The organism is Bradyrhizobium sp. Leaf396, from assembly GCF_001424605.1.
Lineage (GTDB): Bacteria > Pseudomonadota > Alphaproteobacteria > Rhizobiales > Xanthobacteraceae > Bradyrhizobium > Bradyrhizobium japonicum_C.
Genome location: NZ_LMQJ01000001.1, coordinates 168292 through 221892, shown reverse-complemented (window position 1 = coordinate 221892; position 53601 = coordinate 168292). Strand labels below are relative to the sequence as shown.

The 53601-nt window shown below is 63.9% G+C and carries 65 protein-coding genes and 1 pseudogene (2 of these 66 cut by a window edge); 31 read left to right on the top strand and 35 right to left on the bottom strand.

The window, feature by feature from the left end:
• The 4 genes in view from ASG57_RS01145 to ASG57_RS01130 are tightly spaced (each overlapping or abutting the next) and all read left to right on the top strand, a layout consistent with a single transcriptional unit that may run on beyond the window.
• Positions 1–1155 carry the 3' portion of a site-specific integrase gene (locus tag ASG57_RS01145; RefSeq protein ID WP_057195539.1) on the top strand. Its footprint begins 873 nt before the window's first position, so only the last 1155 of its 2028 coding nucleotides appear in the window; the start codon falls outside the window, past its left edge; its stop codon occupies positions 1153–1155.
• Entirely contained in the window at positions 1152–1679 is a 528-nt protein-coding gene (locus ASG57_RS01140) for a hypothetical protein (protein WP_057195538.1), read from the top strand. Before ASG57_RS01145 ends, ASG57_RS01140 begins: the two co-directional genes overlap by 4 nt.
• On the top strand, positions 1676–2134 hold the full coding sequence (locus tag ASG57_RS01135; RefSeq protein WP_057195537.1) for a hypothetical protein: 459 nt from the start codon (positions 1676–1678) through the stop codon (positions 2132–2134). The genes ASG57_RS01140 and ASG57_RS01135 overlap by 4 nt, the downstream gene beginning before the upstream one ends.
• The gene (locus tag ASG57_RS01130; RefSeq protein WP_057195536.1) at positions 2131–4311 is read left to right on the top strand and encodes an AAA family ATPase; all 2181 of its coding nucleotides are present in this window, start codon (positions 2131–2133) and stop codon (positions 4309–4311) included. Before ASG57_RS01135 ends, ASG57_RS01130 begins: the two co-directional genes overlap by 4 nt.
• Before the next feature lie 92 nt (positions 4312–4403).
• Here ASG57_RS01130 and ASG57_RS38535 read toward each other — a convergent pair whose 3' ends face one another.
• The 4 genes from ASG57_RS38535 to ASG57_RS01115 form a co-directional block, all read right to left on the bottom strand.
• Complete coding sequence (locus ASG57_RS38535) at positions 4404–4580, bottom strand: helix-turn-helix domain-containing transcriptional regulator (RefSeq protein ID WP_200948525.1); 177 nt, start codon at positions 4578–4580, stop codon at positions 4404–4406.
• A 458-nt stretch (positions 4581–5038) separates the two neighbouring features.
• Positions 5039–5731, bottom strand: coding sequence for a hypothetical protein (locus tag ASG57_RS01125; RefSeq protein ID WP_230646512.1), 693 nt, complete (start codon positions 5729–5731; stop codon positions 5039–5041).
• Positions 5728–7266 carry an ATP-binding protein gene (locus ASG57_RS01120; protein WP_057195535.1) on the bottom strand — a complete coding sequence of 513 codons (1539 nt, stop codon included), beginning with the start codon at positions 7264–7266 and terminating at the stop codon, positions 5728–5730. Before ASG57_RS01120 ends, ASG57_RS01125 begins: the two co-directional genes overlap by 4 nt.
• A 187-nt stretch (positions 7267–7453) precedes the next feature.
• Complete coding sequence (locus tag ASG57_RS01115; RefSeq protein WP_057195534.1) at positions 7454–7729, bottom strand: hypothetical protein; 276 nt, start codon at positions 7727–7729, stop codon at positions 7454–7456.
• Positions 7730–7897: 168 nt separating this feature from the next.
• On the opposite strand from ASG57_RS01115, the gene ASG57_RS01110 reads away from it, so the two are divergent.
• A complete protein-coding gene (locus tag ASG57_RS01110; RefSeq protein WP_057195533.1) occupies positions 7898–8413 on the top strand; it encodes a ParB N-terminal domain-containing protein in 516 nt (171 codons plus the stop codon).
• 137 nt (positions 8414–8550) lie between these two features.
• Here ASG57_RS01110 and ASG57_RS01105 read toward each other — a convergent pair whose 3' ends face one another.
• Entirely contained in the window at positions 8551–9114 is a 564-nt protein-coding gene (locus ASG57_RS01105; protein ID WP_024337918.1) for a type 1 glutamine amidotransferase domain-containing protein, read from the bottom strand.
• 377 nt (positions 9115–9491) lie between these two features.
• On the opposite strand from ASG57_RS01105, the gene ASG57_RS01100 reads away from it, so the two are divergent.
• Positions 9492–9989 (top strand): DUF421 domain-containing protein, encoded by a 498-nt coding sequence (locus tag ASG57_RS01100; RefSeq protein ID WP_024337919.1) that lies wholly within the window; start codon positions 9492–9494, stop codon positions 9987–9989.
• 175 nt (positions 9990–10164) lie between these two features.
• On the opposite strand, the gene ASG57_RS01095 is transcribed toward ASG57_RS01100, so the two are convergent.
• From ASG57_RS01095 to ASG57_RS01070, 6 genes are all read right to left on the bottom strand, one after another.
• Positions 10165–10431 (bottom strand): DUF2312 domain-containing protein, encoded by a 267-nt coding sequence (locus ASG57_RS01095; protein ID WP_024337920.1) that lies wholly within the window; start codon positions 10429–10431, stop codon positions 10165–10167.
• A 129-nt stretch (positions 10432–10560) separates the two neighbouring features.
• Entirely contained in the window at positions 10561–10842 is a 282-nt protein-coding gene (locus tag ASG57_RS01090) for a hypothetical protein (RefSeq protein ID WP_057195604.1), read from the bottom strand.
• A gap of 319 nt (positions 10843–11161) precedes the next feature.
• Positions 11162–11455 carry a hypothetical protein gene (locus tag ASG57_RS01085; RefSeq protein WP_230646511.1) on the bottom strand — a complete coding sequence of 98 codons (294 nt, stop codon included), beginning with the start codon at positions 11453–11455 and terminating at the stop codon, positions 11162–11164.
• Between the two features lie 123 nt (positions 11456–11578).
• A complete protein-coding gene (locus ASG57_RS01080) occupies positions 11579–12241 on the bottom strand; it encodes a hypothetical protein (RefSeq protein WP_057195531.1) in 663 nt (220 codons plus the stop codon).
• 103 nt (positions 12242–12344) lie between these two features.
• Positions 12345–12749 carry a VOC family protein gene (locus ASG57_RS01075; protein ID WP_057195530.1) on the bottom strand — a complete coding sequence of 135 codons (405 nt, stop codon included), beginning with the start codon at positions 12747–12749 and terminating at the stop codon, positions 12345–12347.
• Between the two features lie 279 nt (positions 12750–13028).
• On the bottom strand, positions 13029–13388 hold the full coding sequence (locus ASG57_RS01070) for a c-type cytochrome (protein ID WP_028145821.1): 360 nt from the start codon (positions 13386–13388) through the stop codon (positions 13029–13031).
• A 198-nt stretch (positions 13389–13586) separates the two neighbouring features.
• On the opposite strand from ASG57_RS01070, the gene ASG57_RS38530 reads away from it, so the two are divergent.
• Positions 13587–13760, top strand: a complete 174-nt coding sequence (locus ASG57_RS38530; RefSeq protein ID WP_196232353.1) for a hypothetical protein — start codon at positions 13587–13589, stop codon at positions 13758–13760.
• A gap of 111 nt (positions 13761–13871) precedes the next feature.
• The gene (locus ASG57_RS01065) at positions 13872–14222 is read left to right on the top strand and encodes a zinc ribbon domain-containing protein YjdM (protein ID WP_057195529.1); all 351 of its coding nucleotides are present in this window, start codon (positions 13872–13874) and stop codon (positions 14220–14222) included.
• 7 nt (positions 14223–14229) lie between these two features.
• Here ASG57_RS01065 and ASG57_RS01060 read toward each other — a convergent pair whose 3' ends face one another.
• The 4 genes from ASG57_RS01060 to ASG57_RS01045 all read right to left on the bottom strand — a co-directional run bounded on the left by ASG57_RS01060 (position 14230) and on the right by ASG57_RS01045 (position 16186).
• On the bottom strand, positions 14230–15150 hold the full coding sequence (locus tag ASG57_RS01060; protein WP_057195528.1) for a DMT family transporter: 921 nt from the start codon (positions 15148–15150) through the stop codon (positions 14230–14232).
• 172 nt (positions 15151–15322) lie between these two features.
• Complete coding sequence (locus ASG57_RS01055) at positions 15323–15577, bottom strand: hypothetical protein (protein ID WP_024337928.1); 255 nt, start codon at positions 15575–15577, stop codon at positions 15323–15325.
• Positions 15578–15726: 149 nt separating this feature from the next.
• Entirely contained in the window at positions 15727–15930 is a 204-nt protein-coding gene (locus ASG57_RS01050; RefSeq protein ID WP_057195527.1) for a hypothetical protein, read from the bottom strand.
• 85 nt (positions 15931–16015) lie between these two features.
• The gene (locus ASG57_RS01045) at positions 16016–16186 is read right to left on the bottom strand and encodes a Flp family type IVb pilin (RefSeq protein WP_082528878.1); all 171 of its coding nucleotides are present in this window, start codon (positions 16184–16186) and stop codon (positions 16016–16018) included.
• Between the two features lie 347 nt (positions 16187–16533).
• Between ASG57_RS01045 and ASG57_RS01040 the strand changes: the two genes are divergently transcribed.
• Positions 16534–17826, top strand: coding sequence for a M15 family metallopeptidase domain-containing protein (locus ASG57_RS01040; RefSeq protein WP_057195526.1), 1293 nt, complete (start codon positions 16534–16536; stop codon positions 17824–17826).
• A 5-nt stretch (positions 17827–17831) separates the two neighbouring features.
• On the opposite strand, the gene pdxY is transcribed toward ASG57_RS01040, so the two are convergent.
• A complete protein-coding gene (gene pdxY, locus ASG57_RS01035) occupies positions 17832–18644 on the bottom strand; it encodes a pyridoxal kinase (RefSeq protein WP_057195525.1) in 813 nt (270 codons plus the stop codon).
• Positions 18645–18771: 127 nt separating this feature from the next.
• Here pdxY and ASG57_RS01030 point away from each other — a divergent pair, with 127 nt between their 5' ends.
• Positions 18772–19116, top strand: a complete 345-nt coding sequence (locus ASG57_RS01030; protein ID WP_057195524.1) for a DMT family transporter — start codon at positions 18772–18774, stop codon at positions 19114–19116.
• Between the two features lie 70 nt (positions 19117–19186).
• Here ASG57_RS01030 and ASG57_RS01025 read toward each other — a convergent pair whose 3' ends face one another.
• From ASG57_RS01025 to ASG57_RS01015, 3 genes are all read right to left on the bottom strand, one after another.
• Positions 19187–19393, bottom strand: coding sequence for a hypothetical protein (locus ASG57_RS01025; protein WP_024337934.1), 207 nt, complete (start codon positions 19391–19393; stop codon positions 19187–19189).
• 222 nt (positions 19394–19615) lie between these two features.
• Positions 19616–19894: a hypothetical protein gene (locus ASG57_RS01020; RefSeq protein ID WP_024337935.1), complete on the bottom strand. Its 279-nt coding sequence runs from the start codon at positions 19892–19894 to the stop codon at positions 19616–19618.
• Positions 19895–20109: 215 nt separating this feature from the next.
• Positions 20110–22023 carry an FAD-binding monooxygenase gene (locus tag ASG57_RS01015; protein WP_057195523.1) on the bottom strand — a complete coding sequence of 638 codons (1914 nt, stop codon included), beginning with the start codon at positions 22021–22023 and terminating at the stop codon, positions 20110–20112.
• Positions 22024–22124: 101 nt separating this feature from the next.
• Between ASG57_RS01015 and ASG57_RS01010 the strand changes: the two genes are divergently transcribed.
• Both ASG57_RS01010 and ASG57_RS01005 read left to right on the top strand, forming a co-directional pair.
• A complete protein-coding gene (locus ASG57_RS01010; protein ID WP_024337937.1) occupies positions 22125–22589 on the top strand; it encodes a MarR family winged helix-turn-helix transcriptional regulator in 465 nt (154 codons plus the stop codon).
• 118 nt (positions 22590–22707) lie between these two features.
• Complete coding sequence (locus ASG57_RS01005) at positions 22708–23139, top strand: COG4315 family predicted lipoprotein (RefSeq protein ID WP_024337938.1); 432 nt, start codon at positions 22708–22710, stop codon at positions 23137–23139.
• 43 nt (positions 23140–23182) lie between these two features.
• On the opposite strand, the gene ASG57_RS01000 is transcribed toward ASG57_RS01005, so the two are convergent.
• Positions 23183–23779: a L,D-transpeptidase gene (locus ASG57_RS01000; RefSeq protein WP_051160651.1), complete on the bottom strand. Its 597-nt coding sequence runs from the start codon at positions 23777–23779 to the stop codon at positions 23183–23185.
• A gap of 361 nt (positions 23780–24140) precedes the next feature.
• On the opposite strand from ASG57_RS01000, the gene ASG57_RS00995 reads away from it, so the two are divergent.
• Both ASG57_RS00995 and ASG57_RS00990 read left to right on the top strand, forming a co-directional pair.
• Positions 24141–25145, top strand: coding sequence for a hypothetical protein (locus ASG57_RS00995; protein WP_024337940.1), 1005 nt, complete (start codon positions 24141–24143; stop codon positions 25143–25145).
• Positions 25146–25509: 364 nt separating this feature from the next.
• The gene (locus ASG57_RS00990) at positions 25510–25740 is read left to right on the top strand and encodes a DUF6894 family protein (protein ID WP_024337941.1); all 231 of its coding nucleotides are present in this window, start codon (positions 25510–25512) and stop codon (positions 25738–25740) included.
• Here the strand turns inward: ASG57_RS00990 and ASG57_RS00985 are convergent, their stop codons facing one another.
• Entirely contained in the window at positions 25741–26526 is a 786-nt protein-coding gene (locus ASG57_RS00985) for an SDR family NAD(P)-dependent oxidoreductase (RefSeq protein WP_057195522.1), read from the bottom strand.
• Between the two features lie 126 nt (positions 26527–26652).
• Here ASG57_RS00985 and ASG57_RS00980 point away from each other — a divergent pair, with 126 nt between their 5' ends.
• The gene (locus ASG57_RS00980) at positions 26653–27045 is read left to right on the top strand and encodes a hypothetical protein (protein ID WP_024337943.1); all 393 of its coding nucleotides are present in this window, start codon (positions 26653–26655) and stop codon (positions 27043–27045) included.
• Positions 27046–27154: 109 nt separating this feature from the next.
• A complete protein-coding gene (locus ASG57_RS36415; RefSeq protein WP_024337944.1) occupies positions 27155–27403 on the top strand; it encodes a hypothetical protein in 249 nt (82 codons plus the stop codon).
• A gap of 19 nt (positions 27404–27422) precedes the next feature.
• Here ASG57_RS36415 and ASG57_RS00975 read toward each other — a convergent pair whose 3' ends face one another.
• From ASG57_RS00975 to minC, 4 genes are all read right to left on the bottom strand, one after another.
• Entirely contained in the window at positions 27423–27608 is a 186-nt protein-coding gene (locus tag ASG57_RS00975) for a hypothetical protein (RefSeq protein WP_024337945.1), read from the bottom strand.
• A gap of 179 nt (positions 27609–27787) precedes the next feature.
• Positions 27788–28069: a cell division topological specificity factor MinE gene (gene minE, locus ASG57_RS00970; RefSeq protein WP_024337946.1), complete on the bottom strand. Its 282-nt coding sequence runs from the start codon at positions 28067–28069 to the stop codon at positions 27788–27790.
• Positions 28066–28881, bottom strand: a complete 816-nt coding sequence (minD, locus tag ASG57_RS00965) for a septum site-determining protein MinD (RefSeq protein WP_024337947.1) — start codon at positions 28879–28881, stop codon at positions 28066–28068. The genes minE and minD overlap by 4 nt, the downstream gene beginning before the upstream one ends.
• A 19-nt stretch (positions 28882–28900) precedes the next feature.
• On the bottom strand, positions 28901–29599 hold the full coding sequence (gene minC / locus ASG57_RS00960) for a septum site-determining protein MinC (RefSeq protein WP_024337948.1): 699 nt from the start codon (positions 29597–29599) through the stop codon (positions 28901–28903).
• A gap of 264 nt (positions 29600–29863) precedes the next feature.
• On the opposite strand from minC, the gene panB reads away from it, so the two are divergent.
• Positions 29864–30685, top strand: coding sequence for a 3-methyl-2-oxobutanoate hydroxymethyltransferase (panB, locus tag ASG57_RS00955; protein WP_024337949.1), 822 nt, complete (start codon positions 29864–29866; stop codon positions 30683–30685).
• Between the two features lie 23 nt (positions 30686–30708).
• On the opposite strand, the gene ASG57_RS00950 is transcribed toward panB, so the two are convergent.
• Entirely contained in the window at positions 30709–31725 is a 1017-nt protein-coding gene (locus tag ASG57_RS00950) for an ABC transporter substrate-binding protein (RefSeq protein WP_057195521.1), read from the bottom strand.
• A gap of 100 nt (positions 31726–31825) precedes the next feature.
• Here ASG57_RS00950 and ASG57_RS00945 point away from each other — a divergent pair, with 100 nt between their 5' ends.
• The 6 genes from ASG57_RS00945 to ASG57_RS00920 all read left to right on the top strand — a co-directional run bounded on the left by ASG57_RS00945 (position 31826) and on the right by ASG57_RS00920 (position 37018).
• Positions 31826–32473, top strand: a complete 648-nt coding sequence (locus tag ASG57_RS00945) for a TetR/AcrR family transcriptional regulator (protein WP_057195520.1) — start codon at positions 31826–31828, stop codon at positions 32471–32473.
• An 82-nt stretch (positions 32474–32555) separates the two neighbouring features.
• The gene (locus ASG57_RS00940; protein WP_024337952.1) at positions 32556–33326 is read left to right on the top strand and encodes an ABC transporter permease; all 771 of its coding nucleotides are present in this window, start codon (positions 32556–32558) and stop codon (positions 33324–33326) included.
• Positions 33327–33340: 14 nt separating this feature from the next.
• Positions 33341–34378 (top strand): NAD-dependent epimerase/dehydratase family protein, encoded by a 1038-nt coding sequence (locus ASG57_RS00935; protein WP_024337953.1) that lies wholly within the window; start codon positions 33341–33343, stop codon positions 34376–34378.
• Positions 34365–35186 (top strand): GNAT family N-acetyltransferase, encoded by an 822-nt coding sequence (locus tag ASG57_RS00930; RefSeq protein ID WP_057195519.1) that lies wholly within the window; start codon positions 34365–34367, stop codon positions 35184–35186. The genes ASG57_RS00935 and ASG57_RS00930 overlap by 14 nt, the downstream gene beginning before the upstream one ends.
• A 6-nt stretch (positions 35187–35192) precedes the next feature.
• Positions 35193–36248, top strand: coding sequence for a dihydrodipicolinate synthase family protein (locus ASG57_RS00925; RefSeq protein ID WP_057195518.1), 1056 nt, complete (start codon positions 35193–35195; stop codon positions 36246–36248).
• Positions 36236–37018, top strand: a complete 783-nt coding sequence (locus ASG57_RS00920; RefSeq protein WP_028145822.1) for an ABC transporter ATP-binding protein — start codon at positions 36236–36238, stop codon at positions 37016–37018. Before ASG57_RS00925 ends, ASG57_RS00920 begins: the two co-directional genes overlap by 13 nt.
• A gap of 176 nt (positions 37019–37194) precedes the next feature.
• On the opposite strand, the gene ASG57_RS00915 is transcribed toward ASG57_RS00920, so the two are convergent.
• The 3 genes from ASG57_RS00915 to ASG57_RS00905 all read right to left on the bottom strand — a co-directional run bounded on the left by ASG57_RS00915 (position 37195) and on the right by ASG57_RS00905 (position 39753).
• On the bottom strand, positions 37195–38286 hold the full coding sequence (locus ASG57_RS00915; protein ID WP_057195516.1) for a TRAP transporter substrate-binding protein: 1092 nt from the start codon (positions 38284–38286) through the stop codon (positions 37195–37197).
• 192 nt (positions 38287–38478) lie between these two features.
• Positions 38479–38736, bottom strand: a complete 258-nt coding sequence (locus tag ASG57_RS00910; RefSeq protein WP_024338019.1) for a hypothetical protein — start codon at positions 38734–38736, stop codon at positions 38479–38481.
• Between the two features lie 66 nt (positions 38737–38802).
• Positions 38803–39753, bottom strand: a complete 951-nt coding sequence (locus tag ASG57_RS00905; RefSeq protein ID WP_057195602.1) for a DUF2778 domain-containing protein — start codon at positions 39751–39753, stop codon at positions 38803–38805.
• Between the two features lie 191 nt (positions 39754–39944).
• On the opposite strand from ASG57_RS00905, the gene ASG57_RS00900 reads away from it, so the two are divergent.
• Both ASG57_RS00900 and ASG57_RS00895 read left to right on the top strand, forming a co-directional pair.
• On the top strand, positions 39945–40385 hold the full coding sequence (locus tag ASG57_RS00900) for a DUF1810 domain-containing protein (RefSeq protein ID WP_057195514.1): 441 nt from the start codon (positions 39945–39947) through the stop codon (positions 40383–40385).
• A gap of 90 nt (positions 40386–40475) precedes the next feature.
• Positions 40476–42557: a methyl-accepting chemotaxis protein gene (locus ASG57_RS00895; protein WP_024338022.1), complete on the top strand. Its 2082-nt coding sequence runs from the start codon at positions 40476–40478 to the stop codon at positions 42555–42557.
• A gap of 30 nt (positions 42558–42587) precedes the next feature.
• On the opposite strand, the gene ASG57_RS00890 is transcribed toward ASG57_RS00895, so the two are convergent.
• Positions 42588–43178 (bottom strand): NADPH-dependent FMN reductase, encoded by a 591-nt coding sequence (locus tag ASG57_RS00890; protein WP_057195601.1) that lies wholly within the window; start codon positions 43176–43178, stop codon positions 42588–42590.
• A 53-nt stretch (positions 43179–43231) separates the two neighbouring features.
• Positions 43232–44176 carry an AraC family transcriptional regulator gene (locus ASG57_RS00885; protein ID WP_057195513.1) on the bottom strand — a complete coding sequence of 315 codons (945 nt, stop codon included), beginning with the start codon at positions 44174–44176 and terminating at the stop codon, positions 43232–43234.
• A 298-nt stretch (positions 44177–44474) separates the two neighbouring features.
• Between ASG57_RS00885 and ASG57_RS00880 the strand changes: the two genes are divergently transcribed.
• The 3 genes from ASG57_RS00880 to ASG57_RS00870 are packed head-to-tail and all read left to right on the top strand — an operon-like array spanning position 44475 to position 47083.
• The gene (locus ASG57_RS00880) at positions 44475–45584 is read left to right on the top strand and encodes a DUF2336 domain-containing protein (RefSeq protein ID WP_057195600.1); all 1110 of its coding nucleotides are present in this window, start codon (positions 44475–44477) and stop codon (positions 45582–45584) included.
• Positions 45581–45913, top strand: coding sequence for a PilZ domain-containing protein (locus ASG57_RS00875; protein WP_024338026.1), 333 nt, complete (start codon positions 45581–45583; stop codon positions 45911–45913). Before ASG57_RS00880 ends, ASG57_RS00875 begins: the two co-directional genes overlap by 4 nt.
• 51 nt (positions 45914–45964) lie before the next feature.
• Positions 45965–47083, top strand: a complete 1119-nt coding sequence (locus ASG57_RS00870; protein WP_024338027.1) for an HD-GYP domain-containing protein — start codon at positions 45965–45967, stop codon at positions 47081–47083.
• A 448-nt stretch (positions 47084–47531) separates the two neighbouring features.
• Here ASG57_RS00870 and ASG57_RS00860 read toward each other — a convergent pair.
• Positions 47532–48208 (bottom strand): annotated as a pseudogene (locus ASG57_RS00860) (nitroreductase).
• Between the two features lie 114 nt (positions 48209–48322).
• Here ASG57_RS00860 and ASG57_RS00855 point away from each other — a divergent pair.
• Positions 48323–49285, top strand: coding sequence for an alpha/beta hydrolase (locus ASG57_RS00855; protein ID WP_057195512.1), 963 nt, complete (start codon positions 48323–48325; stop codon positions 49283–49285).
• Between the two features lie 2 nt (positions 49286–49287).
• Here ASG57_RS00855 and ASG57_RS00850 read toward each other — a convergent pair whose 3' ends face one another.
• Positions 49288–49752 (bottom strand): cupin domain-containing protein, encoded by a 465-nt coding sequence (locus tag ASG57_RS00850; protein ID WP_024338031.1) that lies wholly within the window; start codon positions 49750–49752, stop codon positions 49288–49290.
• Positions 49753–49949: 197 nt separating this feature from the next.
• Between ASG57_RS00850 and ASG57_RS00845 the strand changes: the two genes are divergently transcribed.
• Positions 49950–50198, top strand: coding sequence for a hypothetical protein (locus ASG57_RS00845; RefSeq protein WP_029673989.1), 249 nt, complete (start codon positions 49950–49952; stop codon positions 50196–50198).
• A 138-nt stretch (positions 50199–50336) separates the two neighbouring features.
• Here the strand turns inward: ASG57_RS00845 and ASG57_RS00840 are convergent, their stop codons facing one another.
• Positions 50337–51212, bottom strand: a complete 876-nt coding sequence (locus ASG57_RS00840) for an MBL fold metallo-hydrolase (RefSeq protein ID WP_057195511.1) — start codon at positions 51210–51212, stop codon at positions 50337–50339.
• Between the two features lie 139 nt (positions 51213–51351).
• On the opposite strand from ASG57_RS00840, the gene ASG57_RS00835 reads away from it, so the two are divergent.
• Entirely contained in the window at positions 51352–52335 is a 984-nt protein-coding gene (locus ASG57_RS00835) for a glycerophosphodiester phosphodiesterase family protein (protein ID WP_057195510.1), read from the top strand.
• Here ASG57_RS00835 and ASG57_RS00830 read toward each other — a convergent pair.
• Positions 52332–53601, bottom strand: the 3' portion of a protein-coding gene (locus ASG57_RS00830) for an ABC-F family ATP-binding cassette domain-containing protein (protein ID WP_057195509.1). The gene runs 353 nt beyond the window's last position; only the last 1270 of its 1623 coding nucleotides appear in the window; its start codon lies off the right edge, out of view — the gene reads right to left on this strand; the stop codon is at positions 52332–52334. The genes ASG57_RS00835 and ASG57_RS00830 overlap by 4 nt on opposite strands.

Genomic DNA, 53601 nt, shown 5'->3' with positions numbered 1-53601 from the left:
CGCGTCAGATGGGTGGACGCAGCAGGCAGGCCGATCACGCAGCTTCCCTTCGAGATTGCCCGCAGAGATGGCGTTTCGGACCAGTGGCCGCCGCGCAATGCCAGCGACATCAACCGCATGGTCAGCACCGTTCAGGCCATGAACTTCGGGATGATCGATTTCTGCACCGGCGCTCGTGCAAGCGAGCTCGCGGCCGCGGAAGATAACGAAAACCAGGGCTCGGACGATCGTCTTCACTCCGTCACCTACAAGCTCATCGATCAGATCGGCGGAAAGAAGCGGGACTGGCCGTTGCATCCGGCAGCCGTACGGGCAATCGAGGTGCAGCAGAAAATTTGCCAAGTCGTTCGCCCGCCCGGGCAGACACATCTCTGGGTCATCCTCGGCGACGGTGACAAGCTCGGCAATCGGCTGCTCAATCTCACCGAACCCTTGGTCCAGGCCGTAGATCACCTCGGACTCTCCGGATTGACCGGCCGAGACCGGGCCCATGTGCACCGCTGGCGGCACACCGTCGCCCGCCTGGTCGCTCTCTCGGTCGTTGGTGCACCACAGGTTCTGCTCGACCTGTTCGGCCACCGCGACCTCGAAATGACCTTGCGCTACATGCTGTCCGAACCGCGCATCATCGAGGATGCGATGAAGGTCGCCAAAGAGACCTCCTTCGTCATGGCGGAAAAGGCCCTGGCCGAAACCATCGAAGGCCAGGCCGGCGGCCCTGCCGCCATGCCCCTGCAGGCGGGCCTCGCCGCAGCGGGAATGCAGCGCGGTGAAAAGGTCTTTGAGACATCTTCCTTGAGGGAAACCGCGGAAGTTCTCACTTTCAACGGCCGCTACTGGTCGCTGGTCCGTCCCGGTGTCATCTGCACCAAGGGACTCGGCCAGGCTGGACCTTGCACTAAGGAGCGGGGTGCCCCCGATCCCGGCGCCTGCCGCACCACTTGCGACCATCGCTTGGAGACCTCGCGCGCCAAGCAAGGGTGCGAGGAAACGCTGCGGGCGCTCATCCTCGAGCGCGAGCAAACTACCAATGAAATGGTCCTCGCCAATCTCGACGGGCAGATCCTGGCCAACCTCAAGCGCTGGGACGACGTCCGCTCGCGCGTGCTCAACGAGCATCCCAACATTCAAAGCATCTGGGAGGCCGGTCAATGAGCACGGACAGGCGCGTGGGCAAGCGCAGGATCGCGCAGGCAGGAGCAGCCTATGCAAAAGAAAAGCACCTCGAGAGCAAGATCTCGGTTCAGGAGACGATGCAGAGGATCGAGCTCGAGATCGACGCCAACGGCGGCATATACCCCTACAACGACGGCAAGCTCACCGTCGACGAACTGCTGCGGCGCTCCGGAAAGAGCGCGGCCTACCTCCAAAAGAACACCCCGAAAATCAAGGAGCTCAGGCACGAGGTCAATGCCTGGATCAAGCGGATCAAAGGTCAGGTCGCCACCGGCGCGCCTTCCGTGCGGCGGGAGGTCAACGCGCGCGTCAAGGTGGCGAACAAGCAGATCGACGAGATCAGGCAAAACTATCACGAAGCCGAGCTTCAGCTCACCCGCGTCACGGCCGAGCTGGCGGATGCCACCCGTAAAATCGGCGAGTTGGAGAAGAGAAACACCGAGCTTCTGAAACAGCTCGCCGGCAAGACTGTCGTTTCCTTGAAACCGGAGCAGCGGAAGTGAATCCCCGCTCGGTGGTGCCGTCGATCCTCGAAAAGCTCGAGCCCCACCTTGAGCGGCTCGAACTTGCCTGGTCGTCGCAGTCGGAACGCGATCGCGCGCCTACCCTGCCCCTCACGTCTGAGGGCAAGGTCAACGTGCGCCAGCTCGTACGGGATCTCGGTCTCCGGGAAACCCTCGAGCAGCATTTCTTCCGGAAGCCCGAGCTCGCCGGGCCGGTGAACGCCCTCGCCCACGCGCAAGGCGTGAAGCCGATCGGCTCACGCCTGCTCGACGACGTTGCCGACGCCGGCGTCCGCAAGCGGCTCGGCCGGGATGCGGATACGATCTCCGAGCTGCGCAAGGCGCTCGCCGAGCGCGAGGCACTGGTCGTCTCACTGCGCGACGAGAACGCGCGGCTCAAGGCTCGCCTCGACCTAATCGAGGAGACGGGCCTCGTGTTCAGGGCTCCGGCATGACCGACATCGTCGTCGACAGCATCGTCTCGCGGCGTGACTTTGGCACTATCTTCGCCGGCCGCCTGGCCGACGGTTCTTCCGTCCGGGTGAAGGCTGCAAACGCGGCCATGCTGGGCATGCCCTCGGTCGGTGAGCTTTGGTCCGTGGAAGGCGACCTGTCCGACACCCAGTGGGGACCGCAGATCTCGGCCAGCCGCGCGGTGCGCGCCCTGCCCAGCGGCAAGCTGATGGTCGACTATCTCGCGAGTTGCGTCGCCGGCATCGGGCCGGCGCGCGCCCGCAGGCTGTGGCAGCATTTCGAGGACCGCCTGCCCGAAGCACTCGACACCGGCGACGTCGCGGCCCTCGCGGCGGTGATGGACCCCGACCGTCCCGTGCTGGGGCCAAGGCTCGCGGCCGCGCTCGTTTCTTCCTGGAAAACCATGGCCGGCGAAGCGAGGCTCGTCGAATGGCTCGCGGCCGTCGGTGTGACCGAGTTGGCGCTGGCCCGGCGCGTGCACGCGCTACTCGGCGGCGATGCTCCGCGGGCGTTGCAGGCAAACCCTTATTGCCTCGTCCCGCTGCTCGATTGGAAGCGCGTGGATGACCTCGGTCTGCGGCTGCTGAATGAGAGCGGTGAAGCCGATCCCGTAAACCATCCTCATCGTCTCGTGGGCGCAGCGGACGCGGTGATCAAGGACCTGGTCGGATCCGGTTCAACCGCGATCGCGCGGGACGATTTTCGCGAGCGGCTCGCCAGCAAGCTTGGCGGGCCACTCTCCTCCCGAGTGCTCGACCACGTGGTCGAGCTTGCGATCGAGCGCCGGGCGGTCATCGCCTCGCCTTCCGGACTCCTGCGGGCACCGGGCTGCGCCCTGATGGAGGATGCCGTGGTCGGGCAGCTCCGCACCATGGCGACGGAGGGCCCGCCAAACCCGCTAAATCGCCTCCTGGGTGACCTCGGAGGCCAAAAGGCCGTCCTGAGTCAGGATCAGGCCGAGGCCGTCCGTAGGAGCCTGTATGCCGGTTTCTCGTGCCTCCGAGGCGGCGCCGGCACCGGCAAGACCTTCGTGACGCGCACGATCTGCGACCTCTGGGAGCGCGCCGGCGGCCAGTTGCTGCTGGCGGCGCTCGCGGGCAAGGCCGCCCTGCGGCTGTCCCGCTCGACCGGGCGGCTCGCGCGCACCATCTTCCGGACGCTCCGCGAGTTGGATGAACGAGAGGCGATCGAGAGTCAGCTCGCCGGCGAACTTGATCAGACCGAGAGGGCGGAGCTGGAGACTAAGCTGCGCGAGCTGGCGCATTTAACTTCCGACACGCTGGTCATCCTCGATGAAGCCTCCATGGTGGACCTGCCATCGCTTCACGGCCTGCTTCGGCGGATGCCGCAAGGTGCCCGGCTTCTGCTCGTTGGCGACGAGCGACAGCTTCCGCCGGTGGGGTTTGGGTTGCTGTTTCACCGCTTCGTCGACGATCCGGCCGCCACCTCAACGCTCACCACCGTGCACCGCCAGGCCGCGACCACGTCTATCCCGGGTATTGCAGCCCAGATCCGCCGGCGGGAGATGCCGAACCTCTCCACTTACGTCGGGCCCCACGTCGGTGTCATGCTTGCGCGCGCGTCGGGGCGTGACGAGATCGCCGATAAGGTTGTCTCGATCTGGGATGAATTGCGTGACGGTCGCGACGTCATGATCGTCACGCCGGTTAACGACGGTCCCTGCGGCGTCAGCGGTCTCAACCGGCGCCTGCATGACGAATATCTGCGCAGGAAAGACCTGCAGGAGCTCCGGGGGCCGCTCGGTGATTTATTCTCGCCTGGCGAGCCGCTCGTGCACCGGCGCAATTGCTACAAGCGCGGACTCTTCAACGGCTCGATGGGCATCGTCCGGCGGATCGACCGGGCCGAACGTCAGCTCGTGGCCGTTTTCGACGACGAAGAGCATGTATTCGCCTCTGAGGACTTGGTCGATCTCTCGCTCGGGTATGCGCTCACCTGCCACCGTGCCCAGGGCTCCGAAGCAGACTACGTCATTGTCGCGCTGCCGCAGAGCCGGCTGCTCGATCCGTCCTGGCTCTACACTGCGGTCACGCGGGCCCGCCAGCAGGTCATCATCGTCGGGCAGCCGGAGACGATGAAAGAAGCCTTGAAACGGCCGTACGCCGATAAAAGGCGATCGGTCGGATTGCTGTGGTGAGCCGCCGCCTTGCCGAGGTCAAATGTCAAACAAATTGAGAAATCGCAGCACGAGAGAATGCGAAGGGCCGGCGCGCATAGAGACCAAAAGGCTCAGTTTCTCTCCGAACGGGAGAACTTCGAAACTTCCCGGGCCTTGGCCAGATCTCCGATCGCGACAGCAATGAACGAAGGGTCATCGCTTTCAAGCGCTGCTTCTAGATAGGCGGCCTGCTGATCCGGCGTCTTCAGGTAGTCCTGCACATCGAACTTGGTTGTCTTAAGGGGCATATCAAACCTCCTTCGCCATCGCTTGGCGTCCGGCACCACAACCACACTGACTTCCTGAAGTCCAGCACGGCATCATCAGTCTGATCCCCGGAGCCGCCGTCGCAGGCGGCCGCGGCCAACGGCGCGCGCACCGGACAAGGGCGAAGAGCGAAGCGTCCCTTGTCGGGGAGCACGACGATGGCAAGGGTAAGCCGAAGACGAGTGGCGCTCGGGGGCAGACGTCCTGATCCCTGGTGAGCCCGAGCACCTTCGCTCGACAGCAATATTCCGACTTACATGAAGTCGGAATATTGTGAAGAAATATGCCGAAGCCTAAGTGCCTCTACATACACACGAATGTTTGCGCACTAATAATATAATTGTGGAAGCACGACGGGGTGTTCTTAACCACAGCATGCATTGTGCTACGAAGGGCCATTGGCAGAGAACAAGGGCGGCCGTCAGGCCACCCTTGTTTCTTAAGTGCTCAACAGGTCTTCTCGACCAATCCGCTTCAACTCCCCCATCAGCCACCCGCGATACTCTTCTTCTGCGCCCTTCAACTCGCGGTCCAACTGAATTTCTCCAAGATCGAAGTCATCCGGAATCGAAAATCTCAATTGGTGTCGCACAAGACACCCCACAACATGGTCGTAACCAACACTATGATCCTCGTGGTATTCGATCGCGAAGAGACCGAAATTCTCCCGAATGAGCGGATCGACTATGGTGTAGATGAACTCTAGAGATAAGGCCCGAAAGTCCTCGTTCTCCGGAGCACAAAAGTGTTGGATCGAATTTCGCGCACGTCGAAGGCGGTCAAAGCAGCTTGGGTTTGGCAATCTTTGACCGGTGGCAACCCAAAGTACTTGTGGCAATTTGTCGAAGTCGTGAGTTTTACCTTTTTGGACGAGGCTTGTTAAATCAAGGGTAACCGAACGATTGTCATCGAGGTTGAACAGATCCCGAAATATTAGAAGGGGATGTTCTTGGGCGATGATCGCCTTAAGAAACAACTCACCGGCGTGCGCCGTGTTAGTCACTGAAATAAAGTCCCAATGCTCGTTCCCTGGATCCGAGAAAACGGCGTGAGTATTTGCTTGTGAAAGAGCGCCAATTGCGAGTTTCAGTATCCTATTGGGGATTTCATTGAGAATTTCATTGTGCATCATTCACCCGCTCCAGAACGAGGTTGGAGGGGTACTTTCATCTCTGCAAAGAAGATTTCATCAACTCGGCAGATCGCTTTGCAAACCGCACCGAATGCATTCTTATCGTCGGCTTTCTCGGCCAATTCACGAGCGGCGAGAAGCGCGATTAGAACCTCCCCCAGAGGTACGTTTATCGCCGTGACTGCTGTAACACCATGAGCAAATGTACCTACATCTGACAGCACCTTTGGCGCGTGCAAATTCCCAGTTGCGATGTCCCTACTCACAGCTCGCGCCGCTTGTGTGACAGCCTTCGCGTGCGCCGTTCTTTGTCCTCGCAACCTCTCCAGCAATATCGACTTCTTGCCCTTCTGAGCGATTTTTCGACCTTCGACGTCGTCCGCGATTTGCGAATTGGTGCGGCCGGACATTCGCGCGAAGTAAAATATAGGCAACCACATGCGAGATTGAGCTAGTCCTGCGAAGATGAAATTCTCAGGGCCTTCGACGATCTCCTGACTGATAAACGCATCGAGTATGTCTTTCTCAAAAATCGCCTCTCTTGAGATCACCTTTTGGGGCGATCCGATCACCCCTACCGTTCTTATCTCGCCGACCAATTTTAGTGTTGGCGCACCAGATTTTTCTTCGAATTGCCCCTCTTTGATAAATTTGATCTGATCAATCAGCCGTTCATCCAAAATTATCGAGCGACCATTTGTGTTCATTGTATTTTTGTCTGTGTCTAGGATTAGAGCATTGGCGGTACCTACATTGGCCAAAGTCCGTGCCGCCTCTGCGAGTGCGACCTGGGCACGCCGATCTCGCTCATCAAGCATAGCTCGCAGGTCAGCAAATTTGATGCGAGCTGACTGGCCAGGATACCTATAAAGGATATCGCCCTCCGCTAACGATTCTCCGTCCCGGTAAACGACGACCGGACGATCCGGGTGCTTCTCCACACGCAAAAAGCCAACCGCTCGCCCATCGAAGTCGATTACACCCTTAGCAACTATGCTCGGCGTGGGAGCGAGATGAGCCTTAACTTTATTCACGATGTCCGCGATATCGGTCTGAGAGAATGCCGGACCGACACCTTCGACCTTGCACCGGTTATTTCCGACCCCGAAGAACACGTAGCCGCCCTTGTTATTTGCAAGCGCCGCGATCGCCCGGACTACCGGAGTGAGCCTTCGAGGGTCAAAGTCCTGCTTGCATTCGTGTTCTTCGCTTTCACCTCGGAAAAGGTGCCAATGGGTGTCATCACCTTTCCTAAAGAGCTGTCGGACCTCTTGTTCATTGGGGCTTTCAGCGCCATCTCTCCTCGCGCCACCCCTTGCGAATGATGCAAAGAAGTATTCCAGCTCGTCTGCAGACGCGGCTTTGATTTTCTTCGAGTTGCTGTAAGTCCCTGTCCTGATGGTCGATATCCTGCCCGAATTAACAGGGCGCTCTGGGCGATTGAAATAAAACTGAATATCCTTGTTCTTCAATCCTCGATCGAGCATCGCTTTAATCAAGGCGATTTCGACGTCTTTGATCGTTCGCTCCGGCAATTGCGTCCCCCACCCCGTTCTAACCTGGGAACTCAAATACCACTGCAGCGAAGATGCTTCTACCTCTACGCGCAGTGAAGACGACTAGCCGAAGGGATGATCAATTCGAGAACTCGATGCAAAAGCGGCTGGCCTTGGGCAAAACTCACCGTCCAAGGACGATTGTTGAAAGGTTCGTTTAGCTCGCTTACGAACGATATCCGTATTGCGCGAGGCGTCGCCGAGCCTTGTCAATTTCTTCAGAAGTGAAAAGCGAATGCCATTTCTCGTTATCGACCACTTCAGCTTCGACGGTTAGATCAAGGCGGCCACGTTCGTAAAGGTGGGTGTATCCATCAGACGGCTGTGGCTGATTGATAAGAAATTTGGCCGTATCGATTCCTCCACGGTCCGTGAGCATCTGCAAGAAAATATTCGCCGGATATTTAGCTTCGACCTTTGCACGGCGATAGATTTCGAACATTGCGCGCGAAAACTCGTCTGAAAGCTTTGCCGTCGTGATGCTCCGCCGGCTAGATGAACACTGTTGAAGCTTAACTCAGAAATTGCCTTTGCGCCCGAGACCTCCCCCCCTAAACTCCAACCCCACCGGCATGGGGTTCCGACGGGCCGGTCGACGCGGAGTCATCTTATGCCCAAACCGGAAAACTTCCCGATCGAGAACATCTTCGTTCCCACCAAGCAGAAGAAGGCCCTCAATCCCGCCACCGTCGCGGAGATCGCGGAAAGCATGCTGGACATCGGACAGCAGACCCCCATTTCCGTTCGGCGCGACGGAGACCGCCTCGTTCTAGTCGAGGGGCTGCATCGGCTCGAGGCCTGCAAGGCGCTCGGCGAGACGACCATTCTCGGGGTCGTGGTCACGGCGGAGTTTGCTGACGCCAAGCCGCTTCTAGCCGAACGACCCGAAGTCGAGGCCGAGCGCCTCAAGATGGCGCGATTGAAACAACTGCGGCTGGAGAAGGAAGCCGCGGAGGCATCGGCGGCGGCCTCGAGGGGCGCCGGCGCAACGCAAGCGTCGCGCACGCATCCGGCGAAAGGCGCTCGCGACAACCCGAAGGCATCACCGGGCCGGACTGTGAAATCGAAGCCGAAATCATTGTCGGACTGGATCACGCAGCAAAAGGGCAGCGGCGGCCGCTATTGACTGTCGGTGCCGGTAGTTCTGGGGCTAAGTAGGGTGGGTTAGCGCAGCGTAACCCACCTCTTCACCCTTCGCAGACACAAGATCGGTGGGTTACGCCTTCGGCTAACCCGCCCTGCGCGCCGTCACCGTAATGACGACTACGCCGCGTTGCTGCGCTGCGTGTGACGTCCTTCCCTCACCTCTTCGATGATCTTCGCGCTGAAGGCCTTGAGGTCACCGGGATTGCGCGAGGTGATGAGGCCCTGGTCGACGACCACCTCCGAATCCTCCCACTTCGCCCCGGCATTGGCGACGTCGGTCTTGATCGATTTGTAGGACGTCATCCTGCGGCCCTTCGCGATGCCCGTCTCGATCAGCAGCCAGGGCGCATGGCAGACCGCGGCCACCACCTTCTTGGCGTCGAACACGCTCTTGATGAATTGAAGCGCCTTGGGCTCGACACGCAGCAGGTCGGGGTTGATCTGGCCGCCGGGCAGCACGAGGGCGTCATAGTCGGCAGGCTTGGCCTGGTCGAGGGTCTTGTCGACCTTGACCGGGCGGCCCCAGTCCTTCTCGTCCCAGCCCTTGATCTCGCCGGCTTGCGGCGAAATGATCTCCACTGTTGCGCCGGCCGCCTTGAGGGCATCACGCGGCATTTCGAGTTCGGACTGCTCGAAGCCGTGGGTGGCCAGAATCGCGATCTTTTTTCCGGACAGTTCCATCCGTGTCTCCATTGCGTGTGAGGCGATGCCACTCAATCGAATGCTTTCGCCTTTGGTTCCTCACACGAGATCGAGAGCCGTAACCCTTGCGCTGTCATTCCGGCGCGGATGACGGTAAGTTCCGCAGCGCTTCACCTTGCGTGGTTGCCAACGCATGACAGCCGCAACCTTTCGATCGCGGCCGTGTCTCCCTCACCGATCAACCTGGCTGTCTCAAGCCGCCTTCGCCTGCTCCGGCGACGCTTTCCATCGCGCGCATGTAGAGGTCGAGCAGGCTTCCGCGCTCGTCCGAGTGGGCTGCCTGCAAGCGCACAGCGCCAGTCCATCAGGTCATCCAAACATGCTAGCAGGAAGCTCCTGTCTAGATGCGAGGCCCCATGTTGAACTTCCAGCTCCCATGGCACGAGATCTTTGCTCCGACGCATTCTCTCATCGAGATGATCGTACGGGGCACCATCATGTATTTCGGCATCTTCACGTTGATGCGCCTCATCCTGAAGCGACAAACCGGCGGAATCAGCATCCCGGACGTGCTCCTCGTCGTGCTTCTGGCCGATGCCGCGCAGAACGGCATGGCGGGTGAATACCGGTCGATCACGGAAGGCCTGGTGCTCGTTGCCACCATCATCTTCTGGAACCTTGCCATCGATTGGGTCGGCTATCACGTCCCCTTCGTCGAGCGGCTCGTTCAGCCCCCGCCGCTACTTCTGATCAAGAACGGCCAGGTCCTTCGCCGCCATTTGCGACAGGAGCTGGTTACGATGGACGAGTTGCTGAGCAAGCTCCGGGAAGAAGGCGTCGACAGCCCTGCGGACGTCATCGAGGCCTACATCGAGGGCGACGGCAACATCAGCGTGAAAAAGAAGGAGAAGTGACACGCGAGGTCGGGAGCGGCCGAGAGGAAAGCGCGTAGGGTGGACTAGCGAAGCGGAATCCACCGTCTTGCCCGTCGGATACGCGGTGGTGGGTTACGCCTTTCGGCTAACCCACCCTACGAAGTAGCCGGCATTCGCCGATTGCAGATACTTCCGCGAAAGTGACCCTCTGCTCTTACGCCGCCTTCGCCTGCTCCGGCGTGGCCGTCTCCATCGCGCGCATGTAGAGGTCGAGCAGGCTTTCGCGCTCGTCGCGCTCGTTCTTGTCTTCCTTGCGCAGCTTGATGATCTCCTTGAGGATCTTCACGTCGAAGCCCTCGCCCTTGGCTTCCGCGAAGACTTCCTTCTTCTGTTCGCTCAACTCCTGCATTTCGCTGTCGAGGTTCTCGATCCGCTCGACGAAGGAACGGATCTTGCCGCCGGGAATGGTGATGTCGGACATGGTGCCTCTTTGCTGACTGAGGTCGCGAAAATGACCGCAAAGAAATGACCAATGTGTTAACCCTCGCTGCCGGACCTGCAGCGACCGCGCGATCAGAAGGCGCCGTCGAAGTGCGCTAACGGCCGTCTCTCACCACCAATACGGCCAGCGCCATCCCTGATAGCGCACATAGGACGGCACCAGCGGCGGGCCGTAGGGATCGACCTTGTCGTCCTCGGGACGATAGCGATAGCGCGGCACGATGTTGTAGTCCCATGGGGTCGGCCGCAGCACGGGCGCCGTGATGATCAGCCGCTCCTGCGGCGCGCGTACCACTTGCGCCTTCCGCGGTCTTGCTTCGGCAGCCGATGTTGCGAGGCCGCCCAGCACCAGGGCGGTTCCGAGCGCATAGGCGATGGTCTTTGTCTTCATTGCGTTGGTCTCCTTGCCGCCAGAGTGCAAAAGGACGCTTTGCATGGCAAGCGAATTTGTTCTCGACTTTGCGTGAACGACCGATGCGGGCCTTCGCGACCTCATCCGTCGTTGCGAGCCATCGGGTCCGCGCGAAGCGCGGCCCGACGACAGGCTCCGCAACACACCGCCGCCGCCGCATATTCCGTCATTGCGAGCGCAGCGAAGCAATCCATCTCCGCAGAGGGAGCCTGGATTGCTTCGTCGCCTCGCTCCGCGCCACGACGGTCGAGAGGCACGGACCCGGCAAGCTGCAATCGTATTCTCGCGCAGCTGCGCCTTACTTGCCCCGCCCGCCGTTCAACCGCGCCAGCGCCGCCGGCACCTGATCGCGATCCGCGACCAGCAAATATTCCTGCCGCGCCAGGCTGGCGCCGCTCGCGAGTACGATCGACTTTTTCGGGCACAGGCCGAAGCATCCGGTCATGACCAGCTTGGCCGGCTTGATGCCGTCGCGCTTGCTCGCCTTCAGTTCGGACTTCAGCGCGCGCCTGACGTCGCGGCCTTCGTCGCTGCGCTTGAGGCACTTTGCGCACACCAGAACCGGCGCCGCGCGGCGCGAGTGCACGATCATCGGACTTGCAGGTTTCGAGGATTTTTCGGGCATTCCAGACCTATAGGAGACTCGATCTCATATGGGGATGGAACCGCGATCCCGCCGCTGGGCGATGTGATGACGTGATGAGCGCGCCCGCCGCTATTGGTGCGCGCGGCGCAAGGCCTGCTCCAGCTTGAGCCTCTGCTTGTCCCAGCGCTCCTGCTCGGCTTCGGCACGCGCGTCGAGCGCGGCGCGCTCGGCTTCGATCGCCTCCGCCTTGGCGTCGTGCTCGCGCCTTGCCTTGTCGAGCGCCGCCTCGGCGGCGGCAACCGCTTTGTCGCGGCGGGCGCGCGCCCTGGCGCGGGCGGCCTCTTCCTTGCGGCGCTCGGACTCGCGCCGCCGCTCTTCCTTCTCGAACGCCGCGGCGGCCTTGCGCGCCGCCGCATCGTCCTCCTCGCGGGATGTCTTCTTCGCGGTCTTCGCTGGCTTCTTGGCCGGCTTCTTCGCCGGCTTTCTGGCCTTGCGGCCGGGCCTGGCCTCGCTCTCGACGAGATCGGTCGGCAGCTCCGCGCTCTCCGTGAAGCGGCCGTCCGAGCCGACGGGCCGCCTGAGCACGACACCCGGCTTCGCCATGGTCGCCGCGACGATGTCGGGGTCGTCGGTCTCCCTGGCAACGCCCTGATGGAACAGGTTGGAGCTGGCGCCCCAGGCCTCGAGCGCCGCCTTCATCGAGGGCGCCGCGATCGCCTGATCGTAGAAGCCGAGCGAGGTCTGGTAGGTCTTCAGTTTTCTTTTCGGCTTGCTTTTCGCTTGCTTTGCCATGCCGCCCCGATCTTGGCTACGTAGCCCGGATGGAGCGTAGCGCAATCCGGGGTCTTGTGTCCGCGGGCCAAGCGTCCCGGATCACGCTTGCACTCCATCCGGGCTACGAGCTTCCAAGCAGCGCGTCGTACCCCTTCCCGCTGAACGCCAGCAGGCAGAAGCCGTGGCCGAACGGATCGGCCAGCATCGCGATCCGCCCATAGGGCGCATCGCGCGCCGGCGCCTCCAGGATCGCACCCGCGCCGACCGCACGCGCGACGGCGGCATCGACATCGTCGACGACGACGTCGATATGCATCGGCGTCCAGTGCCGCTCGTAGCGTCGGCGGTCGCCGCCAGCCCCCGGCGTGCCGGCCTGCTTGGTGAGGAGATAGACCGGCGCCGGCCAGCCGTTGAGCTCGACGAAATCGGTGCCGAAGCGTCGTCCGACGGTGAGGCCGAAGGCCTCGGTGTAGAAGGTCGTGGCTTTGCCGACGTCGGGAACGTCGATGTTGAGGAGGAAGCTCATGGCAGACCCGTCGCAAGTTGCGGAGCGACCGTAGCCCGGATGGAACGCAAGCGTAAATCCGGGGTGATGCCGCACGTCGTATCCGGGATTTGGCACCCTGGATGACGCGCAAAGCGGCTCGCCACCCCTCGAGCGCCAGCATGCCATCATGCCCCTGTTTTGCCCGACGCCGCAACTATTTTTCGGTATCACCGAAGTCGACGGGAACCCCGAGCGATTTCACGGGGACGTCTACTGTGCATGGGGTTGTTTTCGCGAAAGCGAGTCCGGGCCCGTCTCTCAACGGCTCCTCAGGCTCAGGATGTAGGCCGACAGCGCATCGGCCTGCTCCGGCGAGATCACGATGTTCGGCATGTTCTGGTGGCTCGTGCGCCAGAACACCTTCAGCGACAGCGCGGTGGTGCCCCGGCGATCGGCGATGGCCTGGAAGCTCGGCGCCTCGTCGAAGAAGTCGGTCATGTGCGGCTCGATGGCGTGACAGGACTGGCACCACGCCTGCGCCAGGCGATGGCCCTCCGCGGCCATGCGCGATGCGGGCCTCGGCGCGCCGGCGGCGGTGTGGACCACGCTGAAGAGGAACAGCACCGACAACACGATCAGGACGATGATGCCGATGGAGATTCGAACACTGTGCGACATCGCCAAACCTCGCGATTGATTCATCGGGCCAGCGTAGGTCGGCACCGCCCGGTCAGGTTGATCTGCGTCAAGAGCGCGGTCGCGCAATGCCGTTGATGCAGCTCAACGCGCGCAGGCGCTGCCGCATCGATCATGCCGCTCGCCAGGATCGCGTTCACCGCATAGGCTCGCGCTCATTCGAGGTCAGGAGGCATCACCATGAACGAGAACCGCTATTACGGCGTGCGGGTCGAGGGCGCGAAATACGGCGTGGGGTTCGGCTCGGCGCTCGCCATCGCGATCTCCTACACCAACAACCATTCGATCCTGTGGGCGATCATCCACGGCATCCTGGGCTGGTTCTACGTGATCTTCGTCGCGCTGTTTCGGTGACATCGCACCGGCAGGTCGGGCCCGCCGCGCGCGGTTCGCAGCTTTTCCTTGCTTTCCCGGTTCCCGCCTCTACGGTCGCGCCGCGCACGAACCCGCGAGACGAGACCAGAGATGCCCGACACGATGAAATGCCCCGCCTGCAACTCCGAGCACGCCTACCAGGATCGCGATCTCTGGGTCTGCCCGGAATGCGGTCATGAATGGAGCGGCGCGGCGGACGCGCTTGCAGACACGGCGCAGGATGCCGGCGTGCGCGATGCCAACGGCAATGCGCTCGCGGACGGCGACAGCGTCATCGTGATCAAGGATCTCAAGATCAAGGGCTCGTCATCCGTGGTCAAGGGCGGCACCAAGGTGCGCAACATCCGCCTGCAGGATGCCAGCGACGGTCACAACATCGCGTGCAAGATCGACGGCATCGGCGCGATGAACCTGAAATCGGAGTTCGTGAGGAAGGCGTAACCTCGCGCTAGCTTTGCCGCTGCGCCAGGTAGAATCCGCACAGCACCGTCACGAGGCCCGCCGTCTGCAGCATCGTCGGCGGCTCGCCGAGCAGCAGCCAGCCGGTGAGCAGCGTCAGCGCCGGCACGCAGGCCGGAAACACCGCGGCGCGGGCAACGCCGAGACGCTGGACCGAGACGGCGTAGAGATAGAGCGCGGCGGGGCCGGCAAGCACGCCCTGCGCCAGCGCCTGGATGGCGTTCTCGGTGAAACCGATGGCCGCAACATGGGCGAGGCCGACGGTCGCGATGTAGACCGGCACCAGCAGCAGCGACAGCACGTTGATCACCAGCGCAGCCGAGACGGCCGAGACGCGCCAGCGCCGCAACATCGCGCCGAAGCCGGCGAACATGAGGCCTGCGAGCACGAAGATCAGATCGCCCTGCACGCCCTCGGCGCCGATGTGGCCGATCGATTCCGCGCCGATCACGCCGAGGCCGCCGACGATGACGATCGCGCCGGCCAGACGCGAGGCGGAGATCCGCTCCTTCAGCACGAGCGCCGCCAGCAGCAGGCCCCCCAGCGTCGCGCAGGAGGGCTGGATCACGCTGCCGTGGCCGAGCGGCACGAACAGGAAGCCCGCGTAGGAGATCAGCGACATCACGGGACCGCCGAGCACCATCAGCACGAGGCCCCTGCTCCAGCCGATCCCGCAGAGATCGGAGACGCCGGCGCGCAACACGAGCGGCAGGAACGCGATCCCCGACCAGACATAGCGATGCACCAGGAGATCGACCGGCGTGAAGCCGACCTTGAGCCCGTGCCGCGTGGCGGCAAAGCCGAACGCCCAGAACAGCGCCGCCGCAAGCCCGCAGACCACGCCGAGCAGCGCCGGCGCTGCATCGTTCTTCTGAGTGAGAGCGTCGGCACCGCTCGTCCGCTGATCCATGGATCAAGCGATATGTCGGCGCGCCGGGCCGCTCAACCCACGCAGTTGCAGGGCTGGCACGCAGGCGTCGCCGAATGCGGCGAAACTCCGCGATGGCCGCACGCGCAAATGCGCATGCGGCGCCTTGATTGTCGACGGCGCGAGGCGAGCCGCGCCTCAGGCGAGCTCAGCCTTAGCGGGCTGCGCCCGTGGTGACGTCCGCGGTCTTGACCTTGCGGGGGCTGAGCACCTTCGCCTGGTGGACCGAGGCCACCGTGGCGGGCGCCTCAACCTGCTGCTCGACATGCGCCGCACCGAGAACGCGCACCTGCAGCGGGGAAACCGGGAAACCGCCAGCCTCATAGGTCGGCAGCTCGGCAGCGACGGCAGCGGTGCCACCCGCGATCGTGAGGACAGCAGCGGCGATCGACAAAGTCTTCTTGTTCATTGGTGATGCTCCAGAGGTGAGAACTCGGAGCATATTTAGGTCCGCTTTGCTGCATTGCGACATGCTTTGTTGCAACGCAACAGTCCCTTCAATGCATGGCGGTATGCTTGATGCTTACGCCGGTATGGAGAATCGCGGCGACGTTCGCCTCAACCACCAAGCACGTTGCCCCATCCGTCGAACACGTAGTTCCTCCAGGCAACGGTTCCGTCTGCGCCAGGCCGGCTGGCTCGGCGGTAGTCGTCGGCCTGATCGGCGGTCCAAGTAATGATCGTGTCGGAAAGACGATCGTGCAGGATGGCGGGCTCAGTGGGATCGAAGGCGTCCATGGGACGAAGCGAGGGATGCGTCATGGCGCCTCCAACGCACCAGCCGCTGCAAAGTTGCGGCAGAGACATCAAGCAAAACAACGGGCCAGAGGCCGAAGATGCAGGCGCCTCATTTCAATGCAGTTGCCAGCGATTGCAGCTTTGCCACGAGATTGATGCCGAGAGCATGGATGACCTCGATGATTGCGAGTGCGATTCCGGCTGCGACAAGTCCATACTCGATCGCGGTGGCGCCGGATTCATCGGCGGCGAATTCGGCCAATATGCATTTCAATTTCACGGGCAGCGATTCTCCCAATTCTACTCGAAATTGCCGGCGCTCGTAGAAATGCACGACCACAATCCAAGATTGCGTAAACGCAATTGCTGCAAGTTGACAACAATCCAGCGTTTGCCGGGTTTTTGCCGGCGGCCCGCAGCTCGGGCTTGCATGGAACCCGCGTTGCACCTCGGCAACACCCGCCTCGAAAAGCCGGTCCTCGTCGGTTTGCGCCATTGCGCCGCCACACGATCCCCCGAACAATCGGCGGGCTGCGTGCCTTTCCATGCAAGACTGTTTTCGTCAAGCGTCTGCATCATGACTGTTCGGACCAGATGGCTCGGACAGAACCGTTTGGAGGCAGGATCATGAACGATCGACGGTCTCTTCTGGTTGCGGTGTCGTGTCCCTCCGCCGTTCTCGCCGGCTGGCTGGCGTTGTCTTTTTCTGCCTACGCGCCGGCCCTCATCGAGAACAGCGGAGCGAATGTGGCGGTCGTCTCACCGGCGAAGGATATCAGCCGCCTTGACCTCGCCGACGTACCGCGCGCTGCGACCATCGAGGACGGCGTTGCCTTGACCGCCGAAATCGCCGCCGCCATCACTGCGACCCCTGCCCCGGCGACGACACCGCAGGAGACGGCCGAGGCGCCCGCCGCCGCCGTCAAGCTCGCTTCGGCCGACCCGCTGCTGATCCTGCCGACAGATGCGGCGCCCGTAGCGCAGATCTCGCCCGAAGCCATCGTCTCCGAAGCTGCACCCGCGCCAGAGCCCGTCAAGCTCGCGTCCGCCGATCCCACCGAGATCGTGACGACGGACGCATTGTCGCCTGCGGCGATCGCGAGCGGCCCCGTCCCGCCCGCGAGCAAGGCATCTCCACCGGCCGACACCGTCGCCGTGCTCGACGAATGCTTCATCATGGAAGCCTGCGTCGACCGCTATCTCTGGACGCTTTATCAGCGCACCGCCAAGGAGGACACGATGAAGGTCCAGGAGCGGCGCGCCGTCACCATCAAGCGCAAGGGCAAGACCGTCACGGTGATGCGCAGCTTCACCAAGCTGGTCGATCAGGACTTCACCTGGAAGGATCCGAAGGCAGCCGAGCGCGCCGGCATGTCGATGATGGACTACGTCATCGGCGGCATGGACAAGAGTTTCAAGCTGAAGCTGTTTCGCATGATGCTCGCGGCCGAAGCCGCCGGCCTGTCGCCGGGCATCACCAGCGCATTCCGCGACGACTATCGCCAGTCCATCGCGAGCGGCCTCAAGGCCGCCTCCGACCGGTCCTATCACGGCGGCAGCGCGCGCGGCGGTTATGGTCACGGCATGGCGGCCGACATCGTCAGCACCCAGGGCAATAACCGCGCGCAGCGCTGGGTCTCGACCGAGATCCTGTGGAAGTGGGTCGATGCCAACGGCAAGGCGTACGGCATCGGCCGGCCTTACCTCGGCCGCGATCCGCCACATGTCGGCCCGATCGATGGCAAGGAATATATCTCGCGTCGCGGCACGGCGGACCGCAAGGAAGCAGCCAACGTCAAGCCGAAGAAGACGCACACCGCGGCCCGCGCAAAGCCCCCCAAGGCCCAGGCGGCGCGAGAGCAGAAGGGTCCGGCAAAGCCGCAGAAGTCGGCTCAATCGGGCGTCAAGCCCGCAACCTGAAGCCGTTACGGCTTGCGGCCCGGCAGCGGCACGAGGCGCATTTCGGCTGTGCCGGCCTCCTGCGTGCGCACCAGCACCGCAAAGATCGTCTCCACTGCGAGCTGCACCGCCACCTCCGTCGTCTCGCCCTTGGCCAGTTGCGCGGCGATCAGACCGCTGAGGAGATCGCCGGTGCCATAGGGCCGGATCGGCAGACGCGGCGTCGCAAAGCGCGACAGATCGCCATCGGCACAGAGGATCGTCTCCAACCGCCCTTCCGCCGTATCCGCGAGCGTGCAGCCGGTCGCAACGACATCGATGGGGCCACTTCGCGCGATCGCCGCACAGGCCGCGCGCAGGTCCTGCGCATCGGCAATCGCAAGGCCCGCAAGCAGCTCGAGCTCGAACTGGTTTGGCATCGTCAGCTTCGCCACCGGCAGCAGCCGGTGCCGGACCACGTCCAGAATGCCGTCGGCGACATAGACGCGGCCGTCGTCGCCGATCACGGGGTCGCAGAGATAGACCAGCTTCGCATTCCGCATGAGCGCGCGCTCGACGAAATCGGCAATCACGTTGGCATTGCCGGGCGAGCCCAGATAGCCGGTGACGAGTACCGCGGCCTCCTCGACCAGGCCGCGCTCCTCGACGCCCTTCAGGAGGTCGGCCAGGAGCCCGGTCTCCAGCACCCGCCCGCGCAGGGTCGGATAGCGCGGATGGTTCGACAGCAGCGTCGTCGGTACCGCGGCAACGTTCACGCCTTCCGCCTGGATGGCATAGGCAGCCGCGCTATTGCCGACATGGCCGTGGACCACCTGGCTCTGAATGGAGATGACGAGCATGACAGAGGTCCGTAGGGCCAATCAGGCCAAGACGCAAGCAAGCACAGCCCTTTGTCGCGGACTCGTCATTCCGGCGTGATACACCCTGCCACACGCCCGACATTGTCATCCCGGACACAGCCTCCGCATGACCTCCGCCTTCAACGCCTATGCGGCACTCGCTCTCGCCATCGTGTTCGAGGTCACCGCGTCGGCGTTCCTGCAGCAATCCGCGCAGTTCACCCGTCCCTGGCCAACGCTGGCAATGGTGCTGTTCTACGTCGCCTCGTTCTACGCGTTGTCGGTGGCGATTCGCGTCATCCCGCTGAGCATCGCCTATGCGATCTGGGGCGGGGTCGGCATCATCCTGACCGCCACCGTCTCCTTCGTGCTGTTCCGCCAGATGCTGGATGCAGCGGCCTTCGTCGGCATCGCGCTGATCGTGTCGGGGGTCGTGGTGATCAACCTATTCTCGGAGACGGCGGTGCATTGATGCCCGCCGCTTAGGTGGCGCAGGCAACTGACGCCAAAGCCCTCCGACAGTCGTCCCCTCGCCCGTCTTTTCACGCCGCCGACAGCTGATCGAATTCGGGCGGCGCGTAGGCCTTGCCGTCCTGATCGGTGATGACGACCCGCCACCCCTCGCTCGCCCACACTTTCGCCTTCGCCACGATGAGCAGCCGGCTCTCGCGGTCGAAACTGTACTTCTCGTTGTCGCGTTCTGCGACCATTTTGTAGGCCAACTCGCATCCCCTTGCGTCGCCCTGCACCCCGCCTCCTCGTGGCAGCGGGCTTTGGCGGCAATTCGCCGGGAGCGTGGCAATTTGGTGCCATCCGCAGCAGTATGGCCAGTCCCGTCTCTTGCTGGAACGGAGTCGATCCTGCTGCGTCGAATCGGCGCCAAAGCATGATCCGGACAAGCGCGGGTCGGTCTTCCGCAGAGACCATGCGTAAACAACCTAGAGCGCGACGACGATCCAGGATGCCATCGCTTAGTGGACGCGGATGATGTGGGGGCGGCCGAGATTGATCAGGCCCTGAACCGCCGAGAGGCGGTCGTCGAGGGCTGCAATGGTGAGCAACAGATTGTTGCGGCGCTCGTCGAGAAAACCCATCTCGGGGCTGGAAAGCTTCGTGCTCATTCGTTCCTTCTGGATCCCTTCAAGCGACTTGCGCAGTCCCGCGATCAGGCTGGTCAGCTGCCTGACCTCCTTGGTCATCGACCGCTTCGCGACATTATGGCGGCGCGTCTCCGCCTGGCTCTGTCTCATCGCATCCTCCCGTGCCCCGCTGCCCCGAGTGGATACGCACATCCTTGGGTACACATCTTACGATCGATGAAATCTGCCGGCGAAGAACTTTCTTAAATTGTACGCGCAGGGAACCCGAATCCCCACGTAGCCGGCCGGCGCATCATGGCGACACTGAGCGAAGTCCAATTATCGTCCGCTGTTTCATAGGCGCGACGGTCGAGACGCCTGAGGCATCAGTTGGCCATCAGCATGAAGCGGTCGAAGTACGACGCAAGCCCGGCATAATCATCGAGCGGGAGCACATTCGCGACATACTGGTCTGGCCGCACCACGACCATGCAGCCGACCTTCCGGTCAATGCCGCGCATTGCGAAGACATCGTGACCGCCCTTGAGATCCGGACAGAACATCTTCTCGTAGTCGATCAGACCGTAGCGGCCCTTGCGCGGAAGCAGCAGCGGCGGCATCGCCGCGACGGCAAGCTCGCGATGATCTTGCTGGAAGACGGCGCGCAGGTCGATGACGCTGTCGATGTCCGTGCCAAGGGGCGTATATCGCCTCACCGGCGATTCCCCTGCTTCGGTGAGGAAGTCGCACAGCGCGCGGATGGCCGAGCCGGCGGCTGCAGGATCTTCCGCCGGCGAGAACGCATAGATGCGGAAGCGGCCGTCGGCTTGCGCGGCATGGCCGAGATGTACCGGTTTGGCGTCTGCCAGCCGGATCACCGGCGCGGAATGGAAGCGCTTGCCGACAATCAGGCCCTGCGCGAGGTGCTGATGCGAAGCCGCACCGGTCAGGATCGATGGGCTGTAGTGCGTTGCCGTGCCCGCGGTGTAGCGCCCGTGCCTGACGAAATAGTGCTGCGTTTTGGTCGCGTCGGCGCCGCCGGCCCTGGCAGCGGAGGCGAGGATTCCCGCCCATTCGCGATCGAAATCGATCAGCTCCTTCGCAACCGCCTGGCGCTCGGCAGAGTAGGAATGCAGCAGACCCGGCGCACACTGCTTGCGCAGGACCGCGGCAAGCTTCCAGCCGAGATTGAAGGCATCCTGCATCGACACATTCATCCCCTGCCCCGCCTTCGGGCTGTGAGTGTGGCAGGCATCACCGGCGATGAAGATGCGCGGCAGACGCGTATCGACAGCGCTCTGCGGCACGTCGTCAAACTTGTCGGTGAGGCGCTGGCCGATCTCATAGACTGACCACCAGGCGATCTCCTTCACCTCCAGCGTATGCGGCTTCAGGATCCGCTGTGCTTTTGCAATCACGTCGGCGGCGGAGATGTTGCGGCTCGCAACACGCTCGCCGACGTCGAGTTTTGCGAGCTCGACATAGATGCGGACCATGTAGCCGCCTTCACGTGGAATGATCAGCAGGCTGCCGTCCTTGGCCGACTGGATCAGCGACTTGAAGCGGATGTCCGGGAAGTCCGTGACCGCCAGCACGTCCATCACGCCCCAGGCGTGGTTGGCGGAATCCCCATGCAGCTCGCGCCCGATCGCCTTGCGCACCGTGCTGCGTGCGCCGTCGCAGCCGACGACGTAGCGTGCCCTGATTGTCTCGACCTTGCCCTCGTTCGCGGGATCGACGCGCTCGAGCCGCACGGTCACGGCATGATGGGCAGCCGGATCGACCTGGAGGTCAAGCACGCGCCGGCTGTAATACGGCTCGAGCTTTGCCGGAGACTTGCGCATGACGTCGAGAAAGCAATCATGGATGCGCGCCTGGTTGAGAATGACATGCGGGAACTCCGAGAGCCCGTCCTCGACGTCCTGCACCCGGCCGCTGCGGGTGATCTTCTCCGGCGTCCGCTCGTCCGGCTTCCAGAACGTCGTTTCGTTGACCCAATATGCTTCCTTCAGCACACGCTCGCTGAAGCCATAGGCGTGGAACATCTCCATGGTGCGGCAGGCGATGCCGTCGGCCTGACCGACCAGCAAGCGGTCCGGCTTCTGCTCGACGATGCAGGTCTTGATATCGGGAAATTGCGCAAGCTGGGCGGCGAGCGTCAGGCCGGCAGGCCCGCAGCCGACGATGAGAACATCGACCTCGTCAGGCACAGCGCCCGCTGCACCCGAGGATCGCACGCGTTCGGCGGGATCGGTGATCTCAGGGTCGCCGGGCTGAAATCCATTGAGATGGAATTGCATGCGCACCTCTCCCGACAACGCTCGTTATGATATTGCTCAGTATGCTGACTATCAGTATACTTGTCAAACGACGCCTCTCGCCGCGACGTCCGGAGAATTCGGTGAAAGACAACAACGACATGCCCGGGCATTTGGCGCGCCGCTTCCAGCAGATCGCGGTGGCGGTCTTCCTGGCCGAGGTCGAGGACGCCGGCTTCGACCTGACGCCGGTGCAATACGCTGCGCTCGCGACCATCAAGGCCAATCCGGGGCTCGACCAGGTGACGCTCGCCGGATTGATCGCATACGATCGCACCACCATCACCGGCGTGATCGATCGCCTCGTTCAGAAGGGCCTCGCGGAGCGCCGCCCCTCCAGCCGCGACCGCCGCGCCCGCGAGCTTGAGATCACCGGCGAAGGACGGCGCACGCTGCGCAAGATCACACCGGCGGTCGAATCTGCCCAGCGCATCATGCTGCGCGGCCTCAGCGCGAAGGAAGGCGAGGAGCTGATGCGGTTGCTGCGTAAGGCCATTGCCGCGGGCAATGAACTCAGCCGCGCCCCGCTGCGCGACGCGCAGGTCTGATCCCGGGCCAAGTGCGTAATTGTCGCAGCGCACGAAACCAGGAACTAACCTTCAGCTGCTAACGTCGACCCCATTGGGCGCTTAACGCGCGATTAACTTTGCGGGGCGGAGTTTGGGAATGTTCAGGTTCCTGGTTGGGGCTGCAGCCATCGCGCTCTCGATCGGTCAGGCGTTCGCAGGTGGCCATGGCGGCGGCGACCCTCCTCCGCCGAAAGCCGAGCCGGCGGTTGCGCCGGCGAAGGTCATCCTGACCAAGCAGGGCGCCAAGCTCGTCGATCTCAATGGCATGACGCTCTACTATTACGAGCGCGACACGACCGGAAAATCATCGAGCTGCAACGGCAAGTGCACGGAAAGCTGGGTGCCACTGGCGGCGACGGCCGACGCCAAGGCCGTCGGCGATTTCACCGTGATCAACCGCGACGACGGGAGCAAGATGTGGGCGTATCGTTATCGTCCGCTCTACACCTCGCCCGCCGACAAGGCGCCCGGTGACGCCAACGGCAATGCCACGACGCTGCAATGGCGCATTGCGCGGCCGGAGAACTAGAGCCAAGTACGGCCGGCGGAACCAAGCTAACCGCAGGCGGCCGTCAGCCGCGCCAGCGCGTGCCCCTCTCGGCTTGCGCGTTCTGTCCCGGCGGCAGCACCACGACCATCGAGTTGAGCTTCACCCGATCATAGAGATCGATGATGTCCTCGTTGCGCATCCGGATGCAGCCAGACGAGATCGCCTGCCCGATATATTCCGGCTGGTTCGTGCCGTGGATGCGGTAGAGCGTGTCCTTGTTGCCGACATAGAGGTAGATGCCCCGGGCCCCCAACGGATTGGCGGGACCGCCAGGAACGCGCGGCGGATACGGGCCGAGGCGCGCCTGGATGTCGGCTGTCGGAACCCAGTCCGGCCATTCCGCCAGCCGGCCGACACGCGCAACGCCTGAGAACGCCATGGCTTCCTCGCCGACCGCGACGCCGTAGCGCATGGCCTTGCCGTCGGGCAGCACGAAATAGAGGTAGCGCGCGTCGGTATCGACCAGGATCGTGCCCGGCTGCTCCTTGCGGTGGTAATCCACGATGTGACGCAGATATTGCTCAGGCACGTTGACCTTCGCATACGGCGCGTGCGCGAGCAATTGCCGGTCGCGCGGCGTCATGCTTGCGTCCGTCGATGGCGAAAGCGTCGTCTGCATGCAACCGCCGAGCGGCAGCAAGGCAATCGCAAATAAAACGAACAAAGATCTTGGCACCGCCGGCCCCCCAACTGCGGACAGCAACGCCCCCGCCTCCCCACATACCGTCAAAATCGTGCTGAAAACAAGGCGGCTCGGAACACGTGCGCGTGTCCGGCGAGATGGGTTCCATCACCACAAAGGGCGGAGAAGCGTCCCACCATCTCCTTCCCCTCGCCTTGCTTTGGTCAAACGCGGCTGGACTCGTGGGGGCTGGGGATGGGCGACCTCGCCGATCGGCGCCGCGCCAATGAGAACGACCTGGGCCTCACACGCCGGGCTTCAAACTGGGTTTCCACCACTGGGCTTCAAAGGAGCTGCGATGCTCGCGACGCTGAACGCCAAGCAAATCGTCGATGAGATCGTGAAGGACACGGTCAAGGACAACGATCCGCACGACGCGGTTCAGATCTCTCCCGAAATCGTGCTGGCCTCACGGCCGGTCAACGTATCGCCGGCGCTGGCGACGGAGATCGCCCCCCGTCCGGAGCCGAAGTTTGCTCCGGAGCCAAAGTTCGTTCCGGAGCCGCCGCGTGCTCCTGAGCCCACCATCAACGTGGTGTACGGAAAAGCCGCTGCGGCACCGCCGGTCGACACGGCCATCCGCGTCACGACCAGTGATGGACTTGTCACGCGGAAGCGATCCGCCGCCGGCAAGTGGCTGCGCGGTGCATTCGTCGCATTTTTGTTCGCGGGCGGCAGCGTGGCTGCCTCGATAGCCTGGGAGCAACACGGCGACACCGCAAAGCAAATACTCGCCGAATGGAAGCCGGTGCTTGCGTCGTTGATGCCTTCGACGTCGCAGACGATGCCGGTTGCCGCCGTGCAAGCCGACGATGGGCCGGCACAAGCTGCAGTGGAACAATCGGTCGTTCCATCAGCCTCGCCGCTTCCAACGCAAGCTGGCGTTCCACCGGCTGCAGCGCAGCCCGACCCGGCGCCACTGGTGCAGTCGATGTCGAACGACCTTGCGGCGATGGCGCAGCAGATCGATCAGCTCAAAGCCAACATCGCCGAGTTGAAGGCCGGACAGGAGCAGATGGCGCGCGAGATGGCGAAGCCTGCCGCGCAAGGGCCAGCGGCTGCTGAAACGAAGCCGGTCGATTCGCGCGCACGTGCTGCTGCGTCGCCTCCGCAGCCTTCAGCGCAGCGGGTTCGCAAGCCGAAGCCGCCGGTGACCCGGACCTATTCGCCCACGCCGCTCGCACCTCCACCGCCGCCGTCGCAAGCTTCCGCGGCGCCGCCGCCGGCTGCGGCGGTTGCAACGACTCAAGCCGTAGCCGATGACGATGGACCTATCGTGCGTCCACCGATGCCGCTGCGCTAACATGGTTCGGGCGACGTACCACGTCGCAGCTTGCCCACGTGTCGGAGTGGATGTGATCGATTGAGACCGGGCAATTACGGTAAGCGATATTTCGCTCAAGAGAAAAGGCCGTCGGGATCTATGCCGCCGGCCTTCTCTTGCAGCTGCCGGTTCCCGGAGCCCGGTTCTGCTGCAATTCCATGCCTCATGATCGCGCCGGCATATTTAATAAATTCTTAACGAGCCCACGCGCTGCACATCATTTCTGCGCCATAAGCACAGAGATTGCGCGGCCTGTTCATTCGATAGATATCGACTCAGTGGTACATTCCGGCATGGGTTGAGACTTGCACTGAAGCTGACATCCTCACACCGGGGAATTCGGATGCCCTACTACTATTTCGATCTTGTGGTTGGTGGTGAGTTCAGGAACCAGGGTGGAATCATCCTCGAAGACATCGAGGTTGCCTCCGATCGCGCCGACCAATTGGCTTGCGAGCTGTCGCAAGTGAAGCCGGAGCTGCAGCAGAAGGGTTGCGCGGTGCGCGTCACCGATCGCGATCACAACGAGCTCTATCGCACGCCGCTCGATCCCGTGCCAGCCTGGCAGCGCTAGCTAGATATCGAGCACCGGCGGCTCGAACCAGTTCGTCAGCGACAATCCGCCGTCGACGACGAAGGCTGCGCCGGTGACGTAGCCGGACAGCTTGTTCGACAACACGGTGAGCGCCATCGGTGCGAGGTCATCGGCCGCACCAAGACGCCCCAGCGGAACGTGCCGCGCCAGCGCGGGATCGGCCACGAAGCCGCCGGCTGCGATCGCGCCAGGCACCAATGCGTTGACGCGGATGTTGTAGCGCCCGAGCGTCTTCGCGAGCTCCTTCACCAGCATCGCCATTGCCGCCTTCGCCGTCGAATAGTGCGCCAGGTTGCGCGGCGTGCCCGCATGCAGCGAGGTGAGAAACAGGAACGAGCCCGGTTGCTTCGCCGCGATCAGCCGTTTTCCGAGTTCGCGCGCCAGGTGAAAGCCGGCATCGAGATTGACGGCGTGCATCTCCTGCCATGTCTTGCGATCGACCGCGAGCAAGTGATCGGATTCGCGCCGTGGCGGTGAGGCGCTGTGGACCAAATGCGTGACCTCGCCGAGCGCCGCGTGGGCGGCAACCAGCAGCTCATCGCAGGCCTCGAGCCTGCCGAGATCGCCGACCCAGGGCACAGCCAGACCGGGGCGCTCGCACGCGGCGATCGCGGCACGTACGCGCTCCGCGCTGACATCGGCGAACACGGTGCGGACGCCCTCGCCGACGAGGGCCTGCGCGATCGCACGGCCGATGCCATTGCCCGCTCCGGTGACGAGCGCGGTGTCGCGTTCGGGGTCGAAAGGCGTGCTGAACAGGCTCATGTCGCGCTCCGAGACTGGGGAGTTCCAGATTAGCCCACCACCCGGACGAACGACAATCGCGCCGTGCACCATTGCTGAGCAGCGCGACCGGCGCTAGCCTCTCAAGAAAATGGAGGAGGTTCCAGGATGCGCACCGGTTTTCTGATTGCGGGTCTGTTGCTGCTGGCTGCGCCGGCCGTCGCGGGCGACGCACCGCCACGCTCGACTTATGTGACCATGGTCTTGCAGGCCTTCGCTGCCAAGGTCGAGTGTCCCAACACGGATCTCGTCTACCAGGACCTCGTGCAGAGAGCGCAGCAGATGCAGCTGCCCGACGGCACCACCGAGCGGGTGCGCAAGGCGATCGCCTGGATGCACACCGGCGGCAAGATGGGCGAGAAGCAGGACGACGATCTCATGGTCGAGGTCGCGGTCGCGACCCAGGCCACCGATCTGGACCAGCGCCGGCTCGGCATGTCCGGCTGGTGTGAGGCCCAGAAGACCAATCTGGCCGGCCTGATCCGCAGCAAGGGCGGCTAGCAAGCCGGTCGTGGACGTTAAGCACGCCGCGGCAGCCCGGTGATCTGGCTAAAAATCGTCACAATTTTTCACAGCATGCGGCTTCCTCGAACACGAACAGGAGGTACTGATGCGGAGTATCCATTTCGTTTTCGCCGGCGCTATTGCGGCTGCTGCGCTGCTGACTGCGCCCGCACTGGCGAGGAATTCCGACGCCCAGAGGGGCGAGGAAAAATCCACCTCGTCGTCCTGCAGTGCCTATCAGCAGGCGCCGGACGGCTCCTGGGAGCAGCTCCCTTGCAAGGAGGCAGGCGAGCGCGGGCAGCCGCAGACCCAGCATCGTTCGTCATCGCGAGGTGCCGATCGCGGGGAGCGTTGAAGACGCTCGCGCTCGGATATCAGCCCTGATGCGGGCCACGCATGATCTTCATGGCGTCCGCAATGTGACGCCACTCCCTGGCCTCCTCGGCATCGCCACGGCCCTCGCAGGCCTGGGCCTGCTCGGCCGCCTTCGCAATCGCAGCAAAGCCGTGCTGTTCGAGCATTTGCCTGGCAATGGTATGGACCTGGACCTCGGACATCATGGGCGCTCTCCCGCTTGAGGGAACTGCGGTGCAGCGCGTCGCTGCCGCCGCGGGTCGCTCATAACGATTGGGCCTGGAGCTCGTTCCGTCAGATCGAAGCGAGCCACACCATAATGGCGGCCCGCCATGCCCGGCGGACCGCGTTTCTCCCCCAAGAGGCCAGAGTCTTCGGCCGGGCCCTACGCGACCGCCGCGCGCTTGCGCTCGAAATCGTTGGGCACCTCGATATCGACCTCCAGGGTCGAGACCTCGTCGCCGCGCTCGAGCCGCACGATGACCTTGGTCGGGTCCAGCGTCACGTGCTTGGACACGACGGCGAGAATTTCCTCACGCAGCACACCGAGCAGATCGGGCTGGCCGCGCATTCCGCGCTCATGGGCAAGCAGGATCTGCAAACGTTCGCGCGCGACCGGTGCAGTGGCCTTGTTGCCGCGGAGAAGCCGGAGCAAACCCATGCTCATGCAGCCCTCCGTCGCAGCAGGCGGTCCATGAAACCCTTGCGCTCGGCCGGCACCTGCATGGCGATCGTTTCGCCGCACAGCCGCCGCGCCGCGTCGATATAGGCGCGAGCCGGTGCGCCGTCCGCATTCGACAGCGTGACGGGCGTGCCGACGTTGGAGGCGCGCAGCACGTCCTGGCTCTCGGGGATGATGCCGAGCAGGGGCGTAGCGAGGATCTCGAGGATGTCGTCGATGGTCAGCATCTCGCCGCGCGCGGCGCGGGCGGGATCGTAGCGGGTGATGAGGATGTGCTTCTCGACCCGCTCGCCCTTCTCGGCCCGCATGGTCTTGGAATCGAGCATGCCGATGATGCGGTCAGAATCGCGCACCGAGGAGACTTCCGGATTGGTGACGATCACGGCCTCGTCGGCGAAGCGCATCGCCATGGAAGCGCCGCGCTCGATGCCGGCCGGGCTGTCGCAGATCACCCAGTCGAAACGGCTGCGCAGGTCGGCAATGACCTTGCCGACGCCCTCTTCCGTCAGCGCGTCCTTGTCGCGTGTTTGCGAGGCCGGCAGCAGCCAGAGATTCTCCAGCCGCTTGTCCTTGATCAGTGCCTGCGGGAGCTTGGCAACGCCTTGTACCACGTTGATGAGGTCGAACACGACGCGGCGCTCGGCGCCCATGACGAGATCGAGGTTGCGCAAACCGACGTCGAAATCGACGACGACGACCTTGTCGCCGCGCTGTGCGAGCGCCGCTCCCAGCGCGGCCGTGGTGGTGGTCTTGCCGACCCCACCCTTGCCTGATGTCACGACCAGTACCTTGGCCATCTCAATTATCTCCTTCTGGTCAGTTCAGCGCAGTAATTCGCATGGTGTTGCCCTGCAGGAAGGCCTGGGCCGGCCGGCCGCGCAAGGCCTCGTCGATGTCGTCGGCTGTCTGGTAAAACCCATCGATTGCAAGCAGTTCGGCTTCGATCTTCTGACAATAGATGCGCGCGCTGGTGTGACCGTTCACGCCCGCCATGGCGCGGCCGCGCAGCGCGCCGTAAACGTGGATGGAGCCGCCGGCGACGACCTCGGCGCCGGACCCGACCGAGCCCAGAATGGTGACGTCGCCGTCCGGGAAGATCACGGTCTGGCCAGAGCGTACGGGGTGTTCCAGCAGCAATGAAGTCGGCTTGACCTCGACCTTCGCGTCGGCCTTCTTCGGCGCGCTCGGTTCCACCACGCAGCTGCGTCCGCCGGACAGCAGCGGCGGCATCATGGGAGTCAGCCTTCCCTCCTCCACGCCCTCGATGCCGAGCACGCGGATGTTGCGGTCCTGAAGACTTGTGAGCAGATGGCCGATGCCAGCCTGGCTTAGCTCCACCGAGGACAGATCGATCACCACGGGCCGTCCGGCGAAGAATCCCGGCGAGCGCGCAATGGTGGCGTCGATCTCATGCAGCCAGTCCTGCACCGGAACCGTCGGCGTGAAAACAAAGGCCACATAGGAGCGCCCGCGCAGGCGCACCATTTGGCGTTGAGGTTTGACTGCAGCCTCCATGGCGGCCGACTCGTTCCCTGTTATTGAATGGTTAACGATGCGGCCGACATGGTTAACGGTCAGTTAATTTCCCCAGGGCGTCACGTGGGAACGTGAACCAGCGACGGCTGCCGTGTCCGGGTCGCGCTGCGAGCAGTCACGGCAAGCGGAGCATGCCCTACGTCCTTCGGATGTCATGCCATCCATGTGGTTGCAGGCCCGCTTGCCGGATTGACACCGTGGTACCAACTGGTTTCGATGCGCGTCCCGCAGACGGAGCCCATCATGTCAATTCAGTCGTCCATCAGACGCAAGACCGCGCCGGACATCCGCGCCCGCAAGCACGGCGAGCCGGTCGTCATGCTGACCTCCTATCATGCGCACACGGCAGCGCTGGTGGATCAGCATTGCGACGTCATTCTGGTGGGCGATTCCCTTGGTAACGTCATGCACGGCTTCGAGACGACCGTGCCGGTCACGCTCGACATGATGATCCTTCAGGGCGCGGCGGTGATGCGAGGATCGAAGCGAGCGCTGGTCGTCGTCGATATGCCGTTCGGATCCTATGAAGCCTCCAAGGAGCAGGCATTCAATTCCGCGGTACGGATCATGAAGGAAACCCAATGCGGCGCGGTGAAGCTTGAAGGCGGTGTCCGCATGGCGGAGACCATTGCATTCCTGTCCGGGCGCGGCATTCCGGTGATGGGTCATATCGGCCTGACGCCGCAATCCATCAACACGCTGGGTTCGTTTCGCGCCCAGGGACGCAGCGAGATCGACTGGGGGCCGATCGAGGACGATGCAAAGGCGGTCGCCGATGCGGGTGCGTTCTCAGTCGTCGTTGAGGCCGTGGCCGAGCCGTTGGCGCGCAAGATCACGGAAGCGATCGCGATCCCCACCATCGGGATCGGCGCGAGCGCAGCCTGCGACGGCCAGGTACTCGTGCTGGAGGACATGCTCGGGCTTTCGCCACGAACGCCCAAATTCGTTCGCCGCTACGGCGACCTCGGTCCGGCCATTGAAGCGGCGATCGAACGCTATGCCGCCGACGTGCGGTCGCGCGCCTTTCCCGGACCGGAGCACGTCTACGACATGAAGAAGGGCTGACGCAGCGAGCGGTCAAGCGCCGCTCACTTCTTCACCTTGCTCGCATCCATTTTGATGCTCGGATCCAGCATCTTGGTCGTGAACGCCGTCGTCACGTCGAACGGCTTCTCCATGCCGAGATAGGTCTGCACCAGCTCGTAGTCCTTCTTCATCCGCTCACCGTCGATCCAGCCGAGCCCCTTGGTCGTCGTGAACTCGTCCGTCATCAGGAACTTGATGCGCTCCCACTGGCGCTCCTGGTTCGCCTTGTCCAGGCCCGAGACCTGGTCCAACAGCGCCTTCAGGCATGGGTTGACGTCGGCGACGCACGCCGCGAACGCCTTCTGCGTGACCCGCACGAAGTCCTCGACGACCTTCGGTTTCTTCTGCAAGTAGGCGCCGTTGACGATCAGCGAATTGCCGTACGGGTTGAGCCCGATGTCCTTCCAGTTGAGGTAGCCGAGGTCCTGGCCGAACTCGATCACCTTCAGATCGTGCTCGTTGTAGAAGTCGCTGATGATGTCGACGGTGTGGCTCTTCAGCGCCGCGATCTTCGCGGTCGGCCCGACATTGACGAAGCCGACGGAGTCGGGCGCAAGGCCGGCGGCCTTGGCGAAGGCCGGCCACATCACGCGCGAGGCATCGCCGGGCGGATTGCCGATCTTGTGGCCGGCGAAATCCTTGACGCCATTCACGCCGTAGCTCTTCAGCCAGTAGAAGGTCTGGCCGGTATTGGCATAGACGCTCATCACCGCGACGGTGTCGGCGCCCTTGCTCTTGGCCACCAGCATGGTGGCGAGGTCGGCGACGCCGAACGGCGAGCCGCCGGAGCCGACCTTCGCGGCGGAGACGCCGGAGCCCTTGCCGGTCTCGATGGTGAGATCGATGCCCGCCTTCTCGTACCAGCCCTGCGCCTTGGCGTAATAATACGGCGAGTGGTCGGCCGTCGGCGTCCAGTTCAGGATCAGATTGACGGCCTCTCCCGCCTGGGCGGGCACCGCCGACACGCCGAGCCCCAAGGCCAACACCAGGGCCGAGCCCGCCGCCTGCAAACGCTTCATCGCATCTCTCCTCATTGCCGCGACCCGGCTTGTCGCTCTCCCCATGTGACGATACCAATGCAACAAGCCCGCCCTCCACTTGTCAACTGTTTGGTTGGAAATGCCCGCAAAACGATCCGGCGACACCGCGCCGCAGCGCCGCGACCCCGTCGCCACCCGCAAGAAGCTCCTGACCGCGGCGCGCCAGGAATTCGCCCGGCACGGCCTTGCGGGCGCCCGCGTCGACGAGATCGCCGAGCGCGCCGGCGTCAACAAGCAGCTCGTCTATCATTACTTCGGAGACAAGGACGCGCTCTACCTCGCCGTGCTCGAATGGGTCTACGAAGATATCCGCGAGCAGGAGCGCAGGCTCAATCTCGAAGGCCTGCCGCCGGAGAAGGCGATCCGCAAGCTGATCGAGGCTTCGTTCGACCATCTCGCGGCGAACCCCGATTTCATCGTGCTTCTGAACGACGAGAACCGCGGCGGCGCCCGCCATGTCCGCGGCTCGACCCGCCTGGAAGCAATGCACTCACCGCTCGTCAGAAGCGTCTGGCACATCCTCAACGAGGGGGTGCGCGCGGGCGTGTTCCGCAAGGGGATCGATCCGGTCCAGCTCTATATCTCCATTGCCGGCCTCAGCTATTTCTTCTTCTCGAACACACCGACGCTGTCGGCGATCTTCGGCAAGGACCTGTCGAGCCGCACCGCACGCCGCGCCCGCCGGCGCCACGTCGCCGATCTGGTGCTGCACTCGCTTCGGCCATAATCAACCAACTGGTTGAAACTTGTCCCGAGGCCGGCTAGGCTGACATCGTGGCGGCGAGGCCACGGACAACAGGGAGCAGAACGTGGCAGCCGACCGGGCACGCGCGGCACGCAGCTTTGCGATCGTCCTGATCGTGCACCTTGCCGTGCTCGTGCTCTGGCAGGTCGCGGTCGACGCGTTCCAGGTTCCGAAATTCATCCTGCCCTCGCCGCTCGCTACCGTGCAGACGCTGGGAACCTCGGGCTATGCCTGGGGCGCCAACACGCTGGTGACGGCGATCGAGATCCTCGGCGGCTTCGCGCTGGGCGCCTTCGTCGGCGTGACGCTCGCGGTGATCTTCAGCTGGGCGCCGCTGCTGAGCCTCGTGCTGCTGCCGCTGTTCGTGACGCTGAACATGATCCCGAAGGTCGCGCTCGGCCCGCTCTTCATCGTCTGGTTCTCCTACGGCATCGTCCCGAACATCCTGATCGCCTTCAGCATCTGCTTCTTCCCGATCCTGCTCACCACCGCACGAGGATTGCGCGAGGTCGAGCCTGATCTGCTCGATCTCGTCAAATCGCTGCGCGGCTCGCGCTGGACGTTGTTCCGCAAGATCCAGTTGCCGGGATCGCTGCCCTACATCTTCTCCGGCATGAAGGTCGGCGCCATCCTCGCGGTCGCCGGCGCCATCGTCGGCGAGTTCATCGCCTCCGAGCGCGGGCTCGGCTACCTCATGATCCAGGTGCAATCCTCCCTCGATACGCCCGCGATGGTGATGGCGGTCGTGCTGCTGACGCTGCTCGGGGTCGCCCTTTATGGCCTGGTGCTGGCCCTCGAACGCATGTTCGTGGTCGGCGACGCCAGGCAGAACTAGGACTGGAAAGATCCATGCTGCTCACCCGCCAGACGCTGCCGAAGACCATTCCCGATATCGCCGCTCTCGACGAGCTGCTGTGCCGGCCGACGCAGGCGCTCATCGACGACCTCGAGAAGGTCGACGGCGACATCATGATCCTCGGCGTCGCCGGCAAGATGGGGCCGACGCTGGCGGGGCTGGCGAAAGCCGCCACGCCCGACCGCCGTGTGATCGGCGTCGCCCGCTTCAGCGAACCCGGTGTGAAGGACTGGCTGCACGCGCGCGGCGTCGAGACCATCAATTGCGACCTGATGGACGAGCGCTCGATCCATGCCTTGCCGAAGGCGCCGAACATCATCTTCATGGCCGGCCGCAAGTTCGGCGCCGAGGGCGATCTGTCGCTGACCTGGGCGATGAACGCGCATGTGCCGGCGCTGGTCGCGCAGGCCTTCCCCTCCTCGCGCATCGTGGCGTTCTCGACCGGCTGCATCTATCCGTTCGTGCCTGTCGACGGCAAAGGCTCGACCGAAGACATGGCGCCGAACCCGCCCGGCGAATACGCCCAGTCCTGCGTCGGCCGCGAGCGCATGTTCGAATATTTCTCGCGCAAGTTCGGAACGCCGGGGCGGCTGTTCCGCCTCAATTACGCGATCGACATGCGCTATGGCGTGCTGCACGACATCGCGACGAAAGTGCTCACGGGTACGCCGATCGACGTCAGCCTCGGCCATGTCAACTTCATCTGGCAGGGCGATGCGTCCTCGCAGGCGTTGCGCTGCCTCGCCCATTGCACCACGCCGACTTCCCCGATCAATGTCAGCGGCCACGAGATCCTGGCGGTGCGCGATCTCGCGCAAAAATTCGGCGCGAGGTTCGGCCGTGCGCCGGTACTGACGGGCAAGGAAGAGCCGACCGCCTGGCTGACCGACACGTCCAGGGCGGTCGAATTGTTTGGTCTGCCCGTCGTCGATACCGAGCAGCTGATCGCCTGGACGGCGGACTGGGTCTCGCGCGCCATGCCGAGCCTCGGCAAGCCCACCAAATACGAGGTGCGCGATGGACGCTACTGACGGCCCGCCGGTCATCAAGCTCGGCGAGCAGGATGAGATCGCCGGGCTGGCGCTCTCGACGGAAGCGCACTGGAACCAGACCGAAGAGGACTGGCGCATCTTCCTGCGCGACGGAGTCGTATTCGGCATCCGCGACGGCGCCCGACTGGTCGCGACCGCGGCGCTGCTGCCCTATTCAGGCAACAACGCCTGGATCAGCATGGTGCTGGTATCGGGCACCCATCGCCGCCGCGGCTTGGCAACACGTCTCGTCGACGCTTGCATGGAAACGGCGCGCAAGAGCGGCCTGACGAGCTGGCTCGATGCGACGCCTGACGGCGCCAAGGTCTATGGTCCGCTCGGGTTCACGCCGACCCTGCAGTTACGACGACTGAAGCTGGTCAACCCCGCGCCGTCATCCGCGCCGGCGCCATCGGCCGCAACGATCGAGGCGCTTTGTGCCCTCGACCGGCGCGCCGGCGGTTTCGACCGCACCGCCCTGCTAACCGCCTTCGCACAGCGCCCGGGGTCACGCATCGTCGCCGCAAACGGATGCATCGCGCTGGTCCGCGACGGCAGAACCGCGCGCCATATCGGCCCGTTATTCGCCGATCATGCTGCCGATGCGCTGGCCCTTGTTGGCGCGATCGCAGCATCGGAGACCAGCCCGCTCCTAATCGACGCCGTCGCATCGCAAAGCCAGTTCCTGGACGGCCTGACGGCCTCTGGCTGGACCATCGAGCGACCGTTCCAGCGCATGCGGTTCGGCCCCGCCACCCATGCCGCGAAGGAAACGCCATTCGCCGTCGCCGGCCCTGAATTCGGATAGGACATCATGCACCACAGCCAGATCAACAGCGACATCCGCAAGCTGATCGCCGAGGGCACCGTGCTGCCTGCGCATCCTCTCGCGCTCACCGCCGAGCGCCAGCTCGACAAGACGCATCAGCGCGCGCTGACGCGCTATTACGTCGACGCCGGGGCGGGCGGCCTCGCCGTCGGCGTGCACACGACGCAATTCGCGATCCGCGACGTCGGCCTCTATCGCCCCGTGCTGGAGCTTGCCGCCGAGACTGCCGCGAACTGGACCAAGCGTCCGCTGGCGCTGGTTGCGGGCCTCGCGGGTCCGACGAAGCAGGCGGTCACCGAAGCCCGTACGGCACGGGATATCGGCTATCACGCCGGCCTGCTCAGCCTCGCCGCGATGAAGAATGCGTCCGAGGACGAGATCATCGCGCATTGCACGTCCGTCGCCGCCGAGATCCCGCTGGTCGGCTTCTACCTGCAGCCCGCCGTCGGCGGCGTCATCCTGTCCAGCCGGTTCTGGCAACGCTTCGCCTCGATCGACAACGTCATCGCGATCAAGATCGCGCCGTTCAACCGCTACAGGACCCTCGACGTGCTCCGCGGCGTCGCAGCCGCCGGTGCGCTCGATCGCGTCGCGCTCTACACCGGCAATGACGACCACATCCTGCTCGACCTGGTGCTGCCGTTCGACCTGCGCGATAACGGCGTCACCACCCGCACCTACTTCAAGGGCGGCCTGCTCGGCCACTGGTCGGTGTGGACCGCAAGCGCCATCAAGCAGTTCGAGCGCTGCAAGGCGGCGCGTCACAAGGACAGCGTGCCCGCCGATCTGCTGGCGCTCGATGCCCGCGTCACCGATTGCAACAGCGCCTTCTTCGACGTCGCCAACAATTTCCACGGCTGCATCGCCGGCTGCCATGAAGTGCTGCGGCGCCAGGGCCTGATGAAGGGCCTGTGGTGCCTCGATCCGAACGAGGGCCTCAGCCCCGGTCAGAAGGAAGAGATCGATCGCGTCACGCGCGAGCACGCCGACCTCAGCGACGATGCCTTCGTCGCCGCAAACCTGGACAGATGGCGGGCATGAGCTCGGCCCCTTTCATCAGCCTGCAGGGCGTCCGCAAGGTCTATCGCAGCGGCGGCACCGACTTTCTCGCGGTGTCCGACGTCACCATGGACGTGCAGGAAGGTGAGCTGGTCTCGCTGGTCGGCCCCTCCGGCTGCGGCAAGACCACCGTGATGAAGATCCTGGCCGGGCTGCACGGCGCCGATGGCGGCACCGTGAAAATCGGCAATGCCAGCAGCCCGTTCGACCCCACCCGCGACATCGGCATGGTGTTCCAGCAGGCGCTCCTGCTGAAATGGCGAACCATTCTGGACAACGTGCTGCTGCCGGCCGAAATCGTCGGCCTTCCCGTGAAAGCCGCGCGCGAACGGGCGCGTGACCTGCTCAATTTGGTCGGGCTCGCCGGTTACGAACAGAAATACCCGCAGCAGCTCTCCGGCGGCATGCAGCAGCGCACGGCGATCGCGCGCGCCTTCATTCACGATCCAAAGCTGATCCTGATGGACGAGCCGTTCGGCGCGCTGGATGCGCTGACGCGCGAGCAGATGAATCTGGAGATGCTGAAGATCTGGCGCCAGAGCGGCAAGACCATCATCTTCGTCACGCATTCGATTCAGGAAGCCGTCTTCCTGTCCTCGCACTGCGCCGTGCTCACGGCGGGCCCGGCGAAGATGGCCGATTACTTCGCGATCGACCTGCCCTTCCCGCGCGACCTGCCGCTCAAGACCACGGACGCGTTCGGTGCCTATGCAAGGCGGATCTACGCGAAGCTGGGGTTGGGAACGGCGTAGAGCGCCGTTCCGCTGTCAGTCCGGGGCGCGACGAAGTCGCGAACCACGATGCGCAATTGCGCATCTGAGAATCCATCGGGCAGCAAAACACGCGTGAAATGGATTCCGGGTTCGCGCCAAGAGGCGCGCCCCTGAATGACGGTGCGCGGCCTGACGACCGCGCCCGGTTCTTCCGCTCAGGTCTTGTTGCGCGTCTTGCTCAGCAGATAGTTGTCGTAGAAGTTCTCGGCGATCTGCGTGTAGAACAGGAGCTCCTTCATGTAGGCGTCGTGGCTCTCCTTGGTCCGCTTGAACAAGGCGCTCTTGGCGGCGAGTTCGTTCAGGTGGTCCTGGGTCGCATTGTAGCAGGCTTCCAGCACCGGCTGCGGGAACGCCTTCAGCTCCGCGCCATTGGCGATCAACCGCTTCAACGCTGCCGGATTCACGCTGTCATACTTCTCCAGCATCCAGGCACCGGCCGCCGACCCTGCCTGGTTGACGATGGCCTGATACTGCTTGGGCAGCGACGCCCATTTCTCGTCGTTGACGATCATGTGCAGCATGGCGCCGCCTTCCCACCAGCCGGGGAAATAGTAGTACTTGGCGACCTTCTGGAAGCCGAGCTTCTCGTCGTCATAGGGGCCGACGAACTCGACCGCGTCGATCGTGCCCTTCTCCAGCGCCGGATAGATATCGCCTCCGGCGATCTGCTGCGGGACGACCCCGAGCCGCGCCAGCACATGGCCGCCCATGCCGGCGATGCGGAATTTGAGACCCTTGAGGTCGTCGACGGTTTTGATCTCCTTGCGGAACCAGCCGCCCATCTGAGTGCCCGAATTGCCGCAGAGGATGGCGTGCGCCTTGAACGGCTTGAGCGCTTCGTTGGTGAGATCGGCACCGCCGCCGAAGTGCCACCACGATTCCTGATGGCGATGGTTCATGCCGAACGGCGCACCGGTGGCATAGGCCAGCGCCGGCTCCTTGCCGATGTAGAAGTAGAGCGGCGTCTGCGCCATCTCCACCGAGGCGGTGCTGACGGCATCGAGCGCCTGGAGGCCCGGAACGATCTCGCCGGCCGCAAAGGTCTGGATCTGGAATTTGTTGTCCGTGGCCTCGGCCACGTATTTCGCAAAGGTCTGCGCCGTGCCGTAGATGGTGTCGAGCGACTTCGGGAAGCTCGAGGTCAGGCGCCATTTGATCTCGGGCATGCTCTGCGCGATCGCAGGTGCAGCAACCAGCGTCGTCGCACCGGCGACTGCACCGCCCTTGAGGAATGTACGGCGTTTCATGATGAGGCTCTCCCTGAAAGTCAGTTTCAAACTTATGGACTTGCGGTCGCGGACCGTTTGCCCGTTCCTGTAGCGGAGTTCAAGATGCGAGGAGAAGGCCTGGAGCGCGGGCGGACGTAAGCGCAGGGCTATCAATCCGCTGCAACCCCTTCCCGGGCTGCATCCGGGCCGAGGCTGTGAGCTGAAAAGCCCTCAAAGCAGCTTGGCACTCACGAACAGCGCCCGCACGGCGTTGGTTGCCTGCACGGCCAGCATGGCGTTACCGGCAGCACCTTCCAGGGCTGCGACGGCGTCCTCGTGCAGGGAGCGGAATTCCATCCACTCGACCGACTTGAAGTTGGTGAGGAATTGATAGGCCTGACCGACGGTCGCGATCGCCAGCGTGTCGCCGTTCAGCTTGATCTTGAACGTCGTGCGCAGCGGTGTTTCGGAACTTGAGGGATCACTCATGGGCTGCTTCTGGACGAGGACGGCTTAACGAAGGGGAAACGGCAGCCCCGCCGTCGCAGGCGAATATCAGGAATCGGTGCTCGCGCGCTGCGAAGCGGTCGTCGCGCCGCGCAGGCTCGGCACCACGACCAGGCGGTTGAACTCGCCATTGTCGTAGGCCTTGAGGAAACGATCATAGTCCTTGATCGAGACGCAGCCGTTGGAATCGCCGCGCGGTCCGAGCAAGTAGCTGTGCGTGAGCAGACCGACACGGCCGAGCGCGCTGGTGCCTTCGACCGGAGTCATGCGCAGCGCACGGACGCCGTGGAACGGCTTCTCGCGCGGCTTCAGGTCGTAGGTGGCAGGCGGTGTCGCGCCGACCATGCGCCGGTCGACATACTGCGGATCATCCATCAGCGCGCCCAAGCCGGAATGCGCTTCCAGCGTGACCCCGCTCGGGAGATAGACCGCCTTGGCCGAGATGTCATAGACCGCGGTCCGCGAATCGTAGCCGAGGGCGGCGAGATCCGGCGCCTTTCCGAACAGGCCGTCGCCGGGCGTCAGTGAGGCCAGCTTGATCTTGTCGGTGAATCTTTCGAAGAAATTGCGGTTGTCGGCCCGGGAACCGGTATCGGCATAGGCCTGACTGGAGGCGATCTGGGCGGCCAGGTCCGCCTGGACCGGACGCGAGCGCGGCATTGGGATGGCGTCGGCACGGTGCGAGGACCTCCGCTCGTCCTCCGCGCTCCCGTCGTCGTCGGTCAGCATCGAGCGCCAGTCATCTCCCTGGAGCTTCTGCGCGAGCATCGCCTTGGCGTCCCGCAGCTTCAACTGGACCGCATTCACGGTGGAGCGCTCCAATACCCGCAGGCCGAGCTCGCGTGGCGTCGGGCTGCCGGACGCCGACGCGAAACGGTCCTCGAATGAAGGGGCATTGGCCGGCGGCAGCGCGGCGGAGACCAACGGACTCGAATCGCCGATATCCGCGACCCACGCGGCAGCACCCAATGCCAGCGCGACTGCCGCCAGAGACAGCAGAATCGTCTCGGCCCGCCCGACACGGCGGCGCGACAACAGCCTCTCGGCATGTGCTGCGTCGGAAACCATCAGATCCCCAAATCGACCCCCGGGGGCTACCCACCCCCACCCGGAGAGACTCTATACCAGCTACCACATTGGGAGCCAAAAGTTAGGCATAATCGCGGCGCAAAGGCCTGCCAAGGTATCCAATGACCGACCCTTTCGATCTAGAACGCTTTGTCCGAGCCCAGGACCCGGTCTATCGCGACGTCCGGGGCGAGCTTGGCCGGGGACGAAAGCAGACTCACTGGATGTGGTTCATTTTCCCGCAGGTCGCCGGCCTCGGCTTCAGCGCCATGTCGCAACGCTACGCGATCGGCTCCCGCGCGGAGGCGAAGGCCTATCTCGCCCACCCCGTCCTTGGGGCGCGCCTCATCGAGTGCACGAGGCTCGTACTCGCCGTCGAGGGGCGGACCATCAACGCGATCCTCGGGGCTCCGGATGACGCCAAATTCCGCTCGTCGATGACGCTGTTCGGTGCGGTGTCCGACGAGCCGATCTTCGATCAGGCGATTGCCCGATATTTTGCGGGCGAACGCGACCGCGCCACGCTGGAGATCCTGTCCAAGCTCGACCGGGCACCCGGCTGAGTTGATCGGACCTGCAGCGTAAACCCGCGATTAACACGGACCGCCTAACGTCCGGCGAAATATAGTTCTCCGTCAATTGCCGGACAGATCATGAAAATCGGTACGCTCCTGACCAGCGCCATCGTCTCGCTCTCGACCGTGGGCGGTGGCCTCGCCGTCTACGTCGCCGTGACGAAATACCAGACCATGGAGCGGATCAGCGAAGCCGAGGGCCGCCTGGCGATCGTCCGCGCGGTCAGCGACATCCCGCGTTACCTCAACCCCGAGCGCGGCTTTGCAACCAATATCCTCTACGGACCGGCCACCGTTGATCCGGCACAGCTCTCCGGACATGACAAGCTGCGCAAGCAGACCGATGGCGCCCGCGACAAGATGAATGCTCTGCGCAAGGAGCTGCCGGGCTCGCTCGACGACGGCAACGCCATCGGCACCGAGATTGACGCCATCAACTCGAAGTTCACGGCACTGCGCGAGGCCATCGACAAGGCGATCGCAGGACCCGCGGAGGCACGCAAGGATGCCGCCAGGAAGGTCGTAGCCGACAATGCGGTGCTCAACGCCGGCGTCACCGCCTTGCTGAACGAGCAGGTTCGCCGCATGGCGATCCTCAACGGCGATGCCTTCCGCCAGGCCAACTACGCCAACATCGCCATGACGCTGCGCGACATCGGCGGCCTCAATGCCAGCGTCCACAAGAACCTTGTTGGCGGCAAGAAGGTTGCAACCGACGCCGAGAAGGCGGACGTTGCCCGCATGCAGGGTCGAAGCGACCAGATCGTGATGGCCCTGATGGAGCTGCGCGGCCATCCGGCGACCCCGGCCAATGTCGGCGCAGCATTGGAGGCCATGAATTCGCGTTATGTCGAGGAATTCGGACGCGAGCTCAAGATGGTCAAGGACGGTGCCATCAGCGGCAAATATGAGCACGACGTCGAGACCTATTACGCAGCCTCACAAAAAGGTCTCGGCTCGATCATCGGCGTTCGCGATGCTCTTTACGACAATGCCGAGCATATCCTCGCCGACGCTTCCTCCGCCGCGCGCACCAGCTTCACGATCGCGCTCGCGGGCCTCGTCGCTGTGCTGATCGCGAGCGTCGGCCTCATCGTGATGGTTCGCCGCCGCGTCTGCGCTCCGATCGTGACCCTGACGACGCGGATGTCGCGGCTCGCCGACGGCGAGGTTGCCGACAGCATCCCCGGCGCCGAGCGCTCCGACGAGATCGGCGCAATGGCGGCGGCGGTGCAGGTGTTCAAGGACAACATGATCAGGGCTGACCGGCTCGCGGCCGAGAAGCAGGCGGAGAACGACGGCAAGATGCGCCGCGCGCAGGCGCTCGACGAGCTCACCCGCGCCTTCGAGGCCAAGGTCACCGAGCTGGTCGGCGGCCTGTCCCGCGCCTCGGCGACCATGGAAAGCACCGCACAGTCGATGACCTCGACCGCGGCGCAAACCAACAGCCAGGCCGCAGTGGTCGCCGCCGCGTCCGAGCAGACCTCGACCAACGTCCAGACGGTCGCCAGCGCCACCGAGGAGCTGACCTCCTCGATCGCCGAGATCGGCCGCCAGGTCGCGCAATCGACCGAGATCGCGGCCCGCGCGGTCGACAACGCCCGCCGCACCGGCGACACCGCGCGTACCCTTGCCGAGGGCGCCCAGAAGATCGGCGACGTCGTCACGCTGATCCAGAGCATTGCCGAGCAGACCAACCTGCTCGCCCTGAACGCGACCATCGAGGCCGCCCGTGCCGGTGATGCCGGCCGCGGCTTCGCCGTGGTGGCTTCCGAAGTGAAGTCGCTGGCCGGCCAGACCGCCAAGGCCACGACAGAAATCTCCGAACAGATCACCGCGATCCAGACCGCGAGCGACGAGACCGTGGCCGCAATCCGCAACGTCGCCGAGGTCATCAGCGAAATCGACCAGATCGGCACCGCGATTGCCGCAGCGATCGAGGAGCAGGGATCGGCCACCAAGGAGATCGCCCGCAGCGTTCAGGAAGCCGCCCGCGGCACCCAGGAGGTCAACACCAACATCTCGGGCGTGCAGCGCGCCGCCGACGACACCGGCTCGGCCGCCAGGGAAGTGCTGGGCGCAGCCGAACAGCTTTCCACGCAGTCGCGCGACCTCGCCGGACAGTTCGACCGCTTCCTCAGCGAGGTCAGGGCCGCGTAGGAGGGCGGATTCGTAGCCCGCAACGCGACGTCAGTAGGGCGGCGCCTTGCGCGCCCGCTGCGCTTTCGCCGCCTCGATCCACCAGGTGAGATCGTCGGCAAAGCGCGGGAACGAGCGCTCCAGCGCCTTGCCGCCCTCGCCGATCGGCTCCCCCTCCGCCGACAGCGTCTGCGCGATCGGGCCGACGCCAATGGTGCTCGACACCACCACCATGCCCATCTCGGACAGCGTGCCGTGCCATGCGGTCGCGGCACGCGCGCCGGACAGGCGGCCGGCGGAATAGCTCACGATCGCGGCCGGGCGCCAGAACCACTCTTCGAGGAAATGGTCGGTGAGGTTCTTCAGCCCCGGCTGAATGCCCCAATTATACTCGCCGGTGACGAAGATGAATCCGTCGGCATCGCGGATCTGCGCGGCCAGCTTCTCCATCTCGGCGGGCGCCGAGCCCTTCGGGTACTCCTTGTACATGCGGTCGAGCATCGGCAGGCCGATCGCCTTGGCGTCGATGAATTCGACGTCGTCGCCGCGGTCGCGCAGCCGATTGATGACGAAATTCGCAAGGCGGATGCCCATGCGGTCGGAACGGTATGACCCGTAGAGGACGAGGATGCGGTTGCTCATGACCAAACGGTAGCACGAAACCGTCGCCCGGCCCTACTCGATTTTCTGGCGCGCTATCGGCCGCGTCCGCGCTCCAGCGTTTGCGACGGCGTCTCTCCGAACTGGTGGCGGTAGCTTCGGGAGAAATCGCTCAGATGCCAGAAGCCGAACGCCAGCGCGACCGCCTTGACGCTCTCGGCCCCGGCCAGAAGCTGCCGGCGCACCAGCCACAACCGGCGCAGGCGCAGGTAACGGTGCAGGCTCATCCCGCGATAGCGGCGGACCACGTCGTGCATGGTGCGAACGGACAGCCCCAGCTTCTGCGCGATCTCGTCGCTGTAGATCGGCTGCGACAGGTCGGAGAGCAGCGAGCGGATCTCCTGGAAGATCCTGAAACTCCGTCCGTCGTTTGGGGCCAGCGTCCAGCGGGCCGAAACGACGCTGTGGAGGGCTTCATCAACGGCTGCGAGCAAGGACTCCCTCATCGCCGCGCCCTTCAATGAAAGCTCCGGCACCTCCACGGAGCCGGCGGCCTCGGCCAGCACCTCGCGAACCACGCTGCGCAGCCGCTGCAAGCCGTCCGCGGAGATCTCGAAAATCTTGAAGCTGGATGGCGTAGGCGGCCAACCACGTCCCCCTACCTCCGGCCTGAAAACCACCGAGGCGATTTGACGCTGCACCTCCTCGATGGTGGTGTAGCCGGCGCCACTGCTGCCAATGACCACGACCGGTCGCGCGCGTTGCGAGCCGTTGAAGCGGATGGGCACGTTGAGGTCGTCCATCGTGAAGCCAATCGCCGTGCAATTCTCCACGAGCTGTGCGTCGACCACCCGAGGAAAGGCGTGCGTCAGATTCACGTCGCAGCCGGGTAAGGACAGGATCGTCTGCTCGGCCGAAATCTTCCGTACGAAAGGTGTGAATTCGAAATTCAACCCGCGTATGGCGCTTCGAAATTCGTCGACGTCTGAAAAACGAAACGTTTTGAGTGCCGACCCCGGCACATCATCAATACTGTTCATGGCGAGATGAACCGCGGCGCCGCAATTGGCGCGCGTCCGGCGACCACGCCGGTTAGCTTCCCCCTTCGGCTTTACGCTAGGCCCGATAATCAATCTTAACTTGTCCTGAGCAATTGGCGAGGGGGCTAATTGCAGGGACAAGCCGGGGCGCCCCGTCTCGCCGAATTTCGATAGCGTTTTTGGCTCCCCAGACGGTGCGGCGATACCGGAGCCGTCGGTGCCTAAAATTCAAATTAATGTCCGTGAGGCTGAATGACGTCGTTTGATCGTCAAGTTCATTTCAATTCAGGCTGCTGCCATGAAGGCAAACTCGCCTACTGATATTTTGGTCGAATTGGAAGATGCGGTAGCAGCGTGTCCGCTCGACCGCTGCGCCCGCATCCTGTCCGGCATTGTGCAGTTGCTCACCGGCAGCGGCGACCGGTCTCAGGAGCTGCTCGCGGGAGTCACCGATGGTGTGCTGCTGCGACTGACAGACCGGGTCGAGGCCGTTGCGCTTGTTCAACTGAGCCATGCGCTTGCCGAGTTGAAGGCAGCTCCGCCGCAGACCTTACGACGTCTCGCCTCACACGACGATCCGGACGTGGCCTGTCCAGTCCTGCTCAAATCACCGGCCCTGTCCACCTCGGATCTCGAGGCAATCGCGACCTCGCGCGGCAGGCGGCAACAGCTCGCGATCGCCGCTCGCGATTTGATCGAGCCGCCACTGACGGGGGCGCTCGTCAAGGCAGGCGACCGGGCCGTCCACCTCGCGCTGATCGGCAATGCAGGAGCACTGTTCTCCGATGCCGGCTACGCTGCGCTCCTCGAGAAGTGCGCCGGGGACGACGAGCTCACGAAGGCGCTGGCGCTCAGGCCTGACACGCCAGATCTGGTCGTGCGGAAACTGCTGTCGGCCGCACCGGATCCGAACGCCCGCAGGCAGCCAGAGGCGCTCCCGGTCTCGCGTCCAGAAGCTGCCGCGTCGATCGCCCCCAAGCTGCCCTGCGCGGCTGACTACGCAAACGCGAGGCCCGAGATCGTCGCACTCAACCGCATCGGCAAGCTCAACGATTCCACGGTGAACCGCTTCGCCATCCGCGGCGAGACCGCCAATCTGTTCACGGCGCTGTCGGTACTCTCCGGGGCTCCGATCGAGATCATCGAGCGCGTCATGACCGATCAGGATTGCGAGGGCTTGGTCATGGCCTGCCGGGCTTCGCGGCTGAACTGGCAGACGACGCTTGCCATCCTCGGCAACCGCAGCGGCACCAGGCTCTCCTTCGCCGAGCGCGAACGCGCGCAGCACATTTTCGAGACCCTGCTTCTGTCGACCAGCCAGTGGACGGTGCGATGGGGTGAAATCGCCGCAAACGCCAAAGGGAGCAGTCGGGAAAATCGCGGCGCAAAAATGGGAGTTAGGCGATGAAGTTCGACGGTCGCAAAGCTTCGCGCGTGCGGATGGACCACAGGCATCCCGTCAACCTCATGGGCTCCGACGGCACATGGCGGCGCAGCTGCGTTCTGCTCGACGTGTCGCAGACGGGCGCGAAAGTCGAGGTCGAGGGGACGCTGGACGTGCTCCAGGCGAAGGAATTCTTCATGCTGCTATCGTCGACGGGACTGGCCTATCGGCGTTGCGAGCTCGTCTGGATCGACGGGACCACGGCGGGCCTTCACTTCATCACTGCAGATGGCAAGAGGAAGCCGGCGAGCGGACCGGCGGCCGCGGCGCAGAACTCCGATCATCCCAAATAGGCAGAGAAGTTCATCCGGGCATATTGCACTTCTGGAATCACAGGTCGAACCGTGCAGAACGCGCGAACCATCTCAAGGCCCGTCGACCGTAACGGCATCCGCGAAGGTGAAGCGGCCCGCCCCTTCGTGCATGTGCTGGCCGATACCTCCGACAAGCTGGCGGGCGTGTGCTCGATTCTCGAGGAACGGTTCTCCGTCGCAGGCGAACGGCTGGACGCCGAGGCCAAGCTGTCACAGGTGCCGTCCGCCATCGTCATCCGCGCGGAGCTTCGCGACGTCGACAACATCGCGGCCATCAAGAAGCGGGCGGGCAAGCTGGCGAAAGCGAGGAAGCGAATCTTCCTCCTGGAGCACGCGTCTCACGTCGGCGTTTCACAGGCCTACGCGCTGGGAGCGACGACCGTGTTGCCCGGCACGATCAACCGGATCAAATTGCTGTCCGCCCTGTCCGATCCGCCGGCTCGGTCCTCCGCGTCAGCAAGCGAAACTGCGCAATCCGACGATGCTGTCGAGACTGCGGCAACCGCGATCGCCTCGATGTTCACGGCGGTCACCCTGGGCCAGCCGCTCGATATCGACGGCACCAGGGAAGCCGGCCGCCAGATTGCCGAACGCATCACCGAACATGGTTTGTCGGAATGGCTCACGACGGTGCGGCGCCACCACGAAGGAACCTATCAGCATTGCCTGCTCGTGACCGGGGTCGCCATCGACTTCGGCCTGAGCCTCGGCGTCAGAAGACCCGATCTGGAGCGCCTCTACTCGGCGGCCATGTTCCACGACATCGGCAAGGCGCAAATCCCGCTCTCCCTCCTCGACAAGCCGGGCCGCCTCGATGCGCAGGAACGCGCCCTGATCGAGACCCATCCGGCCGCGGGCTACGAGTTTCTGAAGGGGCACGACAAGATCTCGCCGGAGATCCTCGATGCCGTTCGTCATCATCACGAATATCTCGACGGCAGCGGCTATCCCGACGCCCTCTGTGCCGATAGCATCGGCGACATCGTGCGGATGCTCACGATCTCCGACATCTTCGCAGCGCTGATCGAGCATCGGCAGTACAAGCCGACCATGCCCCGCGCGGAAGCGTACGGGATATTATGCGGGATGACCGGAAAGCTCGAGAAGGCGCTGGTGACCGCGTTCAAGCAAGTCGCACTCACGAGGTGAGTGCCGCCGAAACCAGCTTGGGCATGATCCGGAAAGTGTGCAGCGGCCTTCCGGAGAGATTGTGCTCAAGTAACAACTCAAAGCGAGATGCCTTCCATGATCTCACGGCGCTTTAGTGCGTCGCACGATATCTGGCGCGGCGCCGAATGGACCGGCAGGCCAACCCCTCGGCCAGCAGCTTCATGTCCTCGTGCCTGCCGCTACGAATGAGGCGGCCGAACTCGTCGGGTGTGAAAGGAAGACTCGGATCATCATCGATCGGACGCCGCATCCGCGGGCCGAAGAACCGCCGAACCAGGCTAGCCAGCCGCCGCATGTCAAATCCCTCGCGCCAGCAACAAACCTCTCACTCCGGACATTGTTCCTCCTGCATCTTCGAGATTGCAAGAGGCCGCTCGCAGCGCCGCACCGAAAATTTCGGCCGGAGAATAATCTCCTCCTGCTCGTGCTAGTCGGCAAAACCCACGTAACGCACGAACTCGTCGTTGTGCTCGCGGTCCGAGCGCACGGCATTCGCGGCAAAGCCGTCGTCCGATAGCCCGTCGCGACGCAGGTCATGATGACCTCGTCCTCCGGAATCTTCGCGACCTCGCGCACGATGTCAGAGCGCATGATGCCCTGCCCGTTGATGACGGAGCCGAGGCCGCGGTCCCAAGCCGCGAGCACGATGCCGTAGCAAAGCGCGCCCAGGTCGAAATGGCAGACTGCGCCCGGATCGAGCACGCGGTCGTAGGTCAGGACCAGCGAAACCGGCGCGTCGAACTGGCGGAAACCGCGCAACACCCAGTCCTGCCGCATCGGCTTGTCGTCTCGCGCGATTCCCATCGCGCCGAACAGTTTCTTGGCGATGTCCACCTGCCGCGTGCGGTGCACGCCCTGGTACTCGCCATGGCTGACGATGTCGCGCTTGACCTTGGCGCCGCCCACCATCTCCTCCATGTTGCGGCGGCGCAGCTCTTCCAACGGACTGCCGGTGAGCACGTGGACATGCCAGGGCTGGGTGTTCATCGACGATGGCGCGCGCTTGGCGCTCTCGATGATCGCCTCGATCACCGCGCGCGGCACCGGGTCCTTCCTGAAACCGCGTACGCTGCGGCGCGATTGGACCAGCTTTTCGAATTCCACTCGTGAACCTCCCTGCCCGTTCGTCCGGCATGGCACACGGCCGGTTGCCGATGTCCCGCGCAAAACCTATGCTAGCCCGCAAGCAAGACCAAGAACCTCGCGAGGAGACCCGCCATGGCCGCGCCGCTCGATCCCGTCATCGCCCAGATCATCCCGCTCATGCCGATGCGCGATCCCACGGTCATGACGCCACAGAGCGCCCGCGATTCCTTGCGCGCACTGGCTGCCTCGCGCGCCGCCATCCCGCCTCCGCCCGTCGACAGCGTGCAGGACATCAAGGTGAAGGGCGGTGCCGGTCCGCTCGACGCACGGGTCTATCGGGTCGGCGCCACGCCGGCACCGACCGTGGTGTTCTTCCATGGCGGCGGCTGGGTTGCGGGCGATCTCGAGACCCACGACCGGCAGGCGCGCAACCTTGCGATCGAAACCGGCGCGGTCGTGATCTCGGTCGACTATCGTCGCCCACCCGAGACGCGCTTTCCCGGCGCCTTTGAGGATGCCTTCGCCGCTGTGAACGACGTCTTTGGCCGCGTCGCGGAATTTGGTGGCGATGCGCGGCGCCTCGGCGTGGCCGGCGACAGCGCCGGCGGCAATCTGGCGGCGACCACTGCGATCGCCTGCCGCGATGCCGGCATTAGGCTCGCCGCACAATTGCTGGTCTATCCCGTGACCGATGTCCTCGGCCGTTACGCTGATCCGCAAGAGAACGCGCGCTATCCATCCCGCGCCGAGAACGCGGAGGGCTACTTTCTCACCCGCGCAACGATGGAATGGTTCTGCGGTCACTATCTTGCCGATGCCAACCACGCCACCGATTGGCGGGTGTCACCGCTCCGCGCACCCTCCCTCGCCGGGGTCGCGCCGGCCATCGTGACCACCGCCTGGTTCGATCCCCTGCGCGACGAGGGCGCAGCCTACGCCCGGGCCCTGGAAGCCGCCGGCGTGCGCGTCAAGCACCATGAAGGCCCCGGCCTGATCCACGGCTATTTCGGCATGGGCGATGCCTCCGACGTCGCGCGCGCCGAAGCGCAGCGGGCGCGAGCCGACTTCAAGGCGCTGCTCATCCGGGGCGTATAACCCTAGCTGGGAGATCTCCGCTGGGCGCCGGTGTGCCCCCATATCTCGTCCCAGTCCTGGCCGGCCGCATCGACCACGCGGCCGTCGGCTTCGAAGAACTTGTTCGGCACCTGGAAGATCGCAAGGATCAGGGCGCCCTCCGGGCACCAGGCGGCATGCCGGCTGCCCGCCTCGCGCCAGATGAATTCGCCGGCCTTGCAGGCGATGCCCTCAGCCGGGCCTTCCTTGTCGACGAGCGCGCCTTCGATGACCCAGCTTTGCTCGATCCCGACATGCTCGTGATCGGGCAGCACCGATCCCGGCGCAAAACGCATCAACGCAGTCATCAGCCCGCTGCTGCGATCGAACAGCAATGTCTTGGCCTCGCACCCCGGAAAGCGGGTCTTTTGCCATTCCATGTCTTGGGGGCGAACCAGATGAGAATGCCGGTCGGCGGATTGTTGGCCTTTCGCGATCGTGGCGTCCATGACGATGCTCCATCCAGCTAGGGTGATCGAAGCTAGCAGGATCGCCGGACGGGGTCAGCGAGCGGTGCAACACGCAACAGCTGCCGAGCCGGCGTTGAAGAATCGCCAGGGACACCGGACCATGGCTGCTCATCCTGCTTGATTGCGCCATGATTCCCGGCTCCAATCCGGCGGCCATTTCTGGTTAGGAGACACCCATGATGAAGCGGATTTTCCTCGCCGCGATCGTTGCCAGCTTTGCGGCGGGCTCGGCCCTGGCGCAAGAAACCTGCGAGAGCAAGGCCGTCGGCAAGGACGGCAAGCCGCTGGCCGGCGCCGCCAAGACCTCGTTCCTGAAGAAGTGCAAGGAAGACGCCTGCGCGCCCAAGGCCGTCAGCGCCGACGGCAAGCCGCTCTCGGGCGCCGCCAAGAACAGCTTCATGAAGAAGTGCGAGACCGGCGCCTGATCGCTGCAGATCGCTGCTTCCGCGAACATTCGCTCCATGAACTCGTCATGCCTGGGCTTGTCCCGGGCATCCACGTCTGGGGCGTCGTGCCAGGAGATCGTCGATGGCCGGGGCCAGGCCCGGCCATGAGCGAGGGAGCTATTCCCGCTTGAACCGATAATCGAACGCCCCCTCAAGCGGCCTGATCAGCCCGACGGTCGGCGCGGGAAAATGGATCGGCAGGATCAGCGTGTCCGTGTCCACAACGGAGGCGAAGAATTTCCGCCGCGACAGCGCCGACAGCTTTGGATCCCAGTCGGGCTTGGCTGACCACTCCGGCTCACGGCACTGGATCTGGTGATGCATGAGATCGCCGGTCACCACGGCGCGCTGACCTCTGGAGACGATGTTCACGCAGCAATGGCAGGGCGAGTGCCCCGGCGTCGGCGTCAGCGTCACGGTGTCGTCGAGCGCGTAATCGTCATCGACCAACAGCGCCTGCCCCGCTTCGACGATGGGCAGGCAATTGTCGCGAAACACGGTGCCCGGCGGATCGTTGCCCTTGGCGTGCTCCGCCTCCCAGGCCCCGTACTCGCCCTTGTGGAAGACATACTTCGCGTTCGGGAAGGTCGGCACCCAGCGGCCGTCGCGCAGGGTCGTATTCCAGCCGGTGTGGTCGATGTGCAGATGCGTGCAGAACACGTAGTCGATCTGCTCGAAGGAGATGCCGAGCGCGAACAATTCGTTGCGCCAGCGCTCCTTGCCGGGAAAATCGAACGGCGGCGGGTGGCCCTTGTCCTCACCGGTGCAGGTATCGACCAGGATGGTGTAGCGCGGCGTGCGCACCACGAAGCTCTGGTATGTGATGACGATCATGCCGCGCGTGGCATCGAACACCTCCGGCTCCATCGTCGGCAGATGGCGTCTGAAGACCGACTCGTCGTAGGCCGGGAAGAAATCCTGCGCCCGCCGCCACGGCCCTTCCCGCTCGATCACCGCATCGATGGTGATGTCGCCGATCCGGATTTGCTTCATGATGTTCGCTCCCTTTGGCGAAAGCGTAGCGAACGGACTCAGGGTATTCAAGGCGCCGAACCCGGAGCCTCCAATGCGCCGCGTGCCGCAAATCAACCTCAAACGCCGGAGAAGATGATCGCGGAATGAGGACTGTCCGGTGGGTAGGAAACTGAGAGTGACCGCGGCGATCGTGATCGCCGTCGCAGCTGCAATCTATGTCAACAACACAAGCCTTCTGGCGTCACATCAGGACGACAAGCCGCTGTTGCTCGCCCATCGCGGCATGGCGCAACGCTTCGACGAGCGCGACCTGAAGAATGACACCTGCACCGCCGCGCGGATGCTGCCGCCGGCGCACGACTATCTCGAAAACACGCTGCGCTCGATGCGCGCGAGCTTCGCGGCTGGTGCCGACATCGTCGAGCTCGACGTGCACCCGACCATCGACGGCGAGTTTGCCATCTTCCACGACTGGACACTGGACTGCCGGACGGACGGCATTGGCGTCACCCGCGCGCAGACCATGGCAAAGCTGAAGTCACTCGACATCGGTTACGGTTATACCGCCGACGGCGGCAAAACCTTCCCGTTTCGCGGCAAGGGGATCGGAATGATGCCGACCCTATCGGAAGTGTTCGCAGCCTTTCCGGACAAGAAGCTCCTCATCAACGTGAAAAGCCGCGACCCGGACGAAGGCGAGAGACTTGCCGGCGTGCTGAACGCACTGCCGGCCGAGCGGCGCCGGACCATCATGGTCTATGGCGGCGACGAGCCCATCGACGTGATCCGTCGCCTCGCCCCGGATGTCCGCACGATCTCGCGCGCAGCCATCCGAAGCTGCCTGTTCCGCTATATCGGCTATGGCTGGACAGGCCTGGTCCCGAAGGCCTGCCGCAACGCGTTGGTGCTGGTGCCAATCAACGTCGCCCCTTGGCTATGGGGCTGGCCCGATCGCTTCCTCGCACGCATGAATGGCGTAGACAGCGCCGCGTTCGTGCTCGGCCCCTACAGCGGCGGCGAGTTCTCTACGGGCGTCGACACGCCGGAATTGCTGGCCCGCCTCCCGCAAAGCTATTCCGGCGGCATCTGGACCAACGAAATCGAGACCGTCGCCAGGCTGACCGGCAAGAGCAATGACTAGCTTCGCAATCCCGGCGCCTCCTGCCCGGTGCGTGCGACATATTCCGTGTAGCCGCCGCCATATTGATGGATGCCTTCCGGCGTCAGCTCCAGCACGCGGTTCGACAGGACGCTGAGGAAATGCCGGTCGTGCGAGACGAACAGCATGGTGCCCTCGAAGTCCGACAGCGCATTGATCAGCATCTCCTTGGTGGCGAGGTCGAGATGGTTGGTCGGCTCGTCCAGCACCAAGAAGTTCGGCGGGTCGAACAGCATCTTGGCCATCACGAGCCGCGCCTTCTCGCCGCCTGAGAGCACGCGGCAACGCTTCTCGACGTCGTCGCCGGAGAAGCCGAAGCAACCGGCGAGCGCGCGCAAGGAGCCCTGCCCCGCGGTCGGAAACGCGTCTTCGAGCGACTGGAACACAGTCCGCTCGCCGTCGAGCAGGTCCATCGCATGCTGGGCGAAATAGCCCATCTTGACGCTGCCCCCCAGCGCCACGGTGCCCTCGTCCGGCTCGCTCGCGCCCGCAACCAGCTTGAGCAGCGTCGACTTGCCGGCGCCGTTGACGCCCATCACGCACCAGCGCTCGCGCCGGCGGATCATGAAATCGAGGCCGTCATAGATGCGCTTCGAGCCGTAGCCCTTGTGGACGTTCTTGAGCGCCACGACGTCCTCGCCCGATCGCGGTGCCGGCAGAAAATCAAAGGCCACGCTTTGACGGCGGCGCGGCGGTTCGACGCGCTCGATCTTGTCGAGCTTCTTGACCCGGCTCTGCACCTGCGCGGCGTGTGAGGCGCGCGCCTTGAAGCGCTCGATGAACTTGATCTCCTTGGCGAGCATGGCCTGCTGGCGCTCGAACTGCGCCTGCTGCTGCTTCTCGTTCTGCGCCCGCTGCTGCTCGTAGAATTCGTAATCGCCAGTATAGGTGGTGAGCGAGCCGGAATCGATCTCGATCACCTTGGAAATCACGCGGTTGATGAACTCGCGGTCATGCGAGGTCATGAGCAGCGTGCCTTCGTAAGCGCGCAGGAATTTCTCCAGCCAGATCAGGCTTTCGATATCCAGATGGTTGCTCGGCTCGTCGAGCAGCATCACGTCGGGACGCATCAGGAGAATGCGCGCCAGCGCCACGCGCATCTTCCAGCCGCCGGAAAGTTTTCCCACGTCGCCGTCCATCATCTCCTGGCTGAAGCCGAGGCCGGCCAGCGCTTCGCGCGCGCGGCCGTCGAGCGCGTAGCCGTCGAGCTCCTCGAAGCGGTGCTGCACCTCGCCGTAGCGGGCGATG

Coding starts and splice junctions, on each gene's coding strand:
- ASG57_RS01005 (WP_024337938.1), top strand. CDS start 22,708: ATGTTCAGGTTCCTGGTTGGGGCTGCAGCCATCGCGCTCTCGATCGGT.
- ASG57_RS01140 (WP_057195538.1), top strand. CDS start 1,152: ATGAGCACGGACAGGCGCGTGGGCAAGCGCAGGATCGCGCAGGCAGGA.
- ASG57_RS01020 (WP_024337935.1), bottom strand. CDS start 19,894: ATGAGACAGAGCCAGGCGGAGACGCGCCGCCATAATGTCGCGAAGCGG.
- minC (WP_024337948.1), bottom strand. CDS start 29,599: ATGGAGGCTGCAGTCAAACCTCAACGCCAAATGGTGCGCCTGCGCGGG.
- ASG57_RS38530 (WP_196232353.1), top strand. CDS start 13,587: ATGAACGAGAACCGCTATTACGGCGTGCGGGTCGAGGGCGCGAAATAC.
- ASG57_RS00885 (WP_057195513.1), bottom strand. CDS start 44,176: ATGAACAGTATTGATGATGTGCCGGGGTCGGCACTCAAAACGTTTCGT.
- ASG57_RS00935 (WP_024337953.1), top strand. CDS start 33,341: ATGCTGCTCACCCGCCAGACGCTGCCGAAGACCATTCCCGATATCGCC.
- ASG57_RS00990 (WP_024337941.1), top strand. CDS start 25,510: ATGCCCTACTACTATTTCGATCTTGTGGTTGGTGGTGAGTTCAGGAAC.
- ASG57_RS00950 (WP_057195521.1), bottom strand. CDS start 31,725: ATGAAGCGTTTGCAGGCGGCGGGCTCGGCCCTGGTGTTGGCCTTGGGG.
- ASG57_RS01000 (WP_051160651.1), bottom strand. CDS start 23,779: ATGCAGACGACGCTTTCGCCATCGACGGACGCAAGCATGACGCCGCGC.
- ASG57_RS00920 (WP_028145822.1), top strand. CDS start 36,236: ATGGCGGGCATGAGCTCGGCCCCTTTCATCAGCCTGCAGGGCGTCCGC.
- ASG57_RS00840 (WP_057195511.1), bottom strand. CDS start 51,212: ATGAAGCAAATCCGGATCGGCGACATCACCATCGATGCGGTGATCGAG.
- ASG57_RS00895 (WP_024338022.1), top strand. CDS start 40,476: ATGAAAATCGGTACGCTCCTGACCAGCGCCATCGTCTCGCTCTCGACC.
- ASG57_RS01030 (WP_057195524.1), top strand. CDS start 18,772: ATGACCTCCGCCTTCAACGCCTATGCGGCACTCGCTCTCGCCATCGTG.
- ASG57_RS00875 (WP_024338026.1), top strand. CDS start 45,581: ATGAAGTTCGACGGTCGCAAAGCTTCGCGCGTGCGGATGGACCACAGG.
- ASG57_RS01060 (WP_057195528.1), bottom strand. CDS start 15,150: ATGGATCAGCGGACGAGCGGTGCCGACGCTCTCACTCAGAAGAACGAT.
- ASG57_RS01065 (WP_057195529.1), top strand. CDS start 13,872: ATGCCCGACACGATGAAATGCCCCGCCTGCAACTCCGAGCACGCCTAC.
- ASG57_RS01050 (WP_057195527.1), bottom strand. CDS start 15,930: ATGACGCATCCCTCGCTTCGTCCCATGGACGCCTTCGATCCCACTGAG.
- ASG57_RS01015 (WP_057195523.1), bottom strand. CDS start 22,023: ATGCAATTCCATCTCAATGGATTTCAGCCCGGCGACCCTGAGATCACC.
- ASG57_RS01090 (WP_057195604.1), bottom strand. CDS start 10,842: ATGAAGACAAAGACCATCGCCTATGCGCTCGGAACCGCCCTGGTGCTG.
- ASG57_RS00900 (WP_057195514.1), top strand. CDS start 39,945: ATGACCGACCCTTTCGATCTAGAACGCTTTGTCCGAGCCCAGGACCCG.
- ASG57_RS01105 (WP_024337918.1), bottom strand. CDS start 9,114: ATGGAACTGTCCGGAAAAAAGATCGCGATTCTGGCCACCCACGGCTTC.
- ASG57_RS00890 (WP_057195601.1), bottom strand. CDS start 43,178: ATGAGCAACCGCATCCTCGTCCTCTACGGGTCATACCGTTCCGACCGC.
- pdxY (WP_057195525.1), bottom strand. CDS start 18,644: ATGCTCGTCATCTCCATTCAGAGCCAGGTGGTCCACGGCCATGTCGGC.
- minD (WP_024337947.1), bottom strand. CDS start 28,881: ATGGCCAAGGTACTGGTCGTGACATCAGGCAAGGGTGGGGTCGGCAAG.
- ASG57_RS00855 (WP_057195512.1), top strand. CDS start 48,323: ATGGCCGCGCCGCTCGATCCCGTCATCGCCCAGATCATCCCGCTCATG.
- ASG57_RS01075 (WP_057195530.1), bottom strand. CDS start 12,749: ATGAGCTTCCTCCTCAACATCGACGTTCCCGACGTCGGCAAAGCCACG.
- minE (WP_024337946.1), bottom strand. CDS start 28,069: ATGAGCATGGGTTTGCTCCGGCTTCTCCGCGGCAACAAGGCCACTGCA.
- ASG57_RS00915 (WP_057195516.1), bottom strand. CDS start 38,286: ATGAAACGCCGTACATTCCTCAAGGGCGGTGCAGTCGCCGGTGCGACG.
- ASG57_RS01130 (WP_057195536.1), top strand. CDS start 2,131: ATGACCGACATCGTCGTCGACAGCATCGTCTCGCGGCGTGACTTTGGC.
- ASG57_RS00880 (WP_057195600.1), top strand. CDS start 44,475: ATGAAGGCAAACTCGCCTACTGATATTTTGGTCGAATTGGAAGATGCG.
- ASG57_RS00980 (WP_024337943.1), top strand. CDS start 26,653: ATGCGCACCGGTTTTCTGATTGCGGGTCTGTTGCTGCTGGCTGCGCCG.
- ASG57_RS00985 (WP_057195522.1), bottom strand. CDS start 26,526: ATGAGCCTGTTCAGCACGCCTTTCGACCCCGAACGCGACACCGCGCTC.
- ASG57_RS01080 (WP_057195531.1), bottom strand. CDS start 12,241: ATGGCAAAGCAAGCGAAAAGCAAGCCGAAAAGAAAACTGAAGACCTAC.
- ASG57_RS00945 (WP_057195520.1), top strand. CDS start 31,826: ATGCCCGCAAAACGATCCGGCGACACCGCGCCGCAGCGCCGCGACCCC.
- ASG57_RS00845 (WP_029673989.1), top strand. CDS start 49,950: ATGATGAAGCGGATTTTCCTCGCCGCGATCGTTGCCAGCTTTGCGGCG.
- ASG57_RS01055 (WP_024337928.1), bottom strand. CDS start 15,577: ATGAACAAGAAGACTTTGTCGATCGCCGCTGCTGTCCTCACGATCGCG.
- ASG57_RS00910 (WP_024338019.1), bottom strand. CDS start 38,736: ATGAGTGATCCCTCAAGTTCCGAAACACCGCTGCGCACGACGTTCAAG.
- ASG57_RS01070 (WP_028145821.1), bottom strand. CDS start 13,388: ATGTCGCACAGTGTTCGAATCTCCATCGGCATCATCGTCCTGATCGTG.
- ASG57_RS01040 (WP_057195526.1), top strand. CDS start 16,534: ATGAACGATCGACGGTCTCTTCTGGTTGCGGTGTCGTGTCCCTCCGCC.
- ASG57_RS36415 (WP_024337944.1), top strand. CDS start 27,155: ATGCGGAGTATCCATTTCGTTTTCGCCGGCGCTATTGCGGCTGCTGCG.
- ASG57_RS01085 (WP_230646511.1), bottom strand. CDS start 11,455: ATGATCGTGCACTCGCGCCGCGCGGCGCCGGTTCTGGTGTGCGCAAAG.
- ASG57_RS00995 (WP_024337940.1), top strand. CDS start 24,141: ATGCTCGCGACGCTGAACGCCAAGCAAATCGTCGATGAGATCGTGAAG.
- ASG57_RS38535 (WP_200948525.1), bottom strand. CDS start 4,580: ATGCCCCTTAAGACAACCAAGTTCGATGTGCAGGACTACCTGAAGACG.
- ASG57_RS01125 (WP_230646512.1), bottom strand. CDS start 5,731: ATGATGCACAATGAAATTCTCAATGAAATCCCCAATAGGATACTGAAA.
- ASG57_RS00925 (WP_057195518.1), top strand. CDS start 35,193: ATGCACCACAGCCAGATCAACAGCGACATCCGCAAGCTGATCGCCGAG.
- ASG57_RS01095 (WP_024337920.1), bottom strand. CDS start 10,431: ATGTCCGACATCACCATTCCCGGCGGCAAGATCCGTTCCTTCGTCGAG.
- ASG57_RS00975 (WP_024337945.1), bottom strand. CDS start 27,608: ATGATGTCCGAGGTCCAGGTCCATACCATTGCCAGGCAAATGCTCGAA.
- panB (WP_024337949.1), top strand. CDS start 29,864: ATGTCAATTCAGTCGTCCATCAGACGCAAGACCGCGCCGGACATCCGC.
- ASG57_RS00850 (WP_024338031.1), bottom strand. CDS start 49,752: ATGGACGCCACGATCGCGAAAGGCCAACAATCCGCCGACCGGCATTCT.
- ASG57_RS01100 (WP_024337919.1), top strand. CDS start 9,492: ATGTTGAACTTCCAGCTCCCATGGCACGAGATCTTTGCTCCGACGCAT.
- ASG57_RS00930 (WP_057195519.1), top strand. CDS start 34,365: ATGGACGCTACTGACGGCCCGCCGGTCATCAAGCTCGGCGAGCAGGAT.
- ASG57_RS01110 (WP_057195533.1), top strand. CDS start 7,898: ATGCCCAAACCGGAAAACTTCCCGATCGAGAACATCTTCGTTCCCACC.
- ASG57_RS01115 (WP_057195534.1), bottom strand. CDS start 7,729: ATGTTCGAAATCTATCGCCGTGCAAAGGTCGAAGCTAAATATCCGGCG.